General features: G+C 59.6%; 47 protein-coding genes (1 of these 47 running past the window's edge). 24 read left to right on the forward strand and 23 right to left on the reverse strand.

The window, feature by feature from the left end; genetic code table 11:
* Positions 1-221 precede the first annotated feature (221 nt).
* Genes BM244_RS20870 through BM244_RS20880 form a run of 3 tightly spaced genes read right to left on the reverse strand, consistent with a single transcriptional unit; the run spans position 222 to position 5580 of the window.
* The gene (locus BM244_RS20870) at positions 222-4451 is read right to left on the reverse strand and encodes a strawberry notch family protein (RefSeq protein ID WP_093400851.1); all 4230 of its coding nucleotides are present in this window, start codon (positions 4449-4451) and stop codon (positions 222-224) included.
* Positions 4452-4488: 37 nt separating this feature from the next.
* Positions 4489-5343 carry a DUF7146 domain-containing protein gene (locus BM244_RS20875; RefSeq protein ID WP_093400852.1) on the reverse strand — a complete coding sequence of 285 codons (855 nt, stop codon included), beginning with the start codon at positions 5341-5343 and terminating at the stop codon, positions 4489-4491.
* 12 nt (positions 5344-5355) lie between these two features.
* On the reverse strand, positions 5356-5580 hold the full coding sequence (locus tag BM244_RS20880) for a hypothetical protein (RefSeq protein ID WP_093400853.1): 225 nt from the start codon (positions 5578-5580) through the stop codon (positions 5356-5358).
* A gap of 234 nt (positions 5581-5814) precedes the next feature.
* Between BM244_RS20880 and BM244_RS23830 the strand changes: the two genes are divergently transcribed.
* Positions 5815-5946 (forward strand): hypothetical protein, encoded by a 132-nt coding sequence (locus BM244_RS23830; protein WP_302847310.1) that lies wholly within the window; start codon positions 5815-5817, stop codon positions 5944-5946.
* Positions 5947-6088: 142 nt separating this feature from the next.
* Here the strand turns inward: BM244_RS23830 and BM244_RS20890 are convergent, their stop codons facing one another.
* Complete coding sequence (locus BM244_RS20890) at positions 6089-7381, reverse strand: hypothetical protein (protein ID WP_093400854.1); 1293 nt, start codon at positions 7379-7381, stop codon at positions 6089-6091.
* Positions 7382-7495: 114 nt separating this feature from the next.
* On the opposite strand from BM244_RS20890, the gene BM244_RS20895 reads away from it, so the two are divergent.
* Positions 7496-8389 (forward strand): lytic transglycosylase domain-containing protein, encoded by an 894-nt coding sequence (locus tag BM244_RS20895; protein WP_254784698.1) that lies wholly within the window; start codon positions 7496-7498, stop codon positions 8387-8389.
* Positions 8390-9169: 780 nt separating this feature from the next.
* Here the strand turns inward: BM244_RS20895 and BM244_RS20900 are convergent.
* The 5 genes from BM244_RS20900 to BM244_RS23915 form a co-directional block, all read right to left on the reverse strand.
* On the reverse strand, positions 9170-10069 hold the full coding sequence (locus tag BM244_RS20900; protein WP_093400914.1) for a replication initiator protein A: 900 nt from the start codon (positions 10067-10069) through the stop codon (positions 9170-9172).
* Positions 10070-10285: 216 nt separating this feature from the next.
* A complete protein-coding gene (gene repC, locus BM244_RS20905; protein ID WP_093400855.1) occupies positions 10286-11617 on the reverse strand; it encodes a plasmid replication protein RepC in 1332 nt (443 codons plus the stop codon).
* 995 nt (positions 11618-12612) lie between these two features.
* Complete coding sequence (locus BM244_RS20910) at positions 12613-13098, reverse strand: hypothetical protein (protein ID WP_093400856.1); 486 nt, start codon at positions 13096-13098, stop codon at positions 12613-12615.
* 78 nt (positions 13099-13176) lie between these two features.
* The gene (locus tag BM244_RS20915; protein WP_093400857.1) at positions 13177-13554 is read right to left on the reverse strand and encodes a hypothetical protein; all 378 of its coding nucleotides are present in this window, start codon (positions 13552-13554) and stop codon (positions 13177-13179) included.
* 49 nt (positions 13555-13603) lie between these two features.
* Positions 13604-14071 carry a response regulator transcription factor gene (locus BM244_RS23915; RefSeq protein WP_093400858.1) on the reverse strand — a complete coding sequence of 156 codons (468 nt, stop codon included), beginning with the start codon at positions 14069-14071 and terminating at the stop codon, positions 13604-13606.
* A gap of 1347 nt (positions 14072-15418) precedes the next feature.
* Between BM244_RS23915 and BM244_RS20930 the strand changes: the two genes are divergently transcribed.
* The 4 genes from BM244_RS20930 (at position 15419) to BM244_RS22880 (ending at position 22404) form a co-directional block, all read left to right on the forward strand.
* Entirely contained in the window at positions 15419-16732 is a 1314-nt protein-coding gene (locus tag BM244_RS20930) for a tyrosine-type recombinase/integrase (RefSeq protein WP_254784700.1), read from the forward strand.
* A complete protein-coding gene (locus BM244_RS20935) occupies positions 16729-17979 on the forward strand; it encodes a tyrosine-type recombinase/integrase (RefSeq protein WP_093400860.1) in 1251 nt (416 codons plus the stop codon). Before BM244_RS20930 ends, BM244_RS20935 begins: the two co-directional genes overlap by 4 nt.
* A gap of 74 nt (positions 17980-18053) precedes the next feature.
* Positions 18054-19919 carry a site-specific DNA-methyltransferase gene (locus BM244_RS20940; RefSeq protein ID WP_093400861.1) on the forward strand — a complete coding sequence of 622 codons (1866 nt, stop codon included), beginning with the start codon at positions 18054-18056 and terminating at the stop codon, positions 19917-19919.
* 46 nt (positions 19920-19965) lie between these two features.
* Positions 19966-22404: a DEAD/DEAH box helicase gene (locus BM244_RS22880; RefSeq protein WP_139227036.1), complete on the forward strand. Its 2439-nt coding sequence runs from the start codon at positions 19966-19968 to the stop codon at positions 22402-22404.
* 832 nt (positions 22405-23236) lie between these two features.
* On the opposite strand, the gene BM244_RS20950 is transcribed toward BM244_RS22880, so the two are convergent.
* From BM244_RS20950 to BM244_RS23700, 10 genes are all read right to left on the reverse strand, one after another.
* Positions 23237-24655 (reverse strand): SIR2 family NAD-dependent protein deacylase, encoded by a 1419-nt coding sequence (locus tag BM244_RS20950; protein ID WP_093400863.1) that lies wholly within the window; start codon positions 24653-24655, stop codon positions 23237-23239.
* Between the two features lie 171 nt (positions 24656-24826).
* Positions 24827-25432 carry a hypothetical protein gene (locus BM244_RS20955; RefSeq protein WP_139227038.1) on the reverse strand — a complete coding sequence of 202 codons (606 nt, stop codon included), beginning with the start codon at positions 25430-25432 and terminating at the stop codon, positions 24827-24829.
* A gap of 834 nt (positions 25433-26266) precedes the next feature.
* The gene (locus BM244_RS20960; protein WP_093400865.1) at positions 26267-28858 is read right to left on the reverse strand and encodes a DEAD/DEAH box helicase; all 2592 of its coding nucleotides are present in this window, start codon (positions 28856-28858) and stop codon (positions 26267-26269) included.
* Entirely contained in the window at positions 28851-29873 is a 1023-nt protein-coding gene (locus BM244_RS20965) for a hypothetical protein (RefSeq protein WP_139227040.1), read from the reverse strand. Before BM244_RS20965 ends, BM244_RS20960 begins: the two co-directional genes overlap by 8 nt.
* Positions 29874-30459: 586 nt before the next feature.
* Positions 30460-31242: an ATP-binding protein gene (locus BM244_RS22885; protein ID WP_139227042.1), complete on the reverse strand. Its 783-nt coding sequence runs from the start codon at positions 31240-31242 to the stop codon at positions 30460-30462.
* Between the two features lie 7 nt (positions 31243-31249).
* Complete coding sequence (locus tag BM244_RS22890; protein ID WP_175518345.1) at positions 31250-32077, reverse strand: DUF4417 domain-containing protein; 828 nt, start codon at positions 32075-32077, stop codon at positions 31250-31252.
* 299 nt (positions 32078-32376) lie between these two features.
* Positions 32377-32724, reverse strand: a complete 348-nt coding sequence (locus tag BM244_RS23315) for a hypothetical protein (RefSeq protein ID WP_093400867.1) — start codon at positions 32722-32724, stop codon at positions 32377-32379.
* 3 nt (positions 32725-32727) lie between these two features.
* Entirely contained in the window at positions 32728-33282 is a 555-nt protein-coding gene (locus BM244_RS22895) for a hypothetical protein (RefSeq protein ID WP_175518346.1), read from the reverse strand.
* 373 nt (positions 33283-33655) lie between these two features.
* Entirely contained in the window at positions 33656-34132 is a 477-nt protein-coding gene (locus BM244_RS20980; RefSeq protein ID WP_093400869.1) for a sigma factor-like helix-turn-helix DNA-binding protein, read from the reverse strand.
* Positions 34133-34425: 293 nt separating this feature from the next.
* Positions 34426-34575 carry a hypothetical protein gene (locus tag BM244_RS23700; RefSeq protein ID WP_254784702.1) on the reverse strand — a complete coding sequence of 50 codons (150 nt, stop codon included), beginning with the start codon at positions 34573-34575 and terminating at the stop codon, positions 34426-34428.
* A gap of 352 nt (positions 34576-34927) precedes the next feature.
* Here BM244_RS23700 and BM244_RS20990 point away from each other — a divergent pair, with 352 nt between their 5' ends.
* The 4 genes from BM244_RS20990 (at position 34928) to BM244_RS21005 (ending at position 41926) form a co-directional block, all read left to right on the forward strand.
* On the forward strand, positions 34928-35473 hold the full coding sequence (locus BM244_RS20990; protein ID WP_093400870.1) for an RNA polymerase sigma factor: 546 nt from the start codon (positions 34928-34930) through the stop codon (positions 35471-35473).
* A complete protein-coding gene (locus BM244_RS20995; RefSeq protein WP_175518348.1) occupies positions 35466-36437 on the forward strand; it encodes a FecR family protein in 972 nt (323 codons plus the stop codon). Before BM244_RS20990 ends, BM244_RS20995 begins: the two co-directional genes overlap by 8 nt.
* A gap of 87 nt (positions 36438-36524) precedes the next feature.
* Positions 36525-39482, forward strand: coding sequence for a TonB-dependent receptor (locus tag BM244_RS21000; protein WP_093400871.1), 2958 nt, complete (start codon positions 36525-36527; stop codon positions 39480-39482).
* Entirely contained in the window at positions 39479-41926 is a 2448-nt protein-coding gene (locus BM244_RS21005) for an alpha/beta hydrolase family protein (protein ID WP_139227048.1), read from the forward strand. The genes BM244_RS21000 and BM244_RS21005 overlap by 4 nt, the downstream gene beginning before the upstream one ends.
* 31 nt (positions 41927-41957) lie before the next feature.
* On the opposite strand, the gene BM244_RS21010 is transcribed toward BM244_RS21005, so the two are convergent.
* From BM244_RS21010 to BM244_RS21025, 4 genes are all read right to left on the reverse strand, one after another.
* Positions 41958-43667 (reverse strand): asparagine synthase-related protein, encoded by a 1710-nt coding sequence (locus BM244_RS21010; RefSeq protein WP_175518349.1) that lies wholly within the window; start codon positions 43665-43667, stop codon positions 41958-41960.
* The gene (locus tag BM244_RS21015) at positions 43664-44311 is read right to left on the reverse strand and encodes a lasso peptide biosynthesis B2 protein (protein ID WP_093400874.1); all 648 of its coding nucleotides are present in this window, start codon (positions 44309-44311) and stop codon (positions 43664-43666) included. Before BM244_RS21015 ends, BM244_RS21010 begins: the two co-directional genes overlap by 4 nt.
* A gap of 226 nt (positions 44312-44537) precedes the next feature.
* Positions 44538-45158 (reverse strand): GntR family transcriptional regulator, encoded by a 621-nt coding sequence (locus BM244_RS21020; protein WP_093400875.1) that lies wholly within the window; start codon positions 45156-45158, stop codon positions 44538-44540.
* Positions 45159-45242: 84 nt separating this feature from the next.
* Entirely contained in the window at positions 45243-45758 is a 516-nt protein-coding gene (locus BM244_RS21025) for a hypothetical protein (RefSeq protein WP_139227050.1), read from the reverse strand.
* A 1042-nt stretch (positions 45759-46800) separates the two neighbouring features.
* Here BM244_RS21025 and BM244_RS21030 point away from each other — a divergent pair.
* The 14 genes in view from BM244_RS21030 to traU are tightly spaced (at most 59 nt apart) and all read left to right on the forward strand, a layout consistent with a single transcriptional unit that may run on beyond the window.
* Positions 46801-47121 carry a TrbC/VirB2 family protein gene (locus BM244_RS21030; RefSeq protein WP_093400877.1) on the forward strand — a complete coding sequence of 107 codons (321 nt, stop codon included), beginning with the start codon at positions 46801-46803 and terminating at the stop codon, positions 47119-47121.
* A 59-nt stretch (positions 47122-47180) separates the two neighbouring features.
* Entirely contained in the window at positions 47181-47471 is a 291-nt protein-coding gene (gene traL, locus BM244_RS21035) for a type IV conjugative transfer system protein TraL (RefSeq protein WP_031439148.1), read from the forward strand.
* Between the two features lies 1 nt (position 47472).
* Positions 47473-48045, forward strand: coding sequence for a type IV conjugative transfer system protein TraE (locus BM244_RS21040; RefSeq protein WP_093400878.1), 573 nt, complete (start codon positions 47473-47475; stop codon positions 48043-48045).
* A complete protein-coding gene (locus tag BM244_RS21045; protein WP_093400879.1) occupies positions 48042-48860 on the forward strand; it encodes a type-F conjugative transfer system secretin TraK in 819 nt (272 codons plus the stop codon). Before BM244_RS21040 ends, BM244_RS21045 begins: the two co-directional genes overlap by 4 nt.
* 3 nt (positions 48861-48863) lie before the next feature.
* Positions 48864-50201: a TraB/VirB10 family protein gene (locus BM244_RS21050; protein WP_093400880.1), complete on the forward strand. Its 1338-nt coding sequence runs from the start codon at positions 48864-48866 to the stop codon at positions 50199-50201.
* Positions 50188-51054, forward strand: coding sequence for a DsbC family protein (locus BM244_RS21055; protein WP_093400881.1), 867 nt, complete (start codon positions 50188-50190; stop codon positions 51052-51054). The genes BM244_RS21050 and BM244_RS21055 overlap by 14 nt, the downstream gene beginning before the upstream one ends.
* The gene (locus BM244_RS21060; protein ID WP_139227052.1) at positions 51051-52004 is read left to right on the forward strand and encodes a conjugal transfer protein TraV; all 954 of its coding nucleotides are present in this window, start codon (positions 51051-51053) and stop codon (positions 52002-52004) included. The genes BM244_RS21055 and BM244_RS21060 overlap by 4 nt, the downstream gene beginning before the upstream one ends.
* Positions 52001-54583 carry a type IV secretion system protein TraC gene (gene traC / locus BM244_RS21065; protein WP_093400883.1) on the forward strand — a complete coding sequence of 861 codons (2583 nt, stop codon included), beginning with the start codon at positions 52001-52003 and terminating at the stop codon, positions 54581-54583. Before BM244_RS21060 ends, traC begins: the two co-directional genes overlap by 4 nt.
* A gap of 5 nt (positions 54584-54588) precedes the next feature.
* On the forward strand, positions 54589-54930 hold the full coding sequence (locus tag BM244_RS21070) for a hypothetical protein (RefSeq protein WP_093400884.1): 342 nt from the start codon (positions 54589-54591) through the stop codon (positions 54928-54930).
* On the forward strand, positions 54927-55583 hold the full coding sequence (locus BM244_RS21075; RefSeq protein WP_093400885.1) for a TrbI F-type domain-containing protein: 657 nt from the start codon (positions 54927-54929) through the stop codon (positions 55581-55583). The genes BM244_RS21070 and BM244_RS21075 overlap by 4 nt, the downstream gene beginning before the upstream one ends.
* Entirely contained in the window at positions 55564-56115 is a 552-nt protein-coding gene (locus BM244_RS21080) for a S26 family signal peptidase (RefSeq protein ID WP_093400886.1), read from the forward strand. Before BM244_RS21075 ends, BM244_RS21080 begins: the two co-directional genes overlap by 20 nt.
* A gap of 20 nt (positions 56116-56135) precedes the next feature.
* On the forward strand, positions 56136-56750 hold the full coding sequence (gene traW, locus BM244_RS21085; RefSeq protein WP_254784704.1) for a type-F conjugative transfer system protein TraW: 615 nt from the start codon (positions 56136-56138) through the stop codon (positions 56748-56750).
* The gene (locus BM244_RS21090) at positions 56750-57028 is read left to right on the forward strand and encodes a hypothetical protein (protein WP_056413874.1); all 279 of its coding nucleotides are present in this window, start codon (positions 56750-56752) and stop codon (positions 57026-57028) included. The genes traW and BM244_RS21090 overlap by 1 nt, the downstream gene beginning before the upstream one ends.
* Positions 57025-57671: the 5' portion of a conjugal transfer pilus assembly protein TraU gene (gene traU, locus BM244_RS21095; protein ID WP_093400888.1), read on the forward strand. 370 nt of this gene lie beyond the right edge of the window; the window shows 647 of its 1017 coding nt (coding positions 1-647); its start codon is at positions 57025-57027; the stop codon falls past the right edge of the window. The genes BM244_RS21090 and traU overlap by 4 nt, the downstream gene beginning before the upstream one ends.

The following is a 57671-nucleotide window of genomic DNA, read 5'->3' on the forward strand; positions in this document are numbered from 1 at the left end:
ACCCGCTATGATCGATGCCCGACGGTCTTCTTCTCCGCTATCGCGCTCGCCGCCACTGTCATCTTCTGGCTCTGATCAACGAGTCCTGAGCCTAGGCGTCAACCGTCGGTATCTTGGCCAGCGTCAATTGTCGGGAGCTTACCGTTTTGATGATTTACTGGAGACCTCGGTGGGTAAACGGTTTGGGGACACGTTCTGTGCTCTTCTAGCGCAACCAGAAATCACTCTCGCGTTGTGACTCCTTTCAGGACACGGCCGAGCACCGTCTCGGCATCGGTTGCCGGCACGAAGACGCGGGTCCGGTAGGCAATGATCTCGGTGAAGCAGCCTAGAGATTTCAGCCAAGGCAACTGCGAGGCGGGTGCGTCCACGATCTCCACCCTCCGGTTGCCGTTCACGATCGATCGCCGGAGCGTCATCGGGAACGGCCGCACGACGTCGACGCTGCGCCCTGAGAGAACGGAACGTGCGATCGCGTCGACCGGCAGATCGTCGGTCTTGGCGATCCCGAGCTTGGTGTAGAGCTGGACGACGTGCTGGTCGAACACGAGACGGCCTAGCCACGAATTGCCATGGGCGTCCGCAATACGGTTCACCGCGAGGTGGTCCGACGGCAGCGCCGACCAGATCGGCAGCAGCAGGCCGGTCGCCAGTCGGATCGTCTCGGTATCGACCTGACCCGCCGCCTCGGTGACCTCCGCGCTCCATTTGGCCTCGAAGGTCTCCCGGTCGACAACGTCCCATGCCGTTTCCAGCAGATCGGCCTCGCGCAGATACTCACGTCGGCAGGGACGCTGCAGTTCGATGCGCGCGATCGGCTGGCCATCGTCGTCCATCCACGACCGTGCCCGGGTCCGGAGCGCGGCGCGCCCCGACCGGGCGTTTACCACGAACGCGACGTCGTCCTGCCATTTTGCGAGGTCGAGGATACGTTCGAGCGAGATGGGATTCTTGCGGCGGGCGATCTCGATCGTGAGAAGGTGCGAGGTCGCGCCCGACAGTGGATCGGTGCGCAGCAACGTGTCGTCGAGGACCGTCGCGGTATCCGCCGTGATCGTCTCGACGCCGACATCGAGCGTGCCGGCTTCGCGGGCTGCGGCGACGCGGGTTTCGACCAGCGCCAGGAATTCGTCGAAGATCAGGTTCTGGAGCCCGATCGGCAGCGCAAGCAGACGGTTCAGCCAGCGCTGGATGGGCGGCAGCTCTTCCTTCAGGACGCCGTCATTGTCGTGCAGCTCGAGGCCGGTGCGCGAGCAGAAGTCGTCCATCGTCGTGCTGGTCAGCTTGCCGCCATCGAGGAGCGCAAACCATGTCAGGAGTGCATCCTTGGCATACTCGCTTTCGAGATTGTCGGCCGGATCGAACAGGTTTTGCCCGCCGGTCTGCCGCTGGCCGCGCGTGAGGGCGCCAAGGCTGTCGAGGCGCCGCGCGATCGTCGAGGTGAAGCGCAGCTCGCCCTTGCAGTCGGTGGTTACCGGCCGGAACAGCGGTGTCGTCGCCTGATGGGTACGGTGCGTGCGACCAAGCCCCTGGATTGCGCGATCGGCACGCCAGCCGGGTTCGAGCAGGAAGTGGGCGCGCTGCTGCTGGTTCTTCGCATCGAGGCTGGCATGGTACGAGCGCCCAGTGCCGCCAGCGTCAGAGAACACCAGCACCCGCTTGGTGCCGGCCATGAACGCTGCGGCCTCAACCTGCGAGGACCGCCCCGAGCGCGTCTCGATCTTTTGGCGACCGTCCGACGTCGGTACGAGACGCCGCGAGCGCCCCGTCACTTCGGCCACCATGTCGGTGCCGAAATGCTCGATCAGCGCGTCGAGTGCGGATTTGGTCGGAGGCAGTGCACAGATGTGCTCGAGCATCTGGTCGCGGGCCGCGAGCGCGTCGGGGTTGTGGACCGGGTTGCCGAGCTCATCGCTCATCGGCGCCGAGCGCGCGGTACCGGTGTCGTCGGTATAGGTCTGCATCTGCCGCGTCGGGAACGCCCGCATCAGATAATCGGCGATATACTCGGTCGGTGACAAATCTATCGTCGGATCCGCACGCTCGTCGGCCGACATCTGGGCCAGGCGTCGATCGAGGATCGCCTCGGCGGTCGTGACCAGCTGCAGCACCACCGACTGGTCAGCCTTCAGATGCTGTTCGACCGCGGCGATGACCGTCGGCAGCTTCATCGAAAGCAGGACCTGCCCGAAGAAGCGCTGCTTGGTTGATTCCAGCCGTGAGCGTGCCGAGGCCTTGGCACCGCTGTTGAGCGTCGTCTTTTCGAACCCGTCGACGACGCCCGTCAGTTCCAGCGCCTCTTCCATGTTCTGGTGAATGACGCTCCAGGCGTTGGCATAGGTGTCGTAGATCTCGATCTGCGCCGGCGTCAGTGCGTGCCGTAGCACGTCGTACTCGACGCCGGCGAAGCTCAGCGCGCGCGAGGTATAGAGACCGAGCGCCTTCAGGTCGCGCGCCACCAGTTCCATCGCTGCGATCCCGCCCTTGCGAATTTCGGCAATGAACGCCTCGCGGTCTGCGAACGCGGTGTCGGGTCCCCACAGGCCAAGCCGCACCGCGTAGGCGAGGTTGTTTACATCGGATGCGCCGGTTGCCGAGGCGTAGAGGACCCGGGCGCCGGGCAGGTTGTTCTGCAGCAGCACGCCGCAGATGCCCTGCTGCGATCCTTCCTTCTTGCCCATCGCGCCCTCGCCACCGGCGACGCCGCCCATCTCGTGCGCCTCGTCGAAGGCGATCACCCCGTCGAAGTCGGAGCCTGCCCAATCGAGGATCTGCTGCAGGCGGCTACGGTCGGAACGCATCGAGCGCAGCGTCGGGTAGGTGACGAAGAGCACGCCCTCTTCCAATTTAATCGGCTGGTCGATCTTCCAGTTGGAGACCGGCTGTACGTCGCCCGACATGCCACCGAGCGCTGTCCAGTCGCGACGCGCGTCTTCGAGCAGCGGTTCGTTCTTCGACACCCAGATATGCCGGCGACGACCTTGTAGCCAATTATCGAGTATGCACGCCGCGACCTGTCGGCCTTTGCCCGCCCCAGTACCGTCGCCCAGAAAGAAGCCCTTCCGGTAACGGCTGCCCTCGGGATCGATGGTGAGCCCGACGCCTTCCTTGGCAGGCTTGAACGACCCGGGGAGCAGCTGACCCCAAGCATGGCCGGCATAGACCACGGTCTCAAGCTGCGATGAGGACAGCATCCGCTCCGTCACCGTCCGCTCCGGAAGGTGGGCAATGTGCGTCGGAATGGGTGCGGGTATCGAACCCATCGCCACGGATTCCACCAGCGCGGTCGGGTGGTCGCCGGCGACGTCGAACACGATCCGGCTTGGCCGGTAGGGCAGATAGCAACCAACCTGGTCGGCCAGAGGTGCGGCCGCAGCTAGCGTTCTGTAGCTGACCGGCAGTACGTTGTTGCGCACCGGTGCATGATAGGTGCGAGCAACCGTAGCCTTGGCTTGCCGCGCCGCGCCGAACAGGCTGGGTTTGGGCACCGGTAGTGCCGTTATCGGGGTATCAGCCACCAGCGAGGCCCGCGGCGGGATGGTCACGGCGTCGAGGAAACCCGCGACCGAGCTGCGCTGGATAACAGTGTGCGAGGTGCCGCCTGCCACCTTGTCGATGACGTAAAGTCGCACCGCGATATCGGTGCCGTGCTTGCGGTAGCAATGCTCAAGCCGCAGCGAGGTGCGAACCGTGCAGCCGGTCAGCACCGCCTCATAGGCCGCTTTCAGCCGTGCGCTTGGCGCGAACCAGTCGGGCATGATCGCTACCACCCGACCGCCCTTTGCGACCCGGCGGATCGCTGCCTGGAGATGGCGAAGCGCAGCAAGATCGTCCGCGCCGCGACCGACGGTGCGCGAGAAGGGTGGATTCATCACCACTACGGTGGGCTTTGGCAGCCGCGCGTGCAGACTGACCAGCGCCGCGCCGTCGTGACCAGTGACGATCGCATCCGGGAAAATGCCGGCGAGGCGTTCGCGGCGTTTCGTGTCGATTTCGTTCAGCTGCAGGCTGGCGCACGCCGGTGCCTGGACGATCAGCAAGCCGTTGCCGGCGCTGGGTTCGAGGACGATGTCGTGCGGACCGATCGCGGCCATCAACACAGCGATCGCCGCAATATCGACCGGCGTCGAGAATTGCTGGAGGTCGATCTGTTCCTCGCTGCGCACCGTCTGGGTCGGCAGCATTGCCATGACCGCCGACGCCTGTGCCACGTCAGCCATGCCGTTGAGCTGGTAAGGCCGCGACGCGAGATGGAGCGCAATGCCATGTTCGAGCATCTCGAAGCTGTCGCGCTGCGTCCAATGACCGTCGGCGTCCGAGCCGCTAAAGGCCGCTGTCATCGCCTGATTGAGATCGCGGCGGGCGATCGGCGTGCCCGATGCCAGCAACCCGGCAATGCGTGCCGCTGCACTGTGATCGCTGACGGGCGGAAGATCGAGCAAATCGAACATGGCAGGTTCCCTCAGGTTGCACTGCCAATCCGACAGCTCACCGCCTCCCTCCCTCTCCCCTCTTTGCCGCCTTGAGCGCTTCGGCCCAGTCCTTGTAGCCCACCGGGTAATCGACCTGGATGACACGACTATCGGATGCGAAGCGGGCAATGCTTCGCGCGACCGCACGGCGTCCGGCGAGATCATTATCGCCCGCGAGGATCAGCTTTGTAACGCTGTCAGGGATCGTCACTAGATCGAGCCGGCGCGATCCGAGCGTCGCCCAGCAAGGTAGTCCGCGGATCCGGGACCAAGCCCGCGCCGTCTCGAATCCTTCGGCCAGGCCAATGGTCGCACTAAGGCCACCGCCCCGCCATGCCCCGGTACCAAGCGTGCCGAGCGTTGCCTTCTGAGAATAGCCTCCATCGGGCTTCAGGAAGATGCGCTGAAAGGCGACCAGGCGCTGCGCTTCACGGACGCCGATCAGCAGTGCCGGCTTGAAGACAGTCATGGGTTTGGGACCTAGCGGACAGCGCGGATGGAAGCGGACGTCGGTTGGCACCGGCAACAGTCCCCTCGAGGCGAGGTAGCGCTCGGCCAGGTTACCGGAGACACTTACCGCCTCGCTCCACAGCCGGTCGATGTTGGCCGTACCCTTTGCCTGGGCCGGAACGGGCGGTTCATAGCGGCGCCCGATTGGTATCCGGACCAGCTCACGCAGGATGTCGCCGGCGTCGCACCCGGCAAAGCAGGTCACCAGCATGCCGCGGTCACCCTGCCTGATCGAGAGGCTTGGCGTACCGTCGGTATGCGCGGGGCACCGACACATCGCACTGTTCCCGTGCCAAGTGCCGCCAAGCGCGCCGACCAGATCGACGAGGTGCTGGGATGGTCGATTGGCGATGATAGCCATATCCGATACCCTTTAGCGCGCACCGGCAGGGACGCCGGCGATCGCGTAGAAGGTCTTGTCGCGATTGAAGTAGCTGGCGATCTCCTCGACAGCCGCTTCCGGGTCGGATGGCAGGTCGCGCCCCGTTTTCTTCGTCACATAGGCGGCCAAAGCATTTTTGGCGGATATCTCGCTCGGATGGAAATCCAGGACGTCCTTGGCGCCGTGGTCCCTTACGAAAAGGACGTACTTGGTCATGGCTACAGGCCTCGTGCTGAAGGCTGCCTTTTACCGGCCGCCCTGGGATGGAAGGGTTAAGGCCGCTTTCCGCGACCCATTTCTTACCCTCCCTCTCAACTCCATTTTTTTGACGGACCAAGTGGCGCACCGTCTCATTTACCAGCTGCAAAAATCTCGCCGCTAAGCTTCTCGTGGAACTAGAATAATTCTGCGCCGGTTTGTCGACCGCGCCCTTCTTCATTCGAGGTGTCGATGAACCAGTTTTCTGAAGGCGAGATTACCAACTGGATCGCCATTTATCTGGCAGCGGCTATGTGCTGCGCAATCGCTATGGCCATGTCGGTGTTCGTAACGGCCCATGGTTTGTACCGGGACAAGGCCTGAGGAGATGTTCGAAGTGTTCGTGGCGCCGTGATTTTTCTGCCAAAAGCATGGTGGCGCTGGCAATAGCTTTATCTACTATCGGCACCGGTGACGCTTGGAATATTTATCTATTTCGCTGCGACAACGACTTGGAGCTGATCGCTCAAATATCCAGGGCTCGAAGTAATTTGGTCGATGCGGAACTCTGATCCATTTCGGACCTATCGAGCGTCACGAGATCACCCAGGACCGCCATGCGAGGGTGCGTCACTGCCTTAGCAGCTTCGTACTCGTCGCTGTCAAAACCCATTGCCTCCACCACCACCGTCCGCAATTCCCCCGTCATGCGCGACCTCGCCTCCAGGATGAAATCCGGCCGGCAGGGGCCGTTTGGTGTCATTGAATCGAAGAGCGGCTTGCTGATGGCCATGTCGACACCCCGGGCGTGCAACACGCGCTGGGTATCGAGGATCGCCAGTAGCGCTTTCCGCTCGAAGTCGGATTCCACAGGTACGAACATACGCCCATTGTAGATCGGCTGCGCATAGGCTCGCAGTGGCGCATACCCGCGCGCCTCGGGATATTCGCCGGCGACGACAAGGACGATGTACGGTCCGCTGATGTGGTTACCTCGGATCGAGGGCGACTGGACGCGCGTCGCGATGGTGACGGGTTCACAGTCGGGCACATGGATCTCATTGCCTTTGATCGCCTTGGCATAGAGCGCCACGAAGCCTTGCGGAGCATGCGTCTTGGGCCATCTCGGCGCCAGTGCGCGTAGCGTGCCATAGACCGTGTTCGTCTCGAGGGGGCGCGCGTGGGTCCAAAAGGCCCGCGCCAGCTCGACACCGGGCGCGATCTCGATCTTGCCGGCCGCACGGCCTAGCGCTGCGAACTCCTCCCTGATCGACCATTCATAGCCCATACCCAACGGGGCAATCGTATTGCAGCCGGCGCTGTCGAGCAGGCGCCAAAGGAGCCGCGCCAGCCGCGGGGTCGAGGCGCTGCGAGTCCGATCGTCGAGACTGTCGTCCTCAGGCCGCTGTGCGAGTTTCTCCGGCGCCGGTCGCAGAACCTCGAAAAAGCCTGAAGGTGGATCGGTCGGGGTGTTGTGGGACCTGACTTCCGTGATGCGATTGGTGGCCTGGTCGCGGAAGAAGGGGCAATCGGTGCGGTGCTCCGGCCGCTTGGTGCTGGTCAACCGGCGCAAATAGTAGGTTTCGGCCTCGGAGAGGTAAGCCGGCGTCAGTATGGGCGGGGCCATTCCCGGTCCCCGACAGCCGCAGGCGATCCAGCGGTGTCCAATCCGGGCATTCTGAACGAGCGTGACGCCGGCCTGTTCGTCGTGGAACGAGCCTTCGCCGACATACCAGCGTACCAGCGCCTCATGGAGCGGTGCCGGTAGTGGGATCCGATCCCGGCTGTTTCCATCGGTATCGCGGTGAATCAACCACATGTTCGGGTGACCTTTAGGCGCTGATCTTGGTCAGTTTCGTTAGGCCTGATGCTCTTGACAAGCATAAACCTCTTGATCTCAACTCTTGGATATCACGTCGTCTGGGGGTTTTCCGTGCGTTATCCACTCGCTGTTGCTGGCCTATGCGTCGGTCTGGTCGTTGGTTCGCAAGCCGTTGCTTCGCCAAAGGGATCGGCGTTCCGCAGGGTGCAGCTGATCTCGATGACCGGGAGCCTGCCGATCTCCGACCCTGGTTCTTCGCCCGACGTCTCAGCATCGGCCGTAGCGGACGGGGCAACGACACTGCCTGACGGTTTCCAGGCCCATGATCTCAGTCGACGTTACGTGCAGTTCAGGATGCAGCAGGAGATGGCTGGAGCCGCAGAGATCTCGCCCGGCGTTCCCGTCGTGCGGCGTGAGCCCCCGGGCGTCGCAGCGTTTTCTTCGATCCAGGTTCCAAACTGGCTCCGTGGCGGGATCGTCATTCAGCCGGTGCCGTTCAGGCCGGGCTGCACACCGCTAACCTATCGTCCGTCGGGTTTTCTAGCGCGCCGCGCAGAGGCACGCCGCGCAATTTATTATGGCATGATGAGCGCGGTCGCATGTGAGCATGACATTCCGACAGGGTTGTTCGATGCGATGATTATCCGCGAGAGCGGGTACAACCCAATCGCAACCTCGACCGCTAACGCCTACGGCCTTACCCAGCTGATGTCAGAGACAGCGATTGGCCTTGGCGTCGATCGATATGATCCGCTTCAGAACATGCGTGGCGGTGCCCGTTATCTTCGTCAGCAGCTCGATCGATTTGGGCAAGTCAACCTTGCTCTTGCCGCGTACAATGCAGGGCCAAGTCGCATCCGGGGGCGGCTGGTTCCTCGTATCTCCGAAACACAGACCTATGTGACGGACATCATCACAAACTGGTCTCGACTGACCACGACACCGGAATCGCCGGCGCTCCTTCCGAAACCCGGGTTTCGTTACGTAGCCTATACTCGGTATTGATCACAGTCTTTCGGCCGCCTGAACAAAATTGAAAAGTTGCAAGAACGTGAATAGATATCGGATGTCGGCGCCTGACTTGGTCTATTTGACAGTGTCCGATCAGAATTCTTCGGCGTTACTGAGAGCGCGCTAGCCAGATTTACTTATGAACGCCGATGTTATTCTGTGGGGATCGTAGCTGGTAAAGTCTATACTGGTGGATCATTGCCGCCTACATTATTGCCTAACCGACAGCCTTTGGCGGTAGCACGAGGCGCCTTCAGTGCCATACCTGCGCCAGGGTTATCATCGCTGACGCCCCCTTTCTGCAGAGCAATCGCTTCGCATCTTGCATGCACCCAGCAACCAACATGCAACATGCATGCACGATGCATGCAAGGACGTCGTGGTGTCTTGAGCGATTGTGCCCAGTGATCATGCTTTGTAGTGATCTGCGCAAAGAAGGACCGGTTGCCTACGCTCTGCGTACTGACCATAAAAAGTATAATCCGCCAAGCAACGCGATAAGTTCCCTAAAACCGAATGGTCCGCGAATATAACGGGACGAGGGCTGGCAACGGATAAAGGCAATGCGCAACAGCAATGTAAAACACACACACCACACTTGCACGATTGGCCAACTTGATTATGGTCTACAAGTCTTACTAGGTATGATTCATTCAAATATCTGGGCTTTATAGTAAAATATCTAGATATAGCCGTAGATATTTAGTAAATCCTCAGGACAACCACAGATGCGTTCTAATTCGGGGCACTCACTAGTATCTAAAAACCCGTTACTTATTGAGTAATACTGAACCTTACATCGCACGTCTTCTCACGTGGCTTCATGATCACGATAGTTTCAGTCTTTGACGTCTTGCGGCCGATCTTATCTAACGTCGGTGCGTCTGGAACGATCTCACGGATGACAATGCTATAATCGGGCAGCCGATCCTCTGCAGCGATTTTCTTGAGCTGCATCTTAAGAGCTCTCAGGGGGGCGGTAGAGCCGATTTTTGCAGCGAGGATTTCTAAGGAAACTTCGGCGGATTCTTCGCGGCTGTAACAATGCGCAAGCTCATAAAGCCGCCTTTCGATCGAACCGAGCCGGAAATAGTCATGGTGATAGTCGTAAATGCGGCTATCACGCGACACAGCTCGTACCAGCCAATCACAGATCTGTACGCGCACCGGCATGAGCTGCTCGCCACCATTCGGCATGGCCCGGGTCATGGCCTGCGCTTCTGCGAACCATGAGAAAAATCCCTTGGTCCCGATCGTGCCCGTCTTGATGTTGGTCCTAATTTGCGTTCCCTGCAGACGCCCGAGCGCCTCGATGAACCGATCGTAATCCCGTTTGGACGGCCGAGCCACGCCGGTAGCGCGGAAGAAATCGTGAGCATTGAACGTAAAAACGTTGATCACTTCGCCCGTCTTGGCGAGATGCTGGCACATCAGGGATAACACATAGATCAGGACCTCTTTGTCCCACATCGTGGCAATCCCGTTAGCGCTCGGCTTCAGCTCAATCTGGACTCCCTCCATTTTGAAGGTCATCGGATCCATCTGGGGACGCTTGGCCAGCGAGAAAAGCGGGAAATCCATGATGCTTTGCTCACCACGCACCTTGCCGTGCAGCGGACTGTCTAGCACACCGAACAGGCTTCCCTGAACTTCGCCGTGTTTCTGCAGTGCCATGATCAACCCGCCTGTATCGATTGCGGGGCCCGTCATACCTTCAATTCGCGACGATGGCATTGGGTTACGGTCACGGCGTTTGCGATAGCACGTGGATTCCGCCAACTCAGGAGCCTACAGGTCCGATCAAGGCTCAAAGGCTCAGGCAAGTTTCCCCACGGCACGTGCTATCGCAAACACCGTCGTGACTTTGCCGAGACACGACCGGTGGCATCATCAGGTCCGGATCGTTCGACGGACGAGCCCCGAGATCAGGGTGCCGACGGCAGTTGCTCCGGACTCTGCTGCAAGCCCCTTCATCGCGGTTAAGCGACTGGAATCCTTCAGTCCATGCAACGTTCGGCCGAGATTGAGCTCGCCCATCATGGCCTTCGCCGTCATCCCGCGAAGATACGCGCCGGGGCGTCGGACCTCACCCGCACGGTATTTTTGAAGAGTTGCGAAGACGGAGGCTGTCGCACCCCGACTTCCCATGACGCGGATAGCGTCATGAAAGGCACTTTGGCTGATTCCCGACTGATTCGCTGCCCGCTCTGCAACTGCCGTTAGCTCGCCCCAGGATCGATCGTGACCCAGCAGGTCGTGGCACAGGTCTGGAGCGACATCGATTATGAAGCCTGGCGTTACTCCATGCTTATCCAGATCGGCATGGACTGCCGTGTCGGCATTGGAACTCGGTTCGACCCATGTACTACTCCTCTCCGGTAAGCCTCTACGGGTACCTGCTTTAGCAGGTTGAAGGTGGTTTGTAGTTGTAAAGTGAGTGTCGCGTAGGTCATCCGCGCATGAACTTTTCATATAGCCTGCAGCTTCGGTATTGGACGACAGAACAGCCTCAAGGCGCTGGGCGAGCGTGTTCGAGGCGTCTTCGATTTGCTGGACACACGACGTGAGAAGGCCCGTATCGCGAACGCCGCGCATCTGATCCGTTGCCATAAGCGCCAACGCGAGAATTTCCTCTGCCCCCGGCGCGTCACAACCTTCATCGAGCAATGTCTGGGCCATCACTCTGATCTTTCGTCGCGCGGAAGCCAGCCGTTTCCGTAACACGGTGATGACCTGATCCTCGGCAATGCCTCGCGCTGCGCGCTCCAGAAATTCCGCGTACCGAGTACCCACCGGCGCGAGAACGATTCCATATCCCCAAACGATTTTCCCACCTTCCGACCGTCGGCCTCCCCGATGGCCATTGGGACTATCAAGGAAGCTTACTAGTCCAAGCGCCTGGGCCTGATTGAGCAGCTTCTGGACCTGCCTGACGCCGACGCCGAGCTTCTGGCCCAATAGCTCGTTCGAGGGCCATACGACCGGGAGAGTATCGCCGCCTTGCCAATCCTGAGGCTTCGTCCACGCGAACAACAGGTCGACAAGCGCTACCACGCGTAAAGGGATAGCCATGTACGGCGCCGCTCGTTTTAACGCGGAGAGTGCGTTCGACGGACCGACCGTCTTATCCAACCCACGAAACGTATCCGTTAGGTTCGACGCGATGGCGGTACGCTCGTCGTAACGACGCAGCCCTCTGCCGGGATGATGCGCGTGGTGCATATGGGTTCCCCTTCGGGTTACCGAGCAAGCAGCCGACACCGTGGCGCGAAATCGCGCTTTGGCATTGCGTCGTCAGGGAACCTCCCCTAAATAAGAGGTGCGAGGTCGTCTTTAGGGGCGTTCCGAAAAGCCCGGCCTTGTGTCGGGCTTTTCACTTTTAGCGCGGTTTCCTTGTCTCTGTTACACCTGCCCGGATGGGCAGGCCGCGCCGCACGGATTGACCGGCTGGTCGCAGGTCGAAGTGTTAACTGTCCGTTACGGACCCGTCCTAGCTTTTGAATCGTGCTATCGATGACAGCGTGCATCTGAATCACGTGCTATCGGTGACAGGGTGGCTGCACTGCACGTGCTATCGCAAACGCCGTCGCGATCGGGACTCGTGCTATCGAAAACGCCGTGGCTGCGGGGCACGTGCTATCGCAAACGCCGTCTCCGAATCGGCAAAAAGCCACCCAGACAAAGCAAGAGGAACTTGGTTTGCTATTTGACCCTTACCTTTTCGGCAGATACTAGAATGGCTGCGCCATCAACTGAGTATCTCAGTCGGTCGGCAATTTTCGGTCGTGCACAGAGGAAAGAGTAAGGTGGTCCCTGTCTGTCACCGATTAACCCGAGATACTACAGGCCTAGATATCAGTTCTTGATTTCAGCGTCAGGGTGATATCGAACGAAGATAACGATCCATCACAAGCAATCCGTGCTTCGTAAGCCTCGACAAGCGTCGCCGCGAATCCTGAGGATCTTTCCACCGCTCGACGAAACCGAGCTCTTCTAAAGCGCGCAGGTGCCGGACGCCCGTAGAAATTGGAGCTGCAACGCAAACCGCAAGGCTTGCGGGGATACGCGCAGCGTCGAACTGCGCTCTAAGATCCAGTAATATGTCCCAGCCAGGCTCTGAAAACATGTCGGATCCGAAGAACGCCTCCCGTCGTCGTCGGTCGTCGTAAAGTTTCTTGGCAAACATGGCAGGATCGAGCGCCGGACAGGCGGTTGAGCTACCTGGGGTCGGCGTTAACGACCGAGGTTGCGGCATATTGAGAAGGTGCGCGGTCATCGCACGACTCCGACTGAGAGCGCAGTCCAGCGCTGTGCCATGACCACGCCGGGTCGATCTGATCGCGAGCCAGACGTGTGCGATGACGTATCGTAGCCACGATCAGAATGATCAGTAGGACATAACTCCAGACAACAACGAAATTGCCGTACACCGCAGGAATGACATCCGCGCGCAATCCGGTCAGATGAGACATGGCCACACATCCCTGCACGGCCGCCATCCAGATTGGCCAGTATCGTGTCGTCAGCAATGACAGGATATACAAACCGAGGAAGGCAATCGTGTCTGTCGCGAACACGGGCCATTCGACACCCGAATACCGACCGACGAACGGTTTGAGAAACCAGTGACTGAGTTCGAAGTCTGCGGCAAGCACGATTACCGCGATACGTTCGGGTGCTCCCCCCTTCCAGAGGGCGAACACGCCTGTCCCGGCGTAGAACGTGTTGAAGAGAAGTATGCGTAGCAGCGTAGATCTCCGTTGAGCGGCTGGTGAAATCCATTATTTGCCCCCTGAGACCGCGTTTTCCACCGCAATGGTACCGACCTGTGCAGACGGTATCGGGTCTTTGTCACCTCCTGCAAGAGCTGGAATCCGCAGGGTCCGGCGAGCCTCGTCGAGCCTGTGATGCCCCTCAACGGCAGAGCTCATGGCTTGCGAGATAAGGCCCAAAGACGTCACGAATTGGTCAATTGCTCCCTGCCCTATCGTTGCTGAGACATTGGCCGTACTTCGCGCTGTGGGTATGAACCCAAGCAGCAATGATCCGCTGGTCAGAGCACGACCCAGATCATGCTCGAAGACGTTGAGAAGACCCGTGATCTCCTCGGCTAGGCGATGCCGCTCGATTTGGTGGCGGCGCATTTCGATGAAGGACATGACGCGATCTTTCCTTAGCCCGCAAAGGCGTTGACGTGCATGCCGAAGCTCACCCTTGCAGGGCTAGGAACACCATCGAAAGTGACGCAGCGCCCGAGACGAGCATTCCCGCTCCCAGGGCAACAAGGCCCAGCAAGAGGATTGGCCAGAGAAGACGCCACCGCACGCTCAGACTGTTCCGGGGCCTCTCCCTAGTTGAAAAGGGATAGGTCGACCGTGGGCTCCTAGTCCCTGCCTCGGTTGTCGTTTCGGTACAATTACCCTCCACCGCTTGGAGCGATGGCGGCGACCCCGAAAGGCTGGTCCCCCCAATTTTTGGGGGGGCCTCATGCGCGCCGAAAATACGCGCCGCTGTCAGGCTGTCGTTCGTGCCCAGCTTGCGACGCGCGGATTTGAGATGACCGTTGATCGTATGAAGGGATAGCCCTGTCGCACGCGCAATGTCCTTGGGCCGCATCGCCTGCAGCATCAGGCGCAGACATTCCTTCTCACGGGGCGAGAGTTTTTCGACTGACATAGTCAGGGTGATACCGAAGTGGCGATCGCATACTAACCCGAAACCATATCGTTCGGAACGACGACGCCTTCACGGCGTAGCACACCGAAGGCGAGCCCCCCTTTCGAATGGAGATAAAGCTATCGAGTACAGCGGTTAGCCATTTGAAGACGTCCCGAATTTGAAAATACAACGCTGGCCATCTGCCACCAAATTTTTGGCGTTTCCGGCGGTTTGTGGCGTCGCGTAATACGCAGCGTGATGATGATAACGTGCTCAACGCAGCAGAACGGATCGGAGCCGCCCGCGCAGATAATTGGCAAGCCCTACGCCCGAATCACTCTCGGCGACGAGGAATGGGCGGAGGGAAGGGGTCGTTCCCTTCCAGGCACTCGAGACTCAGGAGCCCCCTGACCGGCAAACATTGAATTTCGGCTCGTGTATCATCAGCAATTACGTAACGAGCGTAATGCTTCGGGGGTCAGCGTGTAGACCGCCTCTCGCCGCGCCCCGCGGTTTTGATGATCTACCCGCCAACCCTGATAGTGCCTACGGATCAGACCAGCGCGTACCAGCTCGGATACAGCCCGACTGACATTGCAACGTCCGGAAGCCCGCACGCGCAACCGGACCGCCAGTTCGACGGCGTCTGCGGCACTTTTGGCGTCCCGAGGTAAGGCTCCCTGCTCCTCCAACTCTCCGCGTACCCGGCCCATAAGTGCAATCCGACGAGGATCGCGTTGTGCCATTGGCGATAGAGCATCGCATAGCCAATCGCGGAGACGCACCGCCTTACCCTCCTCGACGACGTAAGGCCCGGCTTCGCCGCTTTCTCCGGCAGCGCGTGCTATCAAGTTCAAGACCATGAACGCGTAACGGGGGCGGCTCGATAACGTTGCCAGCCTTTCTATAACGGACGGCATGTCGCTTGGCGCGGTGACCTTCGTCTTCGACGTACCTGAAACTGGTTCGCCTTTGTCGATTGGGAACAGATCAGCTTGAATCATGGAACAGGTAAAGCACAAAACAAGAATCCCGTGAATCCCTGTTCCTCCGATGATATCGCTTCTGTCGCCTGCGACACTTTGCCCGATGGTAAAGTGTCGCAGGCGCCATTCTGCGGCAAAATTAGCCGGCACATGCACAATCCATAGCGAGCCAAGACGTTGTGAACCGTCGCCTCCCTCGTCAAATCGCGAATAAAAGTGGTACCGGCGGGTACCAGCGTCAGACCTACCAGAAGCAATTAGGGTTACCCGGTTGGAGCGGTCGCCGGACGCCACGCTCCAGGTAACGGTGTTGAAACCGGACGTCTGACAGGCTGCATGCCCGCGAGAGAGCACACCTTACGCAAGCTACGCTTGCAGAATGAGAAAAAATCTAGCAAAATCAACAACAGCTCCCGCAAAAACGCTCGGCAGTTTGGGCTGTAGTGATGGTCATCTGCTCCCCGATTCCGCCATGCTTTCTGATACTTTTGAGCCAGATACGCGGGCGGTAGGAGGCTATCTGCTCCCCAGCGCGCCCGAGACTATCAGGCGCGCACTTCTCGACGGTAACTTCGCTCGACGGGACCACCCTGCCCTAGCTTCGGACTATGTCATCTGGGACGCTAAGCTTGCTGGCTTTGGCTTGCGGATACGGCCAAGCGGTAGCGCCTTTTGGACCGTGCGAGCGCGGCATCGCGGCAAGCAACGCCGCGTTACCCTTGGCCGCGTTGAGGACGTAGATGCGAATATCGCCCGGACTCAGGCGCGACGTCTGCTTGCCGAAATTGCGCTTGATGGCTTGCCCAAGCGGGCGGCGGCCAGGATGACTCCAACGTTATCAGACTATGTCGAGACTTACTGGAATGACATAGCTCGGTACTGGAAATCGTCCACGGCGAAGCGCAATCGCGGCGCGTGGCAACGCGATCTTGAGGCGGTTTTCGGCGACATGCGGGTCGCCGATGTGCTACCTTCCGACGTAACCCGCTGGCGCGACGATTGTGTGGGTTCGGCGGAGACGCGCTACAATCGTGCGGTGCCGGTGCTTGCCAGCCTGTTTAAATATGCCGAGGCACTTCATTTTCGTCGCAAAGGCTCCAACCCATGTCGCGGGCTACCGCGCTACCCACGCGAGGCGAAGGAGCGCTATCTCTCTTTGCTCGAATATCGCCGGCTAAGCTCAGCACTTAGGCTGGCAGAAGCGACCCACCCGGCCCAAGTCGCGATCGTCAGGCTGTTGCTCTACACCGGCGCGCGCGTCGCGGAGATACGAGACCTTCGATGGGAGTGGGTGCGCCCGCCTCGCCTTGACCTGCCCGACAGCAAGACCGGCGCGAAGACGATCTGGCTGAACAGCCAAGCTATGGCTATCCTCAACGCCCTCCCGCGCCGTTCCGGTAGCCCGTTTGTGTTCCCTAATAAGGCGGGCAACGCGCCGCTGACGATCGCCGCCTGGTGGACCGCCCTCCGCAGTCGCTGCTCCATGCCAGACCTGCGCATCCACGACCTACGCCACAGCTTCGCCTCCACAGCGATCATGGCCAACATCCCGCTGGCCACCATCGGCAAGCTGCTCGGCCACATGTTGCCGGAGACTACAGCTAGGTATGCCCATCTCGCCGACGATGTCATCGCGGATGCCGCGCAACGGATATCAGGCTCGCTCGCGCAGGCAATGGGGATGCGGTCATGACCGCGCTGGTTTTACGAAAAATCGTAAATGATGCGCTGGCTGAGGTCGGAATATCCTTTGAATATCCATCTGGATATAAACTCAAGCCGCGGACGACGACGTGGTTCGAAAACGAGCGCGGCTTCGGCTTGCGTCACTACACGACAGGGCGGGAGGTCTACGTCGTCCAGACTCGTATGGCGGGACGACTCCGCACCGTCACCATCGCGCCCGCCACCCTCATTACCCAGCATCAGGCGATGACGATCGCGCGGCGGGTGATCGCCTACGCGCAGGTAGGGCATGATCCGGCGACCGATCGGGCGCGCATCCGCTCCGCACCACGCTTTGATGATTTTCTTGATGAGTATTGGCGGCGCTGGTCGCCGAAGTGGAAGGCCTCCACTCTTGCGACGCACGGCGTGTACCGCCGGCTCTATCTCGATCATGCCTTCACCGGCATCTTCATCGACGAGCTAAACGAGGCCCACGTGTCCAAGTGGTTCGCCGCGCTCAACGACGAGACCGGACCAGGCGCCGCCAACCGCTGCCTGAACATCCTCGCCAACATGCTCGCGAAGGCAGAAAGCTGGGGCTATCGCCTTGAAAATACCAATCCTTGTCGAGCCGTTCGCCCGAACCGGAAGCGCCGATGCGAGCGGTTTCTGTCATCCGCGGAACTGGCTCGGTTGGGTAAGGTGCTCGCGGAGGATCGGGCCAGCGAGGATCAGCTCAAAGTGGTGGTGGCTGCGGCAATTACCCTGTTGCTGTTGACGGGGTGTCGTTCGGGTGAGGTGGCAGGCCTGCAATGGCCAGACGTCAGGGGCAACCGGCTCAAGCTACGCGACAGCAAAACGGGGCCGCGCACCGTTTGGCTCGGCGACGAGGCTCGGGCGGTGATGGCCGCCCTGCCCCGGCAGAAGAGCGTGCTCTGGCTGTTCTGGAACCCGGTGCTGCGGAAGCCCGTGCTGCGCCTGACCAATCACTGGCCATCGATCCGGAAACGAGCCCAGTTGACCGGGGTTCGGCTTCACGACCTGCGGCATACGTTCGCGAGCCATGCGGCGATGAACAAGGAGACGCTGCCAATGATTGGACGCCTGCTAGGGCACCGTAGCACTCAATCGACCTCCCGCTACGCGCATCTCGACGACGTGCACCTACTCGAAGCCGCTGAGGAAATCGGGAGCGTGATTGGACAAATGATCGCTTCAGCCGGAGGAGCGCCAATATCGGATCCGTCAATGCTGCGAACGTCCGAATGCTGACGAAACGTCCTGTATCGCTATCGATGAGCGCCCCGGTTGGCTCGGATCGGCTACAGCCGTAGAAGGACCCCCAAATGACTAACAGCAAATATGCCCATCTCGATCGATCCGCCCTCATCCGCATCCTTGAGCGTCGGGACGCCGAACGGCGCTTCGGCCTCGTATGGGAGCGTGACGAATTGGAAGCCGACGCCGCTCTAAATGACGATTTCGTAGTTTTGGAGCACGACCTCGAAGCGAGCTGCGGCGCTGGTCTACAGCGCAACCTTATCATTGAGGGCGACAATTACGACGCTTTGAGAGTCTTACGTGCGACTCACTCGGGCCGAATAAAGGTCATCGCTATTGATCCGCCATATAATACGGGTGCTCGAGACTTCATATATAACGACCACTATGTCGATCGAGATCATGCTTTCCGGCATTCGCTTTGGTTAGAATTTATGTACCGACGCCTTTCTGTGGCTCGTGAGCTATTGCGACCTGATGGGGTTATATTTGTCAATATTGGTGAGGATGAGCATGCTCATCTCGCTATGCTAATGGATCAGATATTTTCCGGCATGAGGGTTGGTACTTTTGTTTGGCGGACCCGTCAGGGGGCTAACGATGCGGGCGGAGCGTTCTTCACCCAGGATCATGAGTACGTTCTTTGCTATGCCGGGCCAGAATTCCGCTTTGGGGGCGAGGAGAAAAGTGACGCACTTTATACTAACTCAGATGGTGATCCGTTTGGGCCATGGAAAAGTTCGGACATCACCAAGGCGCATACCTACATACAACGTCCTAATACCTACTATCCAATTCGAAATCCAAATACGGATGTTTGGTACCCTTGCAATCCAGACTCTGTGTGGAGATTCGCGTCACGCGACCGAGTAACTCCGGGCCAGAAGTTGCGTACAAAGACGATGGAGGAGTGGATCGATGACGGTCGGGTACTTTGGCCCCGGAATGATCGGACCGTTAATTATCGGACCCGTGATGAACTCGACGCGGCAATAACGGACGGCGCTGCACCATTTGTGCTACGTCATAATCTTCCTGACCTCGATGACTTAGTAGGGAAAGACCTGGGTTACGGGAGGCCTCAGTTTAAGCGATATTTGTCAGATCGCAAAAAGGACTCTAAGCCCCTTTCATCCTGGATCGTCGCGACTCTAGCTGATAAACTCGAGAAGGGTAGCGGCGATACGACCGTTACGACCATGACTGTCGGCACCAACACTGAGGGCACCGCGACGATACAGTCAGTATTGGGTAGTAAAGCGTTCACCTTCCCTAAGCCAGTAAGTCTTTTGAGAGCTCTGATTGCCCAATCCACTGCTGCGGACGGCGGGCACGTTGTTCTGGACTTCTTCGCAGGTAGTGGAACGACTGGACAGGCAGTCCTGGAACTCAATGAAGCTGATGATGGCGACCGTCATTTCATCCTGTGCTCCAATAGCGAGGCGACGCGGGAGGAGCCCGACAAGAACGTGTGCCGAAATATAACGCGGGAGCGAATGGCTCGGATTATTGAGGGATATGTGCCTCGCACGAAGGGACGGAAGGCTGGTGGCAATAACCGTATAGCCGGCCTCGGTAGTGGTTTTGGGTATCTTCGCGCGCTTCGTCTCCCGGTAGACGAGGTCCGGATGCGCATATCGCACGAGCAGATTTGGACGGCACTTCAGCTAGTGCATTCTGGCGCGGTCGGTGATGCCCCCTTGACTGGCTCGCTCTACGTTCTGCCGCTGCCAGACGGCGACCTTGTGTATATGCCTAACGAGGATGAGAGCACTCTTCAGGCAATCAAGGCTCGGCTAACCCGACGCGCGTCTGCAATAATTTATTCGTGGCGTCCCGGAGTCGTGGCACAATATGTCCAAGGCGAAGGCGTAACGATCGCGAAAATCCCTGACGAACTGCTGACTCGTTTTGGCAAACCGACAGGATGATTGCTACCGCTTACATGTGACCCCGTTTGAGCTACACGCCTGCGTCATGTCCGATTTGAAAATCTTTCAACGAAAAGCAGTGGCGGAGGCAGTGGCGCTCCTATCTGAAGGCCGACCGCCGGTGTTAGCTGCAGGTGACCCTTCGGCGGTTGTTGATCACCCACGTGCTCTTCTCCTTGAAGCACCGACGGGCGCCGGAAAGACCAGAATGGCAGGTACCATCGCCAGTCGCCTCTGTGAAATTGACAAGGTCGTCTGGTTTTGGTTTGCCCCGTTCGCAGGCGTCGTTGGGCAGGCTAGCGATGTTTTGCGCGAGCGCTTTGCGGGGCTGCGTGTTCGAGACATCAAAAGTGATCGATCGCTTGAGGAGCTTCGACCTGGAGATATATATCCGGTCACCTGGCAGGCTGTGGCGGTCCGCGAGGAGTCTACTAGGTTGGTCAATCGACCGGATGAAAGCCGCCTCGCTTTGCCTGAGTTGATCCGTCAGGCCAGAGTGCAGGGAAATCGGGTTGGGATGGTCGTAGACGAGTCACATCACGGACTTCAAGCAGGTGGTGTAGCGGCCGACTTTGTCAGGACCACCCTGTGTCCCGACCATATTGTGCTAGTAACTGCGACTCCGGACGACGCTGACGTAGAAGCATTTCGCCGAGCTTGTGGCCTTCCCCGGATCTCGCGCATTTCGATCAGTCGGCAGGATGTTGTGGATGAGGGGCTTATCAAGCCGAATGTCCGGGTAGTCGCTTTCGCTCCGCCAGCTGGTGGACTTGCCGCCCCTGTTGATTTTGCGCGCACCGCTATCCGTTTCGGTGTCGATGCGCACAGGGCGATCGCCTTGGCGCTTGGAGAAGCTGGATATTCAGTAACGCCGCTGATGCTCGTGCAGGTGGATTCCTCGCCAGGTAGCGTCGAACTTGCGCGGGCTACGTTACAGGAGTTTGGGATCGATCCTGCGTCAATCGCAGTGCATACCGCAGCCGAGCCTGATCCGGACCTTTTGGCAATTGCGTCCGACGAAAACGTTCAGGTGCTGATTTTCAAAATGGCAGTGGCGCTGGGATTTGACGCTCCGCGGGCGTGGACGCTCGTTTCCATGCGTCGGAGTCGAAATATTGATTTCGGCGTGCAGGTGCTCGGGCGTGTCCTGCGTGTAGACAGTCGATTGTTCGGCCTAGACTTGCCTACGGGACTGGATCGAGCCTACGCGTTCGTAGCCGATCCTGACGTGCAGGACGGTATAATTTCTGCCGCTGACAGGATCAATGCTCTTACCACCGACGTTCGCCGTGTCGCGCCAGATGCGCAGCTTACGTTGATTCAGCTAGTCAACTCGTCTGCAACTGATTTGGCTACGTCGCTTGCTCCAAGTGTGCATCAAGATCCACTTGCTAAAGTTCCAGACGAAGCTGGAAGCACCGGACAAACTATAGTTGTCGGGATGTCCGTCGATGAAGGCAACGCAGCTGATCTGTTCGGAATCGGTCGTCTTCCGAAGGCGGTACGAGACAGCAGCGCGGGTTCGGCGACAGTTCCCCAGGCCATTCGATACCCTTTACGTCAAGACATCCATCTACCTAATGCGTTATTAACAGAACGCTTCCCGCGTGCCGAAGAGGCAATCATGGCCTGCGTCGCAGATACCATCGATTTCGGTCCCGCTGCGCTACAGATGCTGTCCCGCAGCGGCGTGTCAGTAGTCCGGCGAACCGCCGAAGCGTTCACCAATGGCCCGGATCGCCTTAGCCGTGATGAGGTACTAGCAGATCTAGCGGTGCGCAATTTGGTAGTTGGGGGCCAGACCGCGCTCTTCGAGAATGACCATGTCAACGGGCGATCTCTCTTGCCCGCACTTGCCCGACGCCTGACTGTGGAATGTCGTCGTGCGGGTATCGCGGAATGGATATCGTCACCTGCGCGTGCCGAGGAAGGCGTGTGTCGTATCGTCGGAAGCGACCCGATGCTGCTAAGACGTGCCGTCCGAGAATGCCTTGCACGAAATGTTGAGGTAGTGACAGCAGCAGCGCTTCCATCTGAAATCGTCTCAAGCAGCCCCCTGCCAAGATCTAGATTGAACGTTTACGGGGTCGTACCAAAAGGCCTAAATAATTGGGAGCGGGCATTCGTGGCCGTTCTAGATGATGACGTCTCGGACACAGTTACATGGTGGCACCGGAACGAACCAAGAAAGCCGGAGGCCGTGTCGATCTGCGCTCCTGGCACACGTTATAACTACTATCCAGACTTCGTAGTCGGCGTTCGTGGGCGACGGTCCGAACATAGCGTCATCCTAGTAGAGACAAAGCACCAAACGAACAGTGAAGATTCTATGGCGAAAGCAAGAGCCGAGCATTCACAATATGGAAGAGTTATGATGCTCACGCGAACTGACGCGGGACAGTGGTGGATAGTGCAGTACGATCATGATCGCGAGCAGGTCGTGCGCAGCCACCCTTTCTCTATTGATCGAATGATTAACTACTGATTGGTTCAGGGGTTACAGACAGTCTAAGCATTTCTCCGACTGATCTGCCGTCGGACATCGGCTGTATCACTCTGTAGTTCGCACCTTCTGCCATTCTTCGTTCGTCGAATCCAATACGGTCGAATAGTTGTAGTTCGCCGCCACCCATAATGGTTGCGGATAATGGCAGGTCGCGCTCATCTCCGAAAAATGGGCGATTCTTCGCCCTACTGGGCTCATCGCTCGGCACGCGGAAGAACGCTACTTGCCAAAAAAGGTCTTTCATCCGCTCGCCCGGCTTAGAGCCCGTAGCGTAAGGTCCAAGAAGAGACTGCGACGGGTGCCGGTGTAGCGCATGCGCATCACTAAGCCAGTGAACGAACGACGAGCGCACCTCTAAAAGGATAGACCTATTGCCCGGGCCAACACAGCGCAAATCCCACGGATCCGAATCTCGGAAGTTGTCCGTCCTGATCTCGTCATACTCCTCTACCCTCCAATCTGTTGCTCTCCTCCGCATAAAGCGCGCGAGTAAATACCTTACAGCGTGATCGGCTAGCTTTCCAGCAACCAGGCGTCTTAATCTAACATCTCTCGGCCTTGCGTGCCCGCGTGGTGAATGTACGTTAATCATATCGACTTTCAACTCGGCCATCCTCATTGGACCGACCAAGTCCTCGGGTTCGAACAGTACCTCGACCGGACCGATGTCTTCCAGCCTCTCGGTATGGACGTAGCTAAGATCCATATTTCCGCACCCTATAATAACGAATTAAAACTGGTTATAGTGACGGGACAACTCGTGCGGAACCAATGTCTATAATCGCCGCGACCTGCAATATTAACTATCTCATTATCGGCAATCGGCTACATCGTAATCCTTACCGGCCAAAACTGTGCTAAAGAGATGCACAGCTTCATGTGACCACTTTCTAACAGCGGACTTTTTACCAGTCTTGATTCGCTCGTGGTACCTGTTGTCGGAGGAGCGAAGGTCTACGCCTTTCTCCTGTTTTACCTTTTTTATTACCTTGTCCAGCGCGTTCCAACCTCTCAGACCGAGCTCATCAGCAACTTGGCTTAAGGTAAATGGGTGGGTCTTATTGTCACTGTCGGCATAGGTGAGGCCAAGCATTCTCGGCAGTGTTTCGTCATCTTGAGCAACCTTTTCTAGAGTTGCATAGTCAACTTCGACCGTTCCGCCCGGTATGTCTTTGCGCGTAAGCTTCATCAGCCTGGCCGCGAGAGCCCGCAGCAACGCCGGATTCACTTGCTTGAGTTCGTGCCGGGCAGCTAGAAGATCAAAAACGTCGATCAACGATGTAACGTTAAATACTCGGAGTCGATACTGCCGGCCATCGTCTTCGTCGTCGATGACCACCTCCGATTGGGCCGCTCCGGCTTTAAGCTCCGCATGCCAGATCACTTGCGCAACGTTGCCGATGAGTCCGCTCTCGTCCGCCGCGATCCTCCCGATATCACGCAGCAGCGTCCTAACATTTGGATCACCCAAGCCATAGCCAAAAATGAAGACTGGATGCTCCACGAAGTACGTTAACAACTTCGCGGCAAAGTAACGGCTCTGTTTCTCCCAGTTTTCGTAGTCAGGTTTCGTAAGTACTAGAGTTTTAGGGTCGGCAGCCATCCCGTGGACATGGAATATCTCACCGAAGGAGTTAAGGTCGTATCGAAGTACGCCCTTTCCAACGATAGGTTCGTAACCCTTAAAAATCTGTTCGAGCAACTCATCGTAGTTCGTTGTGATCACTGCATGTGGGCGAATGTCGGCGAGCGCCTTCAGTTCGGCGGACTGTTGTTTGGAAAGGTCGATCAAGGCCTGCGGCGTGATCTCCAGCAGATGCTGAGCAATAAGCGCTTTCATGAACACGTGTCGGTCCGGTCCGTCGAATAGACTTACATCGAATCGATCTTTGCCTGCCGTCCACGCCCACTCAAAGACTTCGTCAGCGATGGCAGTGCCAATGGCGACTTTGTCGTCACCAAACTTCTGGACAAAGTAGGAGTATGGTCGGGTAGCGGGCTGCACTTGACCCAGCGCAAACCGCAGAGCCCCCTCCCAATCAGGAGCCCCGATGTAGCGGCGAGAAATGCCCGCTCCTATAAAAAGAACGGGTTGTACGTCGAATTCTTCTAAGATGCTCTGGATGGCTTCCGAGATCGTGCTTGCTTCCTCAAGGCTGGATGTCGGTGCGTTGACCGCATCGTTATGCGGGGCCAGAGACAGGGCGATATCATTTTCAATTTTCGTCATAACATCGAACTCCGCCCGCGTTGTGTCAGTATGAAATCTAGCGCCTATTATTTTGTGCGGCTACACCAAGTAGCCGTTAATTCATCAGGCAGGCTTCATCGACCAAGCTACGCAAGGCATCACACTTAGCAGCTGGAAACCCTGTATTTATCGTAAAAAGGATGGGCAAACCTAGGACGTGATGGCTTCGATGTTTTCACGTGCCATTCGCACCGCCTCGCGAAGAGTGGACAGCTTAAAATCAGCGGCTGCCGGGGAAGCAGAAGGCGCCCGAACGAGCCAGCTGTTCCAGTCGTCGTCATCTTTCCACGTAAAGTCGGCGAACGCGGTCTTCGCCATGGACTTACCGCTCTTCGTCTCCACCCCAAACGCTATTTCCGTGCACTCCTGTGTCACGGATACTGCGGAATAAATCCAGTACCCATTGTGAGTGTGGCAGAAAGTAAAACTCCCATTTTCCCAGCAGTCGTCGGGCCGCACGATACATTCGGTTTCCAGCGCCTCGTCAACTGACAGCTTTCGCCATGTGCTTGGTAGACCATTGCCCCAGGTGACTTCCCACAAAAGATGAAGCATTGCCGCCCAATCGTACCGCGTCAGTTCTGCTGCGCCGCGAGCCGTAAGATAGTCCTCAAGCTCGCTTAAATTCATTCCCGGGGGTAACTGCCCATTTCTCACCGCTAGCAATGCGTCGACTCCGGTCCGTACCGCGGGGTCGGTTAAATAAGCAAAGACCGTCGGTTGAAGTGGAAGCCGATCGTCAATTAAGTCGGTCACGTGGCACGCTCCCATAATGTCCGGCGAAATCGCCGGAACTCGACGTCATCTGGTAGTCCACTCAGTTCAATTTCGAATCGTCGCAATAAAGTCGACCAATGCAGAAAACGCCATAGACGGTTGCTACGTAATCGTAGGTTGGTCTGCCGACAGATCCTCTGACCTACTATCAACAAGGCGCCCGTCCGAGCTTCGCCGTTGCTTGGGGCAAACGCCATACCATAACCTTTTCCGGACTTTGCATATTCAGGTAACGGATTGTCTTTGGAACTGTGCGCAAACTTGGCTTCGATGATTGCTCCCCAGGCTAGTCCATCGGAAGTTCCGGCAATTATGAGGTCGATCCGCCCTTTGTTCAAACGAAGCTCGGCCTCGATCTGAACGCTTGTGAGCGAGGCAGGCCAACGTAAATCTGGGTCTGACGCCCGAAGAAACGCCAGTACTCGGGCTTCGCCACCCAATCGGAGGAAATGGGCGATGCCTTTCGTAGCCTGGACTTCGGTTAGGCGTAGCCAGGAGTGGGGCTCGACACGGAATGAATGGTTTGGGTGCTTGGCATGATGGAATCGAAGAACGTCAACCTGCTCGGCCTTGCGCCTGGTGGCCATTGCCGCCGTGATTCCGCCTACGTGCAAAGCGTCGCGTGCCTTCAGCCCTACGCGATGCCCCCATCGACGCAGAGACTCGATGTTTGCGACCCGGAGACTGGGATTTAGAAGCGTGGCAGTCGCATTCATCACGACCACAAACTACCGTTCCCTTTTTGTCGAACTTCGGACAGTCCACGACGACCCGGCGACGTGCCTATAACCGAACGCGATCCGGAGGCGTGGTTCAAAACGCTCCGTCCTCCTCGGGATCTGTGAACTGCCCAGTCGCTGCATTCCAGAAAACGCGACGCCAGTCCTGGCCGGTCGGTTCGATCTGATCATGGGGCACCCAGCCTTCTCCGTCGCCAGCGGTCTCGTAGCGATACATCAGCATTTTAGTGCTTCCGATCGGAATCAACGCAGGCTCGATAATCGTACGTTCCAAGTAGATGCCATTGACGCGCACGCTGACTATGCTGTCTGGGGCATAGACGACTAGATCGCCATCAGGAGCGACGAGACCTCCATCGCGCTCGGCTATGCCTTCAGCGAGCGACACATACCATGCCGAAAGCCCCGCGACGACGTCCTCACCGACGAACGCTCCATTACCCGCGCGATCTGCGGCACGACCGAGCCGGTCAAGGAAGTCGTCGAAATCTGTGAAAAGTGGCTCCGTTAGTCTCAATCCACCGTAAATGCTGTCATATACAACCACAGTGTCTGTCACGCGTCTTGGTACCCCGCGCTCATAGAACGCGATGTTGGTTGAAGCGTAATCGATGTCGTTTGGTGCAACACTCTTTTCGCGGATTAAGAGCTGCTTGAGGGCTTCCCCTACCGCGGCTCGGACTAGCGGCGGGTTACCACTTCCGCCACTGAACCACGGCTCATTTATGCGTATCACCACGCCCGTTGTCCCGAACTCGCGCTGCTTCTTTGACATTCTCGGGTCGGTAGTCCTGAGGTCGCGATACAGTCTTGGCGTAGGTCCGGCCTTGAAGCCTAGAACAGCCTCGTTTACCTGCATGCCTACTTCCGCAAGCAGACCATTCTGGCCGCTCATTATCCGGCTGTTCACGACGTCGTCAGCGCCTGCACCGACATTGACGGTCTTGTGGAGAATGGGGCGCGTGGGGGCTGCATTAATCGCGTCCTCAAGACGAATGGAGCGATCAAAGGCACTGGAGCGCCATTCGCGTACCTTCATGGGCCGCTTGAGATGAAGATAGAGAGCACCGGGATAAGCTTCGCGTATCGCTTGGTTCAGCGCGATCCCGCCGATCTGTTCGACGTCGTCGCGAGATCCTAGCTTGAGCTTATAGTTCGCCTCACCAACCTGTCTTAATGGATAGTTTAGATGGGGCGAATCCGCACCAAGCTGTGCGATATAGTCGAACTCGCGAGGTCGACGAGCACCTGGCTTCGCATGCTCGTAGACTGACTGGAACGAAGCCGGCCAATCGATACCCGGGGGGACTGTTGTATCGTTGAAGCCCAGCTGCTCAGACTCGTCCATCAAGCATTTGGCATGCGCGAATTGAATGAACCTGTTGTCTAGATAAAGGTATGACGGCTCGACGGAGCCAGCATAGTATTCGTTGAAGCTTGACCCGAACCTAGTAAACGCTTGGCGCGGCGCGATGACGGCGAAGACGCCCGGCGAGGCTCGTCCAACGCGCCCAAGTCGCTGACGAAATGCCTTCTTGGATTGCGGCACCCCTAGATTCATTCCGACAGTGAAGCCGGCAATGTCAATGCCGAGTTCTAGCGCAGACGTAGAGACCACGCCGCGCAACGATCCGGAACGGAGTTTGCGCTCGATGGACGTGCGATCGCTGGTCTCGTAACCGCTGCGGTAAGGAAGGACGGCGTCGTCTCCGACAGCCCTGCACACGCGCTCGACGCCCTGCCGACTGTCGTGAAACGCGATGAACGTGCCAACGCTGGCATCTGCGTCGATTCGGCCTATCATATCAACTAGGGCGCCTTCGGCGGGACCGCCCTCAGGGCCTGCGATGTGGTATAGCGTCCTCCCGTGAGTGGGCGAGCCGTCGTCGGCCTCCACTATCTCCTCAAAATTACAGCCTGTTAGGCAATGCATATGATCGCGCGGGCCGAAGATAGTGGCCGTCGCTGCGATCAGCTGCAGCGAACGGCTCCGTTCCTTCGCACGGCACGCGCGCTGTCTTGCAACGAGCAGTCGTCTGAAAAGGTAGGCCGTGTTGCTGCCAAACACCGACTCGTAGACGTGAGCCTCATCTATGATGAGGAAACGTAGCAGTGTCAGGAACTCCCTGATCGTTGGCGATGCCACCTGCCGCATTAGCCAAGCCTGGAGCAGGTCGGGCGTTACGACCAAGATTCGAGCGGTCCGCAATGCCTCGGACCTGCGTTCCATGGTTACGTCGCCGTGCAATTCTTGAACCGTCTCCGCCGGAAGGCCAAACTCGGCAGCCAGCGTCTGCCACCGTTGCAACTGGTCGGAGAGCAGGGCTTTTAGCGGGTAGACTACGATAGCGCGGCCATCGCCCTCGATCATCTCGCGAATGACCGCTAGCTGAAAGATAAGGGACTTACCCGATGCCGTTCCAGTCGCGACGACTACGTTGCTGCCAGCATCTATTTGCTGGAGAGCGAGACTTTGGTGCTTCCAAGCGCTCATGTCTGGAAATCGATTCGACACCCATTCACCTATCGAGCCGGTTTGGTAAGCCGGGGGCAGCGGTGATCTTCTTTCCGCTCGTGCCGGAATATCAATGCGTTCCACCACGTCGAGCGTTCCGTCTCCAATCAAAGCCTCAAAGCCCTCGAGAAGCGTTCTTTCGTCAGTCATTCGACACACCTGTTTTATAGACCACGCGCTTCGAAAGCGACGCGACCGATGGCTTGATGGAAGCTCTGCCAGCAATATCACGCAGCTCAGCTAGGCGTGTCGTTAGGTCACCCAGTCCAGCGGTATCCAATCTCATAACGACAGTCGTGCCAGTCGCGTCGCATTGGACGAAACGCTCTCCGGCGTTGTCCGCGACTGTCGCGGAGCGGCCGCTTATCAGAGTGAACGATCCTGCCGCGCTGCAAATGCCATGCGTCATGTAGAGGCCGTAGCCTGTGTTCCGCCAAACGTCGTTGCTACGGCCGGAACGGCCGCGTGAAGTCACACCGGGTTGAACGGCCAGACGTAGGGCAGTCGCATCATCGGCTACATTAAGTCGAGGATTAAGTCGCAGTGATTGCGTCAAGCCAATTCCGGTATCGCTGACTACCATCTCAGCGCGCCCCGCTGCTGGCCACCATTGCGCCGCGAACGAATAATGCTCGGCCTCGCTATGCTCCACGACGTTGCGCACAAGCTCCCGGATCGAGTACGCCAAGGTATCGAAGACATCGCCTTTTTCAAGCCGCGTTAGAACAGCAACGAGACGCTCCGCTTCGATCTGAATCAGATCTCCGTAGTGAACCATGTCTATCGCGGCTCGGGCACGCAGATCGTCAACTGACTTGACCGTCAGGGGTACGAACGCATCCGTCGAATTCAACGCACCGGGTTTTTGCCCCCAGTCCACGCCGAAGTAGTGGAAGAAGCCGGCCGCGGCTGCATATCCTAATCCCGGCCGCTTGTAGTTGTCGGCCCGTCTTTTCGCATCAGGACGGCGAATTCGAAAAGCGTTAAGGCTATCGCCGATAACGGCCATCCAGCCCGGAGTCGTGAAGCCTACGTCAGCAAAGTCGATGACGTAGGCACCCGCTTCAGGCAGTTCCGCCAGTTTGCCGGAGAAGCCGAGCACGTCTTCCCAGGCCGATCCATCAGGGACCATCACCCTGACCACCTCCGACGAACTCAATCCCATTTTTTAGGCCCTTATTTTCCGTTCGGACTAATTGTGCTCAGAGCGTGAACGCTAACCATCAATAAATAATAGAAACTATCATGAAGTCAGATAATATAGATTTACTAAACAAGTTAACAGCGAACCAGTTTCTCTATACGGCCGCGATGGGACAGTTGCCTTTCCGTAGGTTACTACATTGTAACCCGTAAACGGTGTCATCAAAGCCGCCGGCATCAAGGGCCGACGTCCGAACGCACCCCGGGAAGGTGGAATTGCTAAGTTGTTTGTCATCGGCTGGAGCGCCTGGTGTCGACCCGGAATATGACGGCACGGCATAAGTTATGCCAATCTACTGTAAGGTCGGTTGACGAGTCTACATAGGCGATGACATCTGTCAACTGTTCCTCAGGGCATGCTGCATGCGTCATTCGTAGTTATTGTCCCGCGGTCACGAGGGATTCCTAAACCTATTTTCGTCAATCGTCGGTCCGGGAAAAACCCGGATTGTACAACAGGACTGATGCATTTTGTCCAGCGATGTCGGGAACACCAAGTTTGGAATGACGGAACCTCACGTTTAAGTGCAACATCGCACACCGCATCGCTAATTTGTTGGACTGCAACTCACCGACGCGTGAAATCCAGGGTAAACGACTTTCTGGCTCAGGCTTGCAGTCATTAATTCCGGCTTGCCGTTGATGAGGAGCGCCGCAGCACCTGATCGAAAACGGAGCTTCCCTTTCAGTTCAGCGAGGCCGACAAATAGAGGACGGAAACCCCGACCACGGGCCGGGTCGTTAAACCGCGATACGCCCTCTGTAAGCGCTAGACGTAATGCGTCCGCGTCGTCTTGCAGTTGAGCATATTGAGGAGCGGATCGCAGACTATTGAGAATACCACGGCCTGCGTCGGAAACGACGAACTCGAAGCTGTTAAGGCCAGCGCGAAAGCCGACGACTCCTGGTCGCGGAGTTCCAGCATGTTCATATATATTTTCGTACAGCTCGGACATCGCGCCGACCAGTTGAGCAGGCACCCTCCCCTTGAAGCCCGCCTGCCTGGCGGCTTGTTGGGCTGATAGACCAAATTTAGTCCACTTGATCTCTTCATCCTGATCACCGAGCATAGATCTGAAGGTGCCGGTCAAGCGGTCATCACTGACCCATAAACGAGAGCTCGCTGCTGCTGATGCCACGGGTGGCAGAGCCGCGCGTTTGAAACATGCTTGCGCCACGGCACGTAAGGTTGGAATCGAGCGGCTTAGGTAGGCCAGCTCGACAAAAGGGCCCAGGTCTACGACCTCGAAAGAGTCTACGAAATCACCTAGGCGACCAAGTGATGCTGCAAACGCAAGATCGTCGACTATCTCGTAGCTCAGCGGTTTCAAGCTACCGTCAACCTGAAACAAGCTTCACGAGTGAGCCTGCGCGACGTTCCAGATCTGACTTCATGCAGGCCCAATTTCTTTCGAGAAGTGCGTCCAATGGCGCTCCGAATGGCGTAGGGTGATCAGCCCAAACGGGGCGGGTGAAGCCAATGTTCAACGCAATTTTGCGATGAATCGTTTTCATAAACGCAGACGTATCCAAGGCAGTTACGCCAGCGAATGTCGCAGCCAGCATCGGGAGCATTTCGCCGCCTCCTCTAACAAACAGGTGCAATGGCCTAGAGACTATGTGGGCCAGTTCGCTCAGCCAAGCTGCGTGCTGCTGTACCCGGTCTGCGCGTCCAGTTCCGGTCGTAAATTCAAACGCGATGTGCGTTACTTCTGGCCGATCTGCGACGTACTCCGCCCATCTGGCGGCATCGCGGTCGGTCCTTGCATTCACATGCAGAGCGGCGGGCATGCCCTCACTTAAAAACTCCTCGTGAACCAGAGCTATGCGTTTCATTGAGTGCAGATCATCCCAACGCGGACGATCCACGAAAAGGCTGAAATTGGGTGTCGTTACGACGCCGATTTTAGCATCGATTAGGTCCCGAATAATGCTCCGTCTTTGATCAGTACCGAGACCCCACCACCTTTCAATCCGGGCATCCTGATCGATGCCCGTGAGTATGATTGTACTGTCACTTCGAAGGCGAAACGCGCGGCGTAATTCGTCGCCGTTTGCGTACTTCGCCTTACCTTCGCGAATGCTGATTAGAGATGAAAGAGGTATCGCGACAGTGTCCGCTGAAAATGGTCCTGCACGCCCCCCGCCGTGAAAAATTACCGGCACTGCGTTGGGTAACCGTGGCGCCAATAGGTACGGAGCACGGGGGACATTATCGAGACGAAAACCGTCAATCTCGCGCACCCGGTCAACGTAAGCGACGCTGTTTGGACAGACCTGGTCGCACGTCGCTTTTCCTCCGCAGCAAGCGCCGAGACAATCAAAGATTGCTGCTTGGGTTCGAAGTCCCCCGCAGATTTTCCTCTCGGGGCATATAGTACAACCCAGCGGAGGGTAATCGGCGCCCTGATGGTGTTGAAGCTTGCGCTCGCGTCGCAATCTTTGAGCGCTCGGCGGGGCATCCTTTAGCATATGCTTATCTCCGCAACTTTCGCTAATTCGTGGAATGCTTCGACGCGTCCACGACCGATCCCACATCCTTGCTCCACGACCCGGAGGAGTGCGTTCGAGGGTGTAATGAAGTGGGCGACCTCGACAATTCCTCGACGCGCCACCAAACCGGTTTCGGTCATTTGAATAACCAGCGGCTCGCCTTCTTGAAGGATCATGCCCTCCCTTACCTCAGCGACTCCGGCTGGGCTGTCACACTCGGGCGTGCGTGAGAACAGATCCGTCGTTGCCCGTTCAAGACGCCCCTTGTCCCAGCTTTTGCGAAACGATCGCCCGGTCTTTTCGATGAAGTCCGCACCCATGGCTCAGCACTCCGTAAAAATTGAACGATAGCGTTTGGCACGCCCTTGGCTATGCTCAATCAGAAGCCCCAATGAGGCTAGAGAAGAGAGCCGGTTGTTCCAGGCAGTTGGGCTGGCAAGACCTTCAGCCGCTGAGTTACTGCGCCACAGTTCCCCGGCGTCAGTCTCGCCCCTCTCGGTAACGAGATCGTACGTTAGCCGTTGTTTGGGATCCAACTCGCCAATGATCTCACAGCTGGTCCGCTTCGCTTCTCCATCCAGGTTGCAAACGGGAAGCGCATCCCCTCGGGCTTGTACAAGTTCATAAAATTCATCGCGAACTTCTACGTTCGCATTGGTGATTATCGGATACGCCGTCGAACGCTGACCGCGCACGAGCGCGCGATAGGCTAGAACACTCTCTCGGAGGTAGCTTGCGGTTGCGACTTCGATCTGACGGAAGTCGAGATAAATGAGCGAAGGACATGGCGGCATTGGCGCTAATTCGACAAGCTTCGCGAATCCCCGCCGCCCGCTAACTGCGCCAGCTAAAACAGATGCTCCAGCGATTTCACACATGTCGATTACCATCGAATAACCCAACTCACGTAACTCACGTGAGATAGGTAAGATGGCGGGATCAGGAGGTCAAGGGCATCGTCGGACGATAGAGTTAATCGGTCTCTCCTGCGGCTCTTGAAGCCGCCCGTGTGGACGGCTTCGTAGCGGTTCGCCCGCCTCTTGTTTGCCATTTGATCCCCAATCCGGATCGTAGAGGGAACATCGCTAGCATCTGTGGGGAACGGTCGGCAGTTAGGCGCGCTCACCAGCGCGCCTAACTGCCTCTTCGAAAACGAGAAACCACGTCAGACTCGGCCGTAAATTTAGGGCTCGAGAATTGTGGAAATCACGGTAATTGACAGCACACCTTACGCAACCTTCGGGCTCACCACTAACTACGACGCCTAAGCCGAGCGACGATTTGCCGGAAATGATCACGGACCCGTTCGCGTGGGATTCCCAGCACAGCAGCAATCGTCTCGCCGCTCATTCCATCGATCCGGCTCAGCCGCAGGACGTCGCGTGCTTCAGGGTCAAGCGTTGCTGCGGCAACAACAATCTCAGGATCGAGATGCTCTAGCGCAAGTAGCGCATCTCGCGGCACCAGCCACCAGGCGCGGACCTGAACACCATCAGGATGCAAGCGAATCGCCTGCTCTCCGCGATCAACCGTCAGATGCACTAGATCGGCAGTCTGCAATCGAGCGATCACCTCGGCTAGGTTCGGGGCGGAAGTCGGCTCGGTCAACGCGCTTAAGTAATCATCGACCTTAGCTGCGAGGGCCCGATTGGCCGCGATGTTGGGCAATCGCCGGTTCAATTCTCGACTGCACCGGCGAAGGAGCGCGAGCGTAGCACTGTCGGTCATGTTGGCCTCCTAAAGAGATTTGGGATCGTGGAGGCGGGAAGAGTTTAGTGTTTCCCACCTTCAATTCCTTCCTCCCCCTCCCTCTCTGCCGGCCGACCGAAGCATCGAAGCGCAGGTTATCGCCGCGTGTTGCGCCCTGCAGCGCGGCGGCGGGCCACCACGCGACCGGCCGCCGCGGATCGAGTACGTCGAGCGCTGCGGCAGGTGCAGCCCGCGCTGCGACGCGGGCGGGCAACGCGCTGCCGAGGATCGCCGCGAGCAAGCCGAGCGCGGAGAACCGATCGCCGCTGAGGCTAGATCACAACGCGCGCGGTGCTGCCGCCGAAATAGCCCGCACCCGGGTCGCCGCCGAACCAGTGGAGCGCCGCCCATGCCAGGCCGTACCCTGCCGCCAATCCCGCCGCCGCGCCGACCAGTCCACGAAGGTCCAGGCAATCTGGCACTAATTTCAGGCTTGCATCGTGACGCGAACCGCGCACATTGCGATGGCTTCCGGCAAAAAACCGGAAGCGGGGCGTGGAAACCCCGAAAGCAATGCAACTCGGTCGCAATTCTTGTGGCCGGGTGGCATGCGCGCATGTCCAACCGGCAACGGTAAAGGCGCATGCGCTCTGTGCATTGCCAGGGTTTCCAACATCCGGCTTCAGGCCGTCGCTCCAAGTGGACATAGGAGCGACAGATGAGCCACAGGCCAACGTCAGGGCAGAGCCGACGCTGTATTTTTATTGAGCGGACGCGATCGCCATGCGCCCGCGCGCGCTCCCAATTTCCGCTCGGCGCAAAGAGCGCCGCGCAATGAGCGCCGGAGAAAGCCAGGACCGCGGTTGGTATCGCGGTTCCCACCGCCGTCAATTCAGCGAGGTCTACCGGTCTGAGAAGCCGCGCCTGATCCGATATTTCTTCCGTGAGCTCGGCAACAAAGCCGATGCAGACGAAATGGCTCAAGAGACGCTTGCTCGTTTTTTGCGGTCTGCCCCTCCAGGGATCACGACGCCGCGCGGCTATCTGACCCGGATAGCGCATAACCTGGTCAAGGACCGATCCGTTCGCAACTCGACCCGCATGGCACAGCGGTCGGTGCCTCTCGACGACGGGATGAGCGCCCCCTCACCGTTCGATCCGCATCGCGATCTGCAGGCGCGCGAAAGCGTGATACGGTGGCGCGCGATCCTTCAGCAGCTCCCGGGAGACACACTGGAGGTCTTCATGCTCAACCGGGTCGAGGGGTTCAGCTTCCGAGAGATCGCCGACAAACTGGAAATTCCCCTGTGGAAGGTTCAGAAACACATGCTTCGGGCCGTTCGCCATGTCGGCGCCAATCGGAGCGATTCTGATGACTGAGTTGAATTCGCAGGATCAGTGCGCCGCAGAGGAATGGGCGGTGCGGATGTTGGACGACCCGACCCGCCACCAGCACGACCTTGCGCAATGGATCGCAGCAAAGCCCGGTCGCGGCGCCCTCTACGATCGGCTCATGCGCGATCTCGATGATGCTACTGCTGCCGTCCGCGTGGCACCGGTGCAGTCCCATCGCCCGGTGTCGATGCGCGGTAGCAAGACTCTCCTTGCAGTGGCGTTCCTCTGCGCATGTCTAGCCATAGGTTTTTCCCTGCGTCTCACCGCCCTGCAATCCGGCGAGCCACTCGCCCGGCCGATGTTGCACTTGGCGACCAAGGTTGGTGAGCTTCGCCGCGTGATGTTGGCGGACGGATCCAGCGTCATCCTCGACGCCGACACTCTTCTAACGACCGATTTCTCAGGTCACCGGCGGCTGCTCAACCTAAAACACGGTCGTGCACGATTTACGGTTGCCCATGACCAGGCAAGGCCCTTCGTCGTTCACGCGGGTGGCAGTGAAATCGTGGCGACCGGCACCGTCTTCGACGTGGCCTATCGTGAAGCCCTTTCCGTCGATCTACTCCAGGGACGTGTAATCGTAAGACCACCGAGCACATCGTTCGGGCCCCGCTCCTCGCCACCCATTGCCCTCAACTCCGGGCAACATATCGCATTCGACTCAGGTCATAGGCGGCCCCCGTCCGTAACTGCCACATCAGTATCTGAAACGCAGTGGGTGCAGGGCACGAAAAGCCTGAACGATGTCCCGATCGATGCGATCATCGCACAGGCCAATAGATATGCTACCGCGCATATCGAACTCGCCGATCCAAGCCTCGGCACGCGCGAGATTTTCGGCGACATCGATATCCGCGACAGTGATGCCGTTGCCGAAGGCGTCGCCGCCTATCTCGACCTTCGCATCGATCGATCGCAACGAGGGAAGATCGTTCTACGAAACAAATAATTCTGCGTCCGCAGCTTCAAATTCGAAAAGACCCGTCTTTGCCACTTGAGCCTTTGAACAGGGGCCGAGTTGCAAAACGGGGGAAGCATGGTCGATCTTACCAGGGGATGTTTGTTTGCAGGTGCGGCGGTCGCGGCCATCATAGTGGGCGCCCCGAGTGCAGCACAGGGACAAAGTCGCAAGAATTACGATATTCCGGCTCAGGATCTGCGACTTTCTTTGAGGACCGTCACACGCGCGTCCAGCTACAAGTTGATCGCGGGATCCGCGTCTTTGCGGGGCAAAAACGCTAAAGCGTTGCGCGGAAACTACACAATCGGCGAGGCGATCGACCAGTTGCTGCGTGGCACCGATCTTTCCGTTAGTGTCATCGACGGGAACGTCATCATCCGGGGGCGATCCGATCCGTCGCGCGAAGCGTCAGTGAGTGCGGCGGGCGACGAGATCCTCGTGACGGGTACCAATATCCGGGGCGCGGTGGCTACTGGGCCGGTTCGCACGCTACGGAGAGCGGAAATCGAGCGGTCGGGACGAGCGACGGTGGCCGATCTCATTGCCGCGCAGACGGCAAATTTCGGCGGAACAGGTAATCCTGTGGCCAGCCTGACCGGTGTCGATGGCGGCGGCCTGAATTACTCGGTGGCGCCGGCGGCCAATCTCCGGGGGCTGGGCAGCGACGCGACCCTCACGTTGTTCGATGGACGCCGCGTCGCTGGATCGGGTGGTCGCGGTGATTTCACGGATCTGTCGGCCATTCCTTCGCTCGCGGTCGACCGCGTCGAGATACTGACGGACGGTGCTTCGGCAATTTACGGGTCCGACGCGGTTGGGGGCGTCGTAAACATTCTCCTGCGGCGTCGCTATCAAGGTCTGGACGTTCGGACCCGCGGGAGCCTGGGACGCGACGGCCGCAAGGACGGACTTCTCGGCCTCGCGGCGGGTAAAGCCTGGCAGACCGGATCGCTGTTCGTGGCGTACGACTTCGAGCACCGCGACCGGCTCCGCGCCGCAGACCGCGCCTACACGGCAACCGGCGATCTCCGGCCATTTGGCGGCAGTGACCACAGGACGTTCCTCTCCTCGCCGGGTACGATCCTCGCGCTCGACCCCACAACGTTTTCCTACGTACCGGCCTACGCGATTCCTGCCCTCCCCGGAGGCCGCCAGCCTGTTCTGAGCGACCTGCAGCCGGGATCAAACCTGTCGAATATCGTTGCAGGCGTCGATCTGTCGCCGCGGATCGATCGTCATGCGGCTTATGCGCGACTGGAACAGAGCATTGGTAGCGACGTCGACGTATTCGCCGAGGGGCGCTTTGCCAGACGAACCTTCTCCTACGGGTCGCCGGCGGCGCAGACGGTCTTCGTGGTCACATCTTCAAACCCCTATTTCCTGCCTGTCGACGCTCAACAGTCCAGCGTCATAGCCTACTCGTTCCTCAATGATCTGGGTTCGGCACACGCAACGGGTGGCGTCTCCGCGCTCAGCACCGCGGCCGGGCTGACATGGCGTGCGGGCAGTGGCTGGACCGTCGACGGCTATGGGAGCTTTGCGCGAGAACGCAGCGGCGAGCGCCTGTCGAACCAGCTTAACGCAACCGCCTTGAACGAGGCACTCGGCGCGGTGCCGGATGATCCAGCGACCCGCTACTCGGCCGCGGTGGACGGATACTTCAACCCCTACGGCGCAGGCGGCGCGAACAGCGCGGCTGTCCTCGACTTCATCGGGGCTGGCTACTCGAAAGCTCGTCGACGCAGTTCCGTGGCGGAAGCGGTCGTCAAGGGCGAGGGTCCGGTAGTACACATTCCCGGGGGAGACGCCCGCTTGGCCCTGGGATCGTCCTACCGCCGGGAGACGCTGCGGTCCGGTGGCGAAACCTTCATGTCGGGAACTGCGCCGACGACGCTCGCCCAACTCAAAGGCGAACGGGGCATCACGGCCATCTTCACGGAGCTCGAGGTTCCGCTCGTCGGTTCCATCAACGCGCGTCCCGGTGTTCAGGCGTTGAACCTTTCGCTGGCGTTGCGGCATGAAGCCTATGAAGACTTTGGCGGTACCACCAATCCGAAGGTAGGATTGTCATGGCAACCGGCCAAGGGTGTGACCGTGCGCGCCAGCTGGGGCACTTCCTTTCGCGCACCCGCACTGGCTGAGACGAAGGAGCGCCGCAGGATCGTGCCGACGGTCTTGCCGGACGGCACGGGCGGATCGGTGCCAGTGCTTATCCTCGCCGGGGGCAACCCGGACCTCTCGCCCGAGAGAGCCAGAACGTTCAGCGCGGGCTTCTCCTTGGCGCCTCCTCAGATCCCAGGCTTGACGTTCAACGTGAATGGCTTTTCGACTCGGTTCAAGGAAAGGATCGCGCAACCCGCGCTTCTTGACCTGTCGCGCGCTTTGACGAACCCTTCGCTGACGCCGTACGTCGACAGGATCACCCCCTCAGTTAGTGCTACCGACCTCGCGCGGGTGACCGCGCTTCTGGCGGAACCGGGCGCAAGCGAGGGTTTTTATCCGCCGACCTCTTACGCTGCGATCATCGACACGCGCTTCGGCAACACCTCGGCACTGCAGGTCAGCGGACTCGATGCAGACCTTGGCGTCGTGCGAACGGCCGGGAAGCAACGGTACGGCGTGAACCTGTCCGCGACGTGGCTGTTCCACTACACCGACACCCTTACTCCGCTGTCTCCGTCAGTCGATCGGCTCAACACCTTGAGCAATCCAGCAGATCTGAAGCTGCGTGGAACGGCGGAGTGGTCCCGCGGTGCGCTGTCCGCCTTCGTGGCGGGCAACTTTGTTGACGGCTACAAAGACGATGCCAGCGTTCCTGCCCGAGAAATCGGCGCATTCGTGACCGCCGACCTCAACATCGGCTATGCGCCGACATCGGGGCCACTGTCCGGCTTTCGCTTCTCGATCAACATCGAGAACGTGTTCGATGCCGACCCACCCTTTGTCGATCGCTCCAACGGCTTCGGGTTCGATGCCGCAAATGCCTCTCCGTTCGGACGGGTTGCAGCAATCGAAATCAGACGATCCTGGTGATTTCGCCCGAACACCGGGTGCGGACGTCGAACAACATGTCGGAGATAATTATGCGCGGAGTGATCCTGTTCGCGTTATGCGCACTCGCGCCCAGTGCAGCGCTGGCGCGAGACTATACGGTCGAGGACCTTCTTGGGCTCGAAAGCTACGGCGAAGTCGCAATTGCAAAGCATGAGAAGCTCGTGCTCGTCGAGAAGCGACGTCCGTACGCGGACGCGGCAGACTTCGGCTATGGTGCGCAGTTCAACGGTCGCATCCTGTCCCGTATACTGGCCACCCGGACCGACCGGCCCACGCCGCTCCAGCCGCTGTTCGAGCAGTCATCGGATGCAGGGTACTGGATGGCGGGAATGTCCCCTTCTAAGGGTCGCCTCGCCGTCTTTAGACTTCAGAAGAGACGGCTTACGCTCGGCGTCGTGGACCTCCGCAGTCGGGTCGTGAAGTGGTTCGACCCAGCGCCCGATTTGCCAACGACGTCGCCCAATCCCGTCTGGCTCAACGACGACGAGCTCGTGTTCATTGCGATGCCAGCCCATAGGCTGCCCTCCGTACTACTATCGGGCAGCGCCTCCTCCGGCGACCTGAGCCGCCTATATACGGCACAAGCCCGCGGTGGGGCTTCGGGAACCGTGGTTTCCACAAAGAACGGGCCGGTACCAGACGCGACCGAACGCGTTCTCGTACGGGTATCCTGGCAGACCGCCGAGGTAGTCCCTCTTCTGAAGGGCGACATCGTCGACCTCTCTTTATCGCGATCGCGCACGACCGCTGCGGTCCTGCTGGCGGGAAGGCCCGCTCTACCCGGCGACAAACCCATCTCGGTGAGCTTCGATGCTCGTCGTCATCAAATCGCCCTGCTCGACCTCATGGACGGAAAACGCCGCGATATACTCGGCGACGTTATGCGCGGGTTCATGAGCTGGTCGGCAGACGACCGGCTTCTCATACTCAGACGCGACGATGCGCCCGATTGGAGCAACGGCTACTATGCCATCCTCGACAGGACTGGAACGCTCGAACGTCTCGGCGGCATCGACGTTCATGCCGATGTCGTGGAGGACGGGGGCGGGCGCATCGTCCACGCAGGCTGGGCCGGTTCCACACCTGTCGCTCTCATGAGGACTGCCTCGGGACGGCGTGCATGGATGCGACTGACGGCCGGAAAGGCGACGGACCTCCACGTCGAGCATTCGGCACGCCCGATCGGAACAACGCCGCACAGCATGTGGCTGCTCGATGGTGAACGGCTGATCGCGGTTGGACGCGGTCGTGACGAGCTCGTCGCCACCGATGTCGTGCGAGGCCGGACCGCCCTTCTTGAGCCGTTCAACGAGGGGTTCCGCGTGGACATGAATTCAGAACGGGTCGAGGCGATCGTCGTAAAGAAGCAAGGTTCGACGTCCGTCGTTTCGGTGACAGTATCGGGGCGCCTCGAACGACCCACAACGTTGCCTGCGGACTCGGTGCCGCTGGCCGCGGTACCGGGGGTCGCCGTCGCGTGGACGTCCGATCAGCGCAACCAGGATAGGCTGTACCTTAGCCGGACGGGAATGGAGGCGATTGAGATCGATCGATTGAACGCGCGCGTTTCCACCGTCGCCATGCCGCATATGGTCGGTCTCACATCGAAAGATTCGACCGGCACGACCCTACACCATTGGCTCATTCTCCCGCGTCGTGCGGCGGGGAAGCTTCCAATGGTGGTCACGCCCTATCCTGGCATGTCGTTCGGCGCCCTGAAGCCGGGGCAGCTCTCGGTATCACGATACGACTTGTCGACGAACGCGCTGCTCCTCGCGAGCGCGGGATACGCCGTTCTCCTTCCAAGCATGCCCGCAGTGTCTGATGGGGCCAATCCCAGCAATTACGTCGTCGCCCAAGTCGACGCAGCGGTGGACGCCGCGATCGCGGAGGGACATGTTGATGAGCGCCGGGTCGGCGTTCTGGGCCACAGCTTTGGCGGATACGCTGCGCTGATTATCGCGACACGGTCGCACAGATATGCTGCCGTGGTCGCGAGCAACGGTCCATCGGACGTGGCGGCGATGCACGGTTCGATCAGCGGGAGCGACAGGGTACGTCTCGAGCGTGGCATACCGCTCTCATCGTCTGCAGGATGGGTGGAGGCCGGACAGGGGGGCATGCGGTCAATGCCGGCTAAGGACCCTTTAGCCTACGTCCACGCGAGCCCGGCTTTCCAAATGGATGGGTTGAGCAGGCCGTTGATGGTAATCGGCGGTGACCTTGATCCGGTGGATATGTCGCACTCGGAGCGCGCTTTCATGGAGGCTACCCGGACTGGTGCAGACGCGACCCTGGTGCGCTTCTGGGGCGAAGGGCATGAGGTTTCCAGTCCTGGTAACATTCGTCAATATTGGGACCTAGTTACTGGGTTCTTCAAACGGACCATCGGCGAAGGGGCTGCGGCCGCGCCGCACTCATAACCGGTGCAGGTCGCAAGGCAGCTGACGCAGGCTACCGCCAAGCCCTGAGCCAGGCTTCGCAGCTTGCCAGAAGTATCAGCGAGTGATTGTGCAGACTATAGAACAGATGATCCGGGGTCAGCAGTTGCTCCAATCGTTGTTCATCGACGATGCCACAGCTTGCCAGAGCGCCGCCCAGCATAGTCTCGCGCAGAAACTGGAGATTCGCCACCGCCGCCCTGCCGTACAAGACGGTCGCCTCCCCCTTTGAACCGCGCCGTGCGACATCGACTGGAATTCGCGAAGCGAAAGCGCGTCTGGCAAGTCCCCGATTGAGCGACCCCGATGCCAGCATCCAGACCGGTATGGACATCGCCGCTTGCATCATAGGCTGGGAGAGCAACGGATGATGCAGGGGCATCTGGCTCGGAGTTGGGCGTTCCGAATGGAATATCTGTGCGTTGGCCAGCATCATGATGTGTAGCCGTTTGCCAGGAGGCAGACTCGACGCATCCGCCGTCCACGGGTGTGGTTCGTTCAGGGTCGAAGACTGCCTGTCGCGAACCACCCACGGGGGAACCATGGTGTGAGACGGGATCCGCGTTTGCCTGAACCGATCCAGCTCGGCAGGAATCAGATGGTGCCAAATGGTGCTCCCGCTGCGCCGGGCATCATCGACAAGCGATCGCCGTGCTACCCAGCTGCCGAGCGCCCGTCTCCGGTCGACGGCTACCAGGGGGCTTGGCGAATTGAAAAACAGGGCATCGCCCCCCTGTCCTGTCACTACAGCGTCCGCGCCCATGTCCGAGCCGGCGTCCTCAACGCTGTTTGCGAAGAGGTCGTCAAGCCCATGGAGATAGGGGTGTGCGATCTGGGGTGCGTCAAAGAAGGACCGATAGTCTGGCAAGGCATCGGACCGCTTTTCGATCAACGGTACACCGGCATGTGCTGCGGCGGATCGGGCGTGAGGCGTCTCCTCGACGTCGCCCGCTGCTGACGTTGCGGTCATAGCGCGTGTCATCGGAGCGATGGCGGCAAGGCTTGATACGATAATGCTGGAATCAAGCCCGCCCGACAGCTGTACGAGTGGCCGTGTGCACCCTGGCCCCGAAAGCGTCTTGTCGAGGCTGGCGCGCAGGCGATCTTCTGGATCGTCCCTTCTCTCCGCGACGGTCGCCGGCGACCATATTGCTATCGGTGCATGCCGCCCGAGCAGGGAATGTAGTCGGCCCGGGACGAGCCGCTCCACGCCGCGCAGGAATTTGGCCTGTATCGCAGTGGTCGGATCGATGAGGCATCCGTGCAATGCGTTCAGCTCAACACGGCCTGTGAGCCCCGCGGCCCGCAGAAGGGACGGATCAACCCGGTCGCACAGCAGCGATACCTCCTCGTCCGCCACCTCGTATCCAATGCCCGAACCTGAAGGGTCGGCCATCACCCCGAGATCATCGTCCGTTTCGAAAAACGCCACGTACCGTCCCCATGAGGAGTTTGTGAGCCTTCGCGCCAACCGCTCAGTCGTTCCGTCGTTTGCGTGGGCAGGACCACCTTGCGGCGGCGTGAAACGCCCATAGAGCGTCCCGAAGATCGTGATCGCGGGGCCGAAAGCCTCGAACGATGCGCCCGGCGAGGCGAGAAAGATCTGCCGACTGCTCCGACGGACTTCCTGAAGCCCGTGCGACTTCAGGTGATCCGCGATCCGGCATGCTCGCTCGACCGCGTGATCACGTCGCGTGGTCACGACAACGAAGCGGGTGTTCATGGATGTCCCACCACGATCGGTAGGAAGGCGCATACCTTGTCCAGGTCGTCGTCAACGACGACGCCGTCGTGCTCGACCCAGCAGTGCGCCTCAAACGGATAGGATCGAACGCCAAACACGATCTGCGTCGTGACGCCACGACGCGCCAGGAACAAAGCCGTGATCAACGATGCCGGAAGGCAGCGTCGAGGTGTCGGGATAAACAATCTGACCGTGCGCAATGCCGTCATGGCGGAATGCAGTGCAGTGAGGGTCGCTGCGTCGGGCGCCGGCCTCGTCGCGTTGTAAGAGCGACAAGGCAGGCCTCTCCGCAATCTCCACCGGGCGGTGATGATCGCAGCGACCAGATCGACCGAGTCACGCAAGGTGGAGCGCTCGCAAATGTCTTCAGAGAGCACAAGCGCATGTTCGGGCCCGTGCAGATTGCTGAAGCCGCGTCCCGATCCCCGGAATGCCAACCCTGTCTCAATCAGTGCTGTCCATGCTTCCGGAACCAGATGTCGGCCGGTCTCTGGCAAGGGGATCGGTCCATCTTTGTCAACCGCTGCTCCTACCATCGCGTGATAGCGGTCAGCTCGGACATCTAGCAGGATGGCGTCCGAGCCGATGACGACGCCATAGGCAAATTTGGATAGCGCAATCACATGAATGCGGCGGCGCCCGAAGACGCCGCCGACCCTTCAGATATAGTTGCGCAGGGTAACGCTGTCGCGCTCTGCGACCGGCCCCATCAGCGATGCGGCGGTGACCTTGCTCGCGCGGCCCAGATCAATGAGCGAGAACGTCTTCATGATCATTTCCTTCCTGTACGCCGCACCATCGCGGCCCGGCTAATAGATCATCATGCGCGTCTCTATTCTTGCTATATCTTCAATATATTTGGTCGTGATCATCCGCGTTGACCGACTCGGTCAACGCCGCGACCTGCTGTAATCGGAGTTTTGTATGAAATCGGATTGATTTCACAACCTGCTCATTGGCAATCAGGCTAGCGCGTAGATCGCCCAGCTCTTCTCGCCAGTTTGGAATAATTTTGGGCTCTTCAATTCGGTAAGGGCCGAGGATATTGATGATCCGACGGATTTCGCCGGACAGAATCCTGCTTGTGGTTCGGCTTGCTACATGACTCAACACGCTCTCGACAGCTAAAGCTGGAGCTCCGTCTTCGATACTTACGCGTATGTCTTCGTCGGATTTGAGCGGGCCGTGATCTCGGTGAGCAATTTGCAACAGTGTCTCCAACAGTCGATAAAGATCTGACAGTTCGCGCGCGCCATAGCGGGGAACCGTAAACCCTCGCTCGCCTCGCCCCGCATGAACGATGCCCTCCCCTGCAAGGCGCTCGAGCGCTTCCCTGACGGGCGTCGGGCTCGTACCCAAGCCGGCCGCTATTTCCCTTACGTTGATGACAGCGCCAGGTCGCTGATCACCATTGCGCAGCCCTTGAAGGATGTGTCGTCGGACGCCCTCGACTCTTGACAATTGTCGCAAGTAAGTGCCTTTCGCTTGGCAGCCAAAGAGAACAGCGGTTCCACACTTAGCCTCGAGCCGCTGAGCAGCATCAGCGCCTCAAGCCTATATCTTATAGTCAAATTCTATCTTTACATCGCGGCGCCGGGCTATCTCCGCGTACTGTTTGCTGATTACCTGGATGATCAAAGACCTTAGAGGGTGGCCCTGCTCTTTTCTGATATCGAGGCAGTCGAGACCTTGAATTTCGCTAACGATACCGATAATTTTTGCTGGAAGGCCCCGGACAAACTCCGATGTCAGTATTGCAGCGCGCTCGACAGAAGCGTGCGGGATCACCGGATCGTGGCGCCAGGCATCGCTCGCGAGGGCTGCCTCTATGAATTCTACATTCAGGACGTCGAGGATCTGCGATAGTTCGTAAATCTTGATCGCATAACGCCGCGCCGGATCTTTATGCAGAATGCGAGCGCATCTACTGTGGTTAATGCCCGCCAGTTCTCCGAGCCTTCGAATGCTGACACGTCTGGCGTCTGCCTTGAAGAGAAGATAATCAATTATAGTACGGCTGCATGGGACGGTTTCTGGACTAGCATGCCCTGAACTGGAAATCGCACTCACGGGATCCTCCATATCTGAATGAAGGATCCACGCGTTGACCGCACTGCGCAACCTTAATCGATGCCAATTTGGCATCATTGCAGCCCGACCTTAGACGTTGGCTGCCGGTCGTTTTGTCTATCAACGATATATCTGCTGCACTGTTATCTTACGAGGTGCGCTACTTCTGCGCCGTGCAAGTAAGCTTGTCAGGCTCGTCCTTTGTGGTTTTCAGGCCGAACGTACTGAGCATACACGGGCAGATCGTGCGATATACATCAAGGCTCAACTGACGCGTCCCGAAATCGAGCGGATCATGACCGCCGGCCCGATGCCGACGAACAGGACGCCGCCGAGTTCGAAAAGACACTCTGCCTCGTCCGCCGGCGGATCTAAGAACGTGTGATCGCAGCCTACATCCACGGCCCGCGGATCGTATTGATCTCACCGTTTGATCTCGCCGTTGCGCGAGGCAGCGGAACGGTTGCGTGCCATTTCCGGAGGGACGAAGGTTACCGTCGTATTGTTTCAAACACATTAGCTTCACGCCGATGCCTTTTCGTCGCCGACCCGTGATTTCCAACGTAATTAGGCGGCGCGTCCTGCCTCACCGGAAGACATGGCCGTTCGCGTTGAAGCTTTTTGTCTCGCAAACCGTTCTGAACGTTCAACGATCCTGATATCGAGTATTCCGGACAATCCCGTTGTCATTAAGTGGCGGCGCCGCGACGTAAATCAGGATAGCGCGAAGATCGAGATTTGGTCCGAATCGTTCCTCCAGCCACATGTAATCAATCCGGCGAAACGGCGCTTCACCTCCGCCCCGCCCGAAGCATCGTCGGTTCGACTAGCTCATATATGAGCCGGCGGGTTCGAAAAGGGGCAAAGATGCCGCACGTGCGCGACACTTTTGCAGCCAAAAGGTGAAAATCTCTTTCGTAGCGCCCGCGATGCTCCCGGAGCCTCAAGGTTCCATGAATTTGGAGTTGCCGCTTCGATGTCACGCCACCAGCCTTTCTGTGGGCGTGCTGAAATGCGCCCGATCGAAGGGAGACTCCTTACCATGAAGACCATGCTTAAGATCGACCGTCGTGCCGAGACGACCGCCTTGGCGGTCATCGGCACGGCTGCGGCCGCAGTGCTGATGGCCCACCCTGCCTTTGCCGGCGCCGACGCAACGTTCGACACCGCCCTCGCAAAATTCACCGGCTTTCTCGAAGGTTCGGGCGGCAAGATCATCACCGTCCTGTCGCTCGCTGGCGGCGTCGTCGGCCTGGCCTCGGGCCGCTTCTCGCTCGGCCAGGTCGCGATCCCGGTCGGTGTGGGCGTCGGCGCCGGTACCGGCATTCCGATCGTCACCTCGACCGTAACCGCCACCATCTGAACCGACCCGGTGCCGGCGTTGATAGCAGCTTCGCCGGCACCGTCTTTGAAGGTGGCGTGATGTCAGCCGATAAGTACGTGATCCCATCGCACCTCGACGATCCTGAGCTGATCGGGTTCTGGACGCTCGACGAGTTCCTCGCGATGGTTATCCCCTTCACTTGGGGGATCCTGTCCCAACACATCGTCATCGGGATCGGCTTAGCCGTCCTAGGCTGGTGGGCCCTTAGGAGGGCAAAGGCGGGACGGGCAACGTCGTGGCTGATTCATCTGGCGTATTGGCATCTGCCAGGCGGCTTCCCGTCGCTGCGCGCCACGCCACCTTCCTACCTCCGACTAATGGTGGGCTGACATGGATTTTTCCTACCAGCACGCGCAAAGCCAGCGCGTCCTTCGCCAGCGTAATGTCCTCGGTATAGCCGCACTCGTTCTTGCCGGTTTTGTTGCGCTCCTGCTCCTGATGTCGGCGACACGTAGCCGCGAAATCGTGCTGCAGCCTGTTCTTGGCTCGCCGGTCACGCTGTCCACGTCGGGTGTCTCGCGCGAGTATCTGGAGCTTGTGACTCGCGACACGGCCGTGCTGACGCTTAACCGCACGCCGAGCAGCCTCGACTATTGGATGAAGTCGGTTCTCGCGATCGTCTCGCCCAAGTCGCAGGGCAAGATCAAAGCCGACCTCCTCAAGATCGTTGACGAGCAGCGCGGCTCCAGCATGTCGCAGTATTTTACGCTCGAGGGCATGGAGATCGACCCCAAGGCGCTCCGGTCCACCGTGTCGGGCAAGCTCAACACGGTCATCGGCCAGAAGATCGTGTCATCCGAGCAGCGGACCTTTGTCTACGACTGGGAATATGCCGGCATGACCCTGAAGCTCGTCGGCTTCAGCATGGTCCAACCCAAGACCCGTCCGGGAGCTGCGATGTGACCGCAATCTACGCCCTTGGCAGCGCCGCGCTCGGCACTGCCCTCTCCAGCCGCACCTTTTGCTGGCTGAGCCGCATCGCCGGTGCAGCTCTAATTGCGGTCGCGATCTTCGTCTTTGCGGTCCCCGCCTTCGCGGCTGGCGACCAGACACTGATGGCCGACGACGGTGCGCAGGTATCCTGCAACGCGTCCGCCAAGGATATCACCCGGATCAGCCTCGTCGGCGACGAGTTCGCTGGTGTGTCCAAGATCAATACCGGCAACCCCTCGGACGACTTCTCGGTCGTCAACGAGCCGGTCCGCGGCGACATCTACCTGTCGGTCCCGGAGGGCTTCGGTCGCCAACTCCTGTCGTTCTTCGGCACCAGCAAGCGCGGCTACGTCTACAAGTTCCAGTGCCGGATCAGCGGCGACCAGGCGGTGCAGGTGTTCGTCTCGAACCCCGCGATCACCAAGGCCGACGCCGCGGAAGCCGGTACGACCACCAAGGTCACACAGACGTCCTCGCCGGAAGAAGCCGCTGTGACGCTGGTGCAGGCGATGTACGCCAACAAGACGGTCGACGGCTTCGAGATGCGTCAGCGCTCGCTCAAGCCCGTCTATGTCGGCGACCTCAAGGTTCAGATGATCGCTGAATATCGCGGCGACGCTCTTACCGGCCGCGTCCTGCGCATTGAAAACAAGGGTACCAAGGAAACGGTGCTGACCGAGGCCAGCGTGGCGCCATCGAGCGCGCTCGCGGTCTCGATCGCCGAACCCAAGCTCGCGCCGGGTCGGGTCACGACCGCTTACCTCGTCTCGCGGAACGGAAACTAAGCCATGGGCATCAAAGATATCTTCTCCCGCGAGCGCAAGCCGCTCGACGCTCCCGAAGTCGTTGACGGCGACGGTGTATCCCCGATCGCCTCGGAACTGGATGGCAACGTCGAGACCCGCAAGAAGCAGCAGATGAAGCTGGCGGCCGGCTGCGGCGTGGTTCTCGTTGCATCCTCGTTCTGGATCTTCGGCGGTGACGACGCGGTCAAGAAGATCGATCCCGATAGCGCGGACAAGAAGACGGTTTCGGTCAGCGACATGACCAACAAGACCAAGTCCGAGCAGGAGTGGATGGCGCAGTCGGAGAACCGCTTCCAGTCAAACGAAAACCAGCTGAAGGGTGTCGAGGGCACCAATGCCCGCGTCGCGCAGCTAGCCGAGCAGCTCGATGCAATGCGCGCGCAGAACCAGTCGATGTCGAGCGATGGCCAGCGGGTCGTATCCGCCTATCAGGCCGAAAACGATCAGTTGCGTCGGCAGGTCAACGAGCGTTCCGCAGCGCCTCCCCCGATGCCCGGGCCGCAGGCAATGTACGGTCCTGGTAGCGCCGCCCTCTACGGTCGCCCCGGCGCGGCGGGCGCTACTCCCGGTCCGGACCTTCCGCCTGCGCGCCTCAGCGAAGTTAAGATGGTCTCGTTTGGCTCCGCCGAGGCCGGTAATGCCTCGAAGGTTTCCAAGGGCAGCACGGTCTACACCGACAGTCCGAACTACCTTCCACCCAACAGCTTTGCGAGCGCCAAGGTCATCGTCGGTGTCGATGCCGCAGCCGGCACCAACAGCCAGACTGATCCTTTGCCCGTCGTCCTTCGAGTCACCGGCCCCGCGCGGTCGGTGCTGCAGAATGGCAAGCTGCTCACGACGAAAATCCAAGGCTGCCTCATCAACGGTGCGGCACGCGCGGAGCTTTCGAGTGAGAAGGTCTACGTTAAGCTGCAGAAGATGACCTGCCCTCAGCCGGGCGGTCGCTACGCGGTGTCGGAGGTCAAAGGCTTCATCGCGTTCGGCGGCAAGACCGGCGTTCGCGGACGTGTCGTCAGCCGCGAAGGGTCACTCGTCAGCCAAGCTTTCATTGCGGGCCTCGTCGGCGGGATCGGCAAGGGTTTCGCAGCCAATTCGAACTCTTTCCTCCAGGGCAGCAATGTTCAGGTCAACGGCAAGCGCCAGCAGCTCGGCATGGGTGATATCGCGCAAGGCGGGATCGGAAATGGCGTCGGCGAGGCTGGCGACATGGTCTCGAAATACCTGATCGAGCGTGCCGAGCAGTACCAGCCGGTCATCGAAATGCCGACCGGCGTCGACGTTGAAATCGTCTTCCTGGAGGGTGTTTATGTTTGGAACTGATAGCACCGCCGACAGGCGTCTGACCGTTGGTCGGGTGCTGGTCCTTCTTTTGGTTGTCGCAGCGTTCGTTGCTGCCGCGATCGGCGCGAAGGCCGCCTATGCCGCGCTTCGTCCGGCAGACGCATCGGTGATCGCCCTCCTGAAGGCCCGCTTGCCTAAAACGCAGGTCAGCAAGGTCGATTGCGCGATCGTCGATGGCCTCTGTGAAGTGACGGCCGGCAACAACCTGTTCTACGTCGATCGCTCGGTACGCTATCTCGTTATCGGTCGTGTCTACGACATGGAGAAGCGGCAGGATCTCACTGCAACCCGCCTTCTCGAGATCAATCCGGACACGCTGATTGGCGGCGCAGCCAAGGCCAACAACGCACCCGAAGGCGGCGAGCCCCCCATCGCCAAGGCTGCTGGCGCTGCTTCGCCGACAACCCCTTCACGAATTTCGCTCGACGGTCTCCCCAAAGATGGCGCGATCGTGTGGGGCAACCAGTCGGGCAAGACGGTCACGGTCTTCAGCGACTTCCGCTGCGGCTATTGCCGGGCGCTGTCGAACACGCTGCGCTCGATGAACGTCCGGGTGGTCGAACGGCCGATCTCGGTACTGGGCAGCCGCGACCTCGCCAATCAGGTGTATTGCGCAGAGAACCGCGAAACCGCGCTTCATCAGGCCTATGCCGGCGAGCCTCTTCGCAACGCCGCCACCTGCGACACCTCAGGCCTCGATGCCAATGAGCGCTTCGCTCGCTCGCACGGCCTGAACGGCACACCCGTCATCGTCCGCGCCGATGGCGCGATGATCGAGGGCTATCGTCCCAAGGAGGCTCTCGCCTCGTTCATCGCTGGAGGCCGGTCGTGAATAAGGTCCATGTTTGTCTCGCTGTCGCCCTTGCCTCCGGCACCATGATGACCGGCTGCACGACAATGGGCGGCAACATCAAGGGCAGCTTCACCTGCGTCGCGCCCGACGGCATCTGCGCGCCCAGTTCGAAGATCGATGATCGCGCTCTGGCGATGATCGCTGGCGAGGATGGCGATCGCTTGATTACGCCCGCTGGTCCCTACAGCGCGCCGCAAAGCGCCGGTCGCGGTTTCGACACCGCTGCCGTTGCGCCTGCGCGTAGCCAGGAGCGCGTGCTTCGCATCGTCTTCCCGGCGCAGATCGACGGCGCCGGTCGCCTGCACGAACAGACCGCGGTCCATGCCGTCGTCGAGCGCGGCGAATGGCAGCGCGCGCTTGCGAGCAACGCGGTCGCGACGACGCCAGCACAGGTTCAGGCGGCAACGGGCGGCGACACGTTGCTTGCAGCTGTCGACCGTGCCGATCCTCCCTTCATGGAGGATTCCGCAACTGCTGATCCAGATATGCCAAGCGCAGCTGCGGTTGCTGCCGCTCGCGTTCAGGCGGATCCTGTCGGTGACATCAAGGATCAGGTCGCGCGTCGGCTCTCGATAGCGCCGCGCCGCCTTTCGGTGTCGCCATCGGCACTCCGCACCCCGTCCGCGGTGACCTTTGGCTCGAAGTCGGCGTCCCCAACGCCAAACTTGCCGGTTGCCGTCGGCATGACCACCGCCTCCAAGCCCCTTTCCTCACCCGCGCCTGTCCGTCCGGCCTTTACGGCAACCTCGGCACTCACGGCGCCGAAGTATGTAACCCCTGCGGGTCGCGCCGCGATCGACGCAGTCAGCACCAACCCTGCCATCCGTGCAGGTCTTGCTCGCGCCGAACCTGAAGCGCGGGAGGTGGTAAAGGCGGCGAACGTGCTGCCCGTGCTGCGCGCGTCCTCGTTCCCCGGAGTTGTCCAGTGAGCATCTTCAAAGACTTGCTCGCCACCCTTCTTGGTGACTCCGCCAAGCCTGAAAATGGCCGCCCTTACACTGCCGTTCCCCGGTTCGTCCATTGGCTGCCCTACCGCGGCTACGACCCCAAGGCGCAAATCTATTACAACAGCGCATCGCGTGGTTTCTTCCTCGAAGCGACACCGATGATCGGCGCGACCGAGCAGAGCCACGAGATGCTCGCACAGTTGCTGTCCGAGGGCATTCCCACGCCGGGCGCTCTGCAGGTTCATGGCTGGATGAGCCCGCGCATCAGCGAGAAGCTTTCGCAGTGGTACATGCCGCGCTATTCCGCAGCGGGCATTTACGAGCGCATGGCGCGGCACCGCACCGAGTATTTGATGGGCGGCGTCTGGAACTCGCTGTCGGCATCAGCTCCATTTTGCCTGCGCAATCACCGCCTCGGCCTGTCCTACTCAACCCCGGAATCGAGCCGCGTGTCGAACGAGGAAATTACCTCGGTCATGGAAGGGCTGATCTCGGCGCTGGAGTCGCTCGGCGTCCATGCGCGTGCAGTTGACCCCAAGGGCCTCATCTCGTGGATCGATGACATCACCTCGCCGACGACGGCGCCCGGTGACGACACGATCACCTACAATCCGTTTGACCCGATCGCTGACCAGGCGGTGCGCCACAATCTGGAGATGAAGATCGAGCCGGACCGTATTCTGCTGCGCACCGAGCGGTTCCGCCCGACCGGCAAGACCGTCGAAAATGCGCCGGAGATCGGCGAGATCTACCCGGACACATTTGATGTCCGCTCCTTCTCGGTCCGTAACCTGCCGCAGCGCTGGGCGCCGTGGGACATGGCCAAGCTGATCGGCGACATGTTCGCCGACAAGCTGCGCATGCCCTGCCCGGTGTCGACCAACCTGTGCCTCGACTTCCCTGACGCCGAAGCCTCCGGGCAGCGCGCCGGCCGCAAGTTCATGCGCACCACCAGCCTCGCCGACAGCAAGTCCGCGCGCATGTTGCCACAGCTGAAGGACCAGTCCGAAGAGTGGCGTTTCGTGAAGGACGAGCTGCGCAAAGGCCGCAAGCTGGTGCAGGCTTTTTACTCGGTCACCTCGTTTAGCCCGAAGGGCAAGGGCGACGCCAATGAGCGCATCCTGAAGTCGGTGTACCGCGCGGCAGGCTGGGACCTGCTCGATGATCGCTATCTGCAGATCCAGGGCCTGCTCGCGGCGATGCCGATGACGATGGCTAATGGTCTGTCGTTCGACCTGAAGAACATGAAGCGGCTACGCACCATCCTGACCACGACGGCCGCAAGCCTCATGCCGCTCCAAGGCGAATATCTGGGCGGCAACAACCCGCATTTGATGCTGATCGGCAGGCGCGGTCAGCCCTTCTTCTGGTCGCCCTTTGAGAACACTGCCGGCAACCACAACGTCGCGGTTTTCGGCAAGTCGGGCTCGGGCAAGTCGGTGGCCCTGCAGGAGCTGTGCGCCTCGATGGTCGGTGCTGGTGCCAAGGTCGTCGTGATCGACGATGGCCGGTCGTTCGAGCATTCTGCCAAGCTGCAGAACGGCGCTTTCGTCGAGTTCACGATGTCGTCGGGCTTCTGCATCAACCCGTTCTCGATGATCGATCCAGTGCTGGCGGAGACCGATGAGGATTACCTCATGGACTGCTTCGCCATGCTGAAATCGATCGTGAACCAGATGGCGCGGCACATCGACAAGCTCGACGATACCGAGCGCGGCCTGATCGATGGCGCGATCAACAAGGTCTGGGCCGAGAAAGGCCGACAGGGCTCGGTCAACGACGTCATCGCAGCGCTCGATGAAACCACAAACCCGCTCGCCATCAATCTCGCGATCGCGATGCGCCCCTTCTCGACCAACGGCACCTATGGCCGCTTCTTCGAGGGCGAGGTTTCCTTCCAGCTCAAGAACAACCTGACGGTGTTCGAGCTGTCGGATCTGTCGTCGCGCGAGGAGCTTCGTAGCGTCGCGCTGACCGCGATCATGTTCATGGCGAGCCAGGCCATGCGTCGCGAGGACCGCTCTGTCCCCAAGGCGCTGCTGCTCGATGAGGCGTGGCAGATGCTCAAGGGCGGCTCGATGGCCGACTTCATCGAAGCCTATGCGCGTACTTGCCGCAAATACGGCGCGTCGCTGGTTACCGCCACGCAGAGCCTCAACGACTATTACAAGTCGGACGGGTCGAAGGCGGCACTCGAGAACAGCGACTGGTTCGTCATCCTGCAGCAGAAGGCGGAGACGATAGCCGACTTCAAGAAGCACGATCGCTTTGAGATGGACGATTATACCGATGCGCTGCTCCGCTCGCTGAAGCGGAACGGCTCCGAATACTCAGACGTGATGATCAAGGGGCCGGAGACGCTGGCGGTCGGTCGGCTCGTCCTCGATCCCTATTCGGCGACGGTTTACTCGTCATCGCCCCGCACGTTCGCGGCCATCCATGACCTGCTCGCGCAGGGTCTGACGATGGAAGAGGCGATCGAACGGGTCGCCTACCCCGACAATCCCGAGAAATGGACCGATCCGAGCGCCGATGAAGCGCTGGCGATCGCAGCGGAGTGACCACCATGGCAACCGTTCTTCAGCCCCTCCACGTCGAGCGCAAGTTCGACTACGGCTATTTCCTTTATTTCGGACTGCACTTCGCGGGCTTTATGGCCACGACGCTGCTGATGACGTGGGGCGTCTTCGTCCTGTTTTTCCTGCTCATCGGCAGCTTCTCGCTCGATGGCATGATGAACCATCTGCAGAACCTGACCAGCCGCTACCTCGCCGCGGACATTGGCCGGCTCGACCAGTTCAAGATGATCGTCGGTATCGCTCATATGGTCATCTCCGGCGCGATCATGTTCTTCCGCCGTCACGCTATTTTGCCGCATGATGCCGCCCGCCTGGAGCACGGCGCATGACCGAGGCCGTCGACACCCCCACGGCCGAGCCCGCTGTGACCGCTCCTGCCGCGATCACTGTCCGGCGCAAGACGGTGTTCGCAGGCTACACCGCCGTGCAGCTGCTGATCGGTGCGGCGCTCGTCCTCGCGCTGGTCTGGGCCATGTGGGTCACGAAGGCTGTGACTGCTGAAAAGCCGCAGCATATCGTCAAGGCAGACCTGTCCCGGATCGTTGGCGAGTACGTGCAGGCGCAAGCCCGCAGCGCGACCCCGCCCGACCAGGTCCAGGCGCAGATGCGCACGTTCATGGCATCGCTCGATACTGAGTTGCAGCGTCGCGGTGCGGCTGGTCAGGTCGTTCTCGTCGGCGAGGCAGTTCTGTCCAAGAGCGTGCCCGACATCACGGCCGACGTCGCCAGAGCCGTCTATGCCTCCGGCGTGAAGGCACCGATGCCGGCGACGCCTGCGCAGATGGGGTCGATGATGCAAGGTCAGGTGCCTGCCGCGCCGGCGATCGCGCCTGTCGAAATGGCGCAGGTCGCACCCGTTCCCGCCGCGCCGAACCCCTTTGCCGCAGTGCCTGCCCCCGCCACTGCGCAGGACGTCGCACCGGTTGATCCTTCGGTTGCCGGCGCCATGGTCTCAAGCTTTGGTGGCCCCGGTGGCCAGTAAGGCAATTGCAGCGCAAGCAGCGGCCCAGGGTTTCCGCCCCCGCAAACGCCTCTGGGCAGCGCTTGGCTTGTTCGTCGCCGGTGGTATCTCGCTGAACGCGATCGCCGAGTGGCGCGACACGCACGGGCTGCTCATCAACGCGTCGGAATCCCTGCCGAACTGGGCATTCGTGATTCACAAGACGGCAGTGCCCAAGCGTGGCGAGTATGTCTTTTTCGTGCCGCCTGCCGTGCCGCTCGTCATCAAGCATTTCGGTGCGAAGAAGCAGATGTTTGGCAAGATTGTCTACGGCATGCCGGGTGACACCGTCGTGCACCGCGGCGCGGATGTGTTCGTCGCCCGCAAGCTCGTCAGCCACATGAAGCCTGTCACCAAACTCGGCGAGCCGCTGGTGGCCGGCCCGACAGGCGTGATCCCGCAGGGCTGCTACTATGTCGGTAGTCCGCACAAGGACGGTTTCGACAGCCGTTATGCCGCGATCGGCTACGCCTGCTCGAACAAGATTGTTGGTGTTGGGCAGCCCATCCTGTGAAGCGAGCGATCGAGTCCTTTGTGATCGTCGCCCTGCTATCGATTTCGCTGACCTCGGCAACGCGCGCGAGCGATCACGGCGTGGTCGGCCAGGTCTTTCCGATTATCGAGCCGGATCTGCTGGCGACGATCGAGGCCCGCCTGCAGCGTCTCCAAGGCACGGGCGGGATCGACCGCATGAACGCGGAGTTCGCCAAGCGGTCCGAGGCGCGCGTGCGTCGGCCGAAGCCCGTCGCCGGTATCACCGCGGCGACGGAGTCACGCAGCTGGGCCTATGATCCGACGATCGTCATCGATCGTGACGTTCAGGACCAGAAGGGCAACTACATCGCCCGCGCCGGCCAGACCGTGAACCCGCTCGACTTCGTCGCGGTCCATCAGGCGCTGGTGTTCGTCGACGGTGATGACGCCGCACAGATGGAATGGGCAACGTCGCAATACAGCGATCTGAAGGCAAAAATCATCCTCGTGAGCGGCTCGCCGATTGAGGAAATGACCAACCGCAAGCGGCGCTTCTATTTCGACCAGGAAGGTCGCCTCACCGGCAAACTCGGCATTCGGCACACGCCGGCTGTCGCCGTTCAGAATGGCCGCGTCCTGAAGCTCTCCGAAATCAAGCTGAAGGGAATAAGCTGATGCCGTTGTGGCTCGACCTCCTGCGCACGCCGATGGCGGCTCCTGAAACCGACGATCTGCGTACCATGCGGCGGACCTTTCAGGTCCTTTGCGTTGCGTCCGCGATCGGCGTCCTTGCCATCTCGCCGCTGGTGCGCCTTTTCGGACGCCCCGCATCCTTCATGGTTGCGGCTTTGCTTATGACGACGGCGCTGCATACCGCGCTCTACGTCTTCCGAAAGAACCGCGCCGACAACGCCTTCCTCGACGCCGCACAGTCGTCGGAGGAGCACGCGTGAAGATCCTGCGCTTCCTGACGCTCTTGCTGGGTGCGTTCGTGCTTTCGACGACAGTTAGCCCGCGCGCGGAGGCGCAATCGAAGTGCTCGGGCAAATTCGTGAACCCGATCACCGACGTCTGCTGGTCTTGCCTCTTCCCGCTCTCGGTTGGCGGCCTGAAGATCTGGCCGAGCAATCGCGCCGACACGGAAAACCCGTCCCTCCCCGTCTGCGCGTGTGGCAGTCCGGTGCCGCGCATCGGTATCTCGGCTGGCTTTTGGGAGCCCGTGCGTCTTGCCGACGTCACCACCAAACCGTGGTGCTTCGTCAATCTGGGTGGCACGAAGATCGCGCCCGGCTTCGACATCGGACAGGGCCAGCTATCCGGACCATCGCAGACCGGCGGGAACGGGCAGAACACGTCGAAGTGGCACGTCCACTGGTACGTCTATCCGCTGCTCTACTGGATGGAGATCCTGACCGATTTCCTGTGCTTCGAGCAGGCGTCGTTCGACATCGCGTACATGACCGAGGTCGACCCGCTCTGGCAGGATGACTCGCTGACCGCGCTTATCAATCCTGAAGCCGTGCTCTTCTCGTCGCCGATCGCCCAGGCTGCGTGCGCGGGCGACTGCATCGCGGCAACGGCCAAGCTGCCGCTCGA

Origin of the sequence: Sphingomonas sp. OK281, from assembly GCF_900115295.1 — a bacterium.
Lineage (GTDB): Bacteria > Pseudomonadota > Alphaproteobacteria > Sphingomonadales > Sphingomonadaceae > Sphingomonas.

What these genes read in the sequence shown, in the direction of transcription:
- BM244_RS20870 (WP_093400851.1), bottom strand. Translation starts at nt 4,451, where the DNA reads ATGTTCGATTTGCTCGATCTTCCGCCCGTCAGCGATCACAGTGCAGCG.
- BM244_RS20875 (WP_093400852.1), bottom strand. Translation starts at nt 5,343, where the DNA reads ATGGCTATCATCGCCAATCGACCATCCCAGCACCTCGTCGATCTGGTC.
- BM244_RS20880 (WP_093400853.1), bottom strand. Translation starts at nt 5,580, where the DNA reads ATGACCAAGTACGTCCTTTTCGTAAGGGACCACGGCGCCAAGGACGTC.
- BM244_RS23830 (WP_302847310.1), top strand. Translation starts at nt 5,815, where the DNA reads ATGAACCAGTTTTCTGAAGGCGAGATTACCAACTGGATCGCCATTTAT.
- BM244_RS20890 (WP_093400854.1), bottom strand. Translation starts at nt 7,381, where the DNA reads ATGTGGTTGATTCACCGCGATACCGATGGAAACAGCCGGGATCGGATC.
- BM244_RS20900 (WP_093400914.1), bottom strand. Translation starts at nt 10,069, where the DNA reads ATGGCACTGCAGAAACACGGCGAAGTTCAGGGAAGCCTGTTCGGTGTG.
- repC (WP_093400855.1), bottom strand. Translation starts at nt 11,617, where the DNA reads ATGCACCACGCGCATCATCCCGGCAGAGGGCTGCGTCGTTACGACGAG.
- BM244_RS20915 (WP_093400857.1), bottom strand. Translation starts at nt 13,554, where the DNA reads ATGTCCTTCATCGAAATGCGCCGCCACCAAATCGAGCGGCATCGCCTA.
- BM244_RS23915 (WP_093400858.1), bottom strand. Translation starts at nt 14,071, where the DNA reads ATGTCAGTCGAAAAACTCTCGCCCCGTGAGAAGGAATGTCTGCGCCTG.
- BM244_RS20930 (WP_254784700.1), top strand. Translation starts at nt 15,419, where the DNA reads ATGAGAAAAAATCTAGCAAAATCAACAACAGCTCCCGCAAAAACGCTC.
- BM244_RS20935 (WP_093400860.1), top strand. Translation starts at nt 16,729, where the DNA reads ATGACCGCGCTGGTTTTACGAAAAATCGTAAATGATGCGCTGGCTGAG.
- BM244_RS20940 (WP_093400861.1), top strand. Translation starts at nt 18,054, where the DNA reads ATGACTAACAGCAAATATGCCCATCTCGATCGATCCGCCCTCATCCGC.
- BM244_RS22880 (WP_139227036.1), top strand. Translation starts at nt 19,966, where the DNA reads ATGTCCGATTTGAAAATCTTTCAACGAAAAGCAGTGGCGGAGGCAGTG.
- BM244_RS20950 (WP_093400863.1), bottom strand. Translation starts at nt 24,655, where the DNA reads ATGACGAAAATTGAAAATGATATCGCCCTGTCTCTGGCCCCGCATAAC.
- BM244_RS20960 (WP_093400865.1), bottom strand. Translation starts at nt 28,858, where the DNA reads ATGACTGACGAAAGAACGCTTCTCGAGGGCTTTGAGGCTTTGATTGGA.
- BM244_RS20965 (WP_139227040.1), bottom strand. Translation starts at nt 29,873, where the DNA reads ATGGGATTGAGTTCGTCGGAGGTGGTCAGGGTGATGGTCCCTGATGGA.
- BM244_RS23315 (WP_093400867.1), bottom strand. Translation starts at nt 32,724, where the DNA reads ATGGGTGCGGACTTCATCGAAAAGACCGGGCGATCGTTTCGCAAAAGC.
- BM244_RS22895 (WP_175518346.1), bottom strand. Translation starts at nt 33,282, where the DNA reads ATGTGTGAAATCGCTGGAGCATCTGTTTTAGCTGGCGCAGTTAGCGGG.
- BM244_RS20980 (WP_093400869.1), bottom strand. Translation starts at nt 34,132, where the DNA reads ATGACCGACAGTGCTACGCTCGCGCTCCTTCGCCGGTGCAGTCGAGAA.
- BM244_RS20990 (WP_093400870.1), top strand. Translation starts at nt 34,928, where the DNA reads ATGAGCGCCGGAGAAAGCCAGGACCGCGGTTGGTATCGCGGTTCCCAC.
- BM244_RS20995 (WP_175518348.1), top strand. Translation starts at nt 35,466, where the DNA reads ATGACTGAGTTGAATTCGCAGGATCAGTGCGCCGCAGAGGAATGGGCG.
- BM244_RS21000 (WP_093400871.1), top strand. Translation starts at nt 36,525, where the DNA reads ATGGTCGATCTTACCAGGGGATGTTTGTTTGCAGGTGCGGCGGTCGCG.
- BM244_RS21010 (WP_175518349.1), bottom strand. Translation starts at nt 43,667, where the DNA reads ATGAACACCCGCTTCGTTGTCGTGACCACGCGACGTGATCACGCGGTC.
- BM244_RS21030 (WP_093400877.1), top strand. Translation starts at nt 46,801, where the DNA reads ATGAAGACCATGCTTAAGATCGACCGTCGTGCCGAGACGACCGCCTTG.
- traL (WP_031439148.1), top strand. Translation starts at nt 47,181, where the DNA reads ATGTCAGCCGATAAGTACGTGATCCCATCGCACCTCGACGATCCTGAG.
- BM244_RS21040 (WP_093400878.1), top strand. Translation starts at nt 47,473, where the DNA reads ATGGATTTTTCCTACCAGCACGCGCAAAGCCAGCGCGTCCTTCGCCAG.
- BM244_RS21050 (WP_093400880.1), top strand. Translation starts at nt 48,864, where the DNA reads ATGGGCATCAAAGATATCTTCTCCCGCGAGCGCAAGCCGCTCGACGCT.
- BM244_RS21055 (WP_093400881.1), top strand. Translation starts at nt 50,188, where the DNA reads ATGTTTGGAACTGATAGCACCGCCGACAGGCGTCTGACCGTTGGTCGG.
- BM244_RS21070 (WP_093400884.1), top strand. Translation starts at nt 54,589, where the DNA reads ATGGCAACCGTTCTTCAGCCCCTCCACGTCGAGCGCAAGTTCGACTAC.
- BM244_RS21075 (WP_093400885.1), top strand. Translation starts at nt 54,927, where the DNA reads ATGACCGAGGCCGTCGACACCCCCACGGCCGAGCCCGCTGTGACCGCT.
- BM244_RS21090 (WP_056413874.1), top strand. Translation starts at nt 56,750, where the DNA reads ATGCCGTTGTGGCTCGACCTCCTGCGCACGCCGATGGCGGCTCCTGAA.